This window comes from Saccharopolyspora sp. NPDC045941, from assembly GCF_056431445.1.
Genome location: NZ_JBWKKU010000013.1, coordinates 92,670 through 147,862, shown reverse-complemented (window position 1 = coordinate 147,862; position 55,193 = coordinate 92,670). Strand labels below are relative to the sequence as shown.

Annotated in this window: 55 protein-coding genes (1 of these 55 only partly in view); 24 read left to right on the top strand and 31 right to left on the bottom strand. The window is 72.3% G+C overall.

Annotated features, from left to right (window positions below):
- The 3 genes in view from AC07FN_RS13280 to AC07FN_RS13270 are tightly spaced (each overlapping or abutting the next) and all read right to left on the bottom strand, a layout consistent with a single transcriptional unit that may run on beyond the window.
- Positions 1-1,164, bottom strand: the 5' portion of a protein-coding gene (locus AC07FN_RS13280) for an NAD(P)/FAD-dependent oxidoreductase (protein WP_478395837.1). It extends 105 nt beyond the left edge of the window; only the first 1,164 of its 1,269 coding nucleotides appear in the window; its start codon is at positions 1,162-1,164; its stop codon lies off the left edge, out of view.
- Entirely contained in the window at positions 1,161-1,289 is a 129-nt protein-coding gene (locus AC07FN_RS13275; RefSeq protein ID WP_478395836.1) for a hypothetical protein, read from the bottom strand. Before AC07FN_RS13275 ends, AC07FN_RS13280 begins: the two co-directional genes overlap by 4 nt.
- Positions 1,279-1,491, bottom strand: a complete 213-nt coding sequence (locus AC07FN_RS13270; RefSeq protein WP_452618521.1) for a ferredoxin — start codon at positions 1,489-1,491, stop codon at positions 1,279-1,281. Before AC07FN_RS13270 ends, AC07FN_RS13275 begins: the two co-directional genes overlap by 11 nt.
- A gap of 174 nt (positions 1,492-1,665) precedes the next feature.
- Between AC07FN_RS13270 and AC07FN_RS13265 the strand changes: the two genes are divergently transcribed.
- Entirely contained in the window at positions 1,666-2,529 is an 864-nt protein-coding gene (locus AC07FN_RS13265) for a LysR family transcriptional regulator (RefSeq protein WP_478395835.1), read from the top strand.
- Here AC07FN_RS13265 and AC07FN_RS13260 read toward each other — a convergent pair.
- The 5 genes from AC07FN_RS13260 to AC07FN_RS13240 all read right to left on the bottom strand — a co-directional run bounded on the left by AC07FN_RS13260 (position 2,519) and on the right by AC07FN_RS13240 (position 6,222).
- The gene (locus tag AC07FN_RS13260; protein WP_478395834.1) at positions 2,519-2,701 is read right to left on the bottom strand and encodes a hypothetical protein; all 183 of its coding nucleotides are present in this window, start codon (positions 2,699-2,701) and stop codon (positions 2,519-2,521) included. The genes AC07FN_RS13265 and AC07FN_RS13260 overlap by 11 nt on opposite strands.
- A 208-nt stretch (positions 2,702-2,909) precedes the next feature.
- Positions 2,910-3,521, bottom strand: a complete 612-nt coding sequence (locus AC07FN_RS13255; RefSeq protein WP_478395833.1) for a response regulator — start codon at positions 3,519-3,521, stop codon at positions 2,910-2,912.
- Entirely contained in the window at positions 3,522-4,598 is a 1,077-nt protein-coding gene (locus AC07FN_RS13250; RefSeq protein WP_478395832.1) for a sensor histidine kinase, read from the bottom strand.
- Positions 4,595-5,332 carry an ABC transporter permease gene (locus AC07FN_RS13245; protein WP_478395831.1) on the bottom strand — a complete coding sequence of 246 codons (738 nt, stop codon included), beginning with the start codon at positions 5,330-5,332 and terminating at the stop codon, positions 4,595-4,597. Before AC07FN_RS13245 ends, AC07FN_RS13250 begins: the two co-directional genes overlap by 4 nt.
- A complete protein-coding gene (locus AC07FN_RS13240) occupies positions 5,329-6,222 on the bottom strand; it encodes an ABC transporter ATP-binding protein (protein ID WP_478395830.1) in 894 nt (297 codons plus the stop codon). The genes AC07FN_RS13245 and AC07FN_RS13240 overlap by 4 nt, the downstream gene beginning before the upstream one ends.
- Before the next feature lie 248 nt (positions 6,223-6,470).
- Between AC07FN_RS13240 and AC07FN_RS13235 the strand changes: the two genes are divergently transcribed.
- Positions 6,471-6,890, top strand: coding sequence for a CAP domain-containing protein (locus AC07FN_RS13235; protein WP_478395829.1), 420 nt, complete (start codon positions 6,471-6,473; stop codon positions 6,888-6,890).
- Positions 6,891-6,912: 22 nt separating this feature from the next.
- Positions 6,913-7,515 (top strand): SagB/ThcOx family dehydrogenase, encoded by a 603-nt coding sequence (locus AC07FN_RS13230; protein ID WP_478395866.1) that lies wholly within the window; start codon positions 6,913-6,915, stop codon positions 7,513-7,515.
- Between the two features lie 156 nt (positions 7,516-7,671).
- Here AC07FN_RS13230 and AC07FN_RS13225 read toward each other — a convergent pair whose 3' ends face one another.
- Positions 7,672-8,340, bottom strand: a complete 669-nt coding sequence (locus AC07FN_RS13225; protein ID WP_478395828.1) for a response regulator — start codon at positions 8,338-8,340, stop codon at positions 7,672-7,674.
- Positions 8,337-9,935: an ATP-binding protein gene (locus tag AC07FN_RS13220; protein WP_478395827.1), complete on the bottom strand. Its 1,599-nt coding sequence runs from the start codon at positions 9,933-9,935 to the stop codon at positions 8,337-8,339. The genes AC07FN_RS13225 and AC07FN_RS13220 overlap by 4 nt, the downstream gene beginning before the upstream one ends.
- Positions 9,936-10,098: 163 nt before the next feature.
- On the opposite strand from AC07FN_RS13220, the gene AC07FN_RS13215 reads away from it, so the two are divergent.
- Both AC07FN_RS13215 and AC07FN_RS13210 read left to right on the top strand, forming a co-directional pair.
- On the top strand, positions 10,099-11,424 hold the full coding sequence (locus tag AC07FN_RS13215) for a CitMHS family transporter (protein ID WP_478395826.1): 1,326 nt from the start codon (positions 10,099-10,101) through the stop codon (positions 11,422-11,424).
- Positions 11,425-11,535: 111 nt separating this feature from the next.
- A complete protein-coding gene (locus AC07FN_RS13210; RefSeq protein ID WP_478395825.1) occupies positions 11,536-12,348 on the top strand; it encodes a GNAT family N-acetyltransferase in 813 nt (270 codons plus the stop codon).
- On the opposite strand, the gene AC07FN_RS13205 is transcribed toward AC07FN_RS13210, so the two are convergent.
- The 4 genes from AC07FN_RS13205 to AC07FN_RS13190 form a co-directional block, all read right to left on the bottom strand.
- Positions 12,349-12,549, bottom strand: a complete 201-nt coding sequence (locus AC07FN_RS13205) for a hypothetical protein (RefSeq protein ID WP_478395824.1) — start codon at positions 12,547-12,549, stop codon at positions 12,349-12,351.
- A 230-nt stretch (positions 12,550-12,779) separates the two neighbouring features.
- Positions 12,780-15,098, bottom strand: a complete 2,319-nt coding sequence (locus tag AC07FN_RS13200; protein WP_478395823.1) for a heavy metal translocating P-type ATPase — start codon at positions 15,096-15,098, stop codon at positions 12,780-12,782.
- Positions 15,099-15,112: 14 nt separating this feature from the next.
- Positions 15,113-16,075, bottom strand: a complete 963-nt coding sequence (locus tag AC07FN_RS13195; RefSeq protein ID WP_478395822.1) for a hypothetical protein — start codon at positions 16,073-16,075, stop codon at positions 15,113-15,115.
- Between the two features lie 49 nt (positions 16,076-16,124).
- Positions 16,125-16,334 carry a heavy-metal-associated domain-containing protein gene (locus AC07FN_RS13190; RefSeq protein WP_452615207.1) on the bottom strand — a complete coding sequence of 70 codons (210 nt, stop codon included), beginning with the start codon at positions 16,332-16,334 and terminating at the stop codon, positions 16,125-16,127.
- Between the two features lie 211 nt (positions 16,335-16,545).
- On the opposite strand from AC07FN_RS13190, the gene AC07FN_RS13185 reads away from it, so the two are divergent.
- Both AC07FN_RS13185 and AC07FN_RS13180 read left to right on the top strand, forming a co-directional pair.
- A complete protein-coding gene (locus AC07FN_RS13185) occupies positions 16,546-18,036 on the top strand; it encodes a UDP-N-acetylmuramoyl-L-alanyl-D-glutamate--2,6-diaminopimelate ligase (protein WP_478395821.1) in 1,491 nt (496 codons plus the stop codon).
- Between the two features lie 177 nt (positions 18,037-18,213).
- Complete coding sequence (locus tag AC07FN_RS13180; RefSeq protein ID WP_478395820.1) at positions 18,214-18,714, top strand: DUF4396 domain-containing protein; 501 nt, start codon at positions 18,214-18,216, stop codon at positions 18,712-18,714.
- 16 nt (positions 18,715-18,730) lie between these two features.
- Here the strand turns inward: AC07FN_RS13180 and AC07FN_RS13175 are convergent, their stop codons facing one another.
- From AC07FN_RS13175 to AC07FN_RS13150, 6 genes are all read right to left on the bottom strand, one after another.
- Positions 18,731-19,480, bottom strand: coding sequence for a class I SAM-dependent methyltransferase (locus tag AC07FN_RS13175; RefSeq protein ID WP_478395819.1), 750 nt, complete (start codon positions 19,478-19,480; stop codon positions 18,731-18,733).
- A gap of 138 nt (positions 19,481-19,618) precedes the next feature.
- Positions 19,619-20,221, bottom strand: a complete 603-nt coding sequence (locus AC07FN_RS13170; RefSeq protein WP_478395818.1) for a TetR/AcrR family transcriptional regulator — start codon at positions 20,219-20,221, stop codon at positions 19,619-19,621.
- Between the two features lie 332 nt (positions 20,222-20,553).
- Positions 20,554-21,375, bottom strand: a complete 822-nt coding sequence (locus AC07FN_RS13165; RefSeq protein ID WP_478395817.1) for an ABC transporter permease — start codon at positions 21,373-21,375, stop codon at positions 20,554-20,556.
- Positions 21,335-22,138 carry an ABC transporter ATP-binding protein gene (locus tag AC07FN_RS13160; protein ID WP_478395816.1) on the bottom strand — a complete coding sequence of 268 codons (804 nt, stop codon included), beginning with the start codon at positions 22,136-22,138 and terminating at the stop codon, positions 21,335-21,337. The genes AC07FN_RS13165 and AC07FN_RS13160 overlap by 41 nt, the downstream gene beginning before the upstream one ends.
- Positions 22,065-22,595: a MarR family winged helix-turn-helix transcriptional regulator gene (locus AC07FN_RS13155; RefSeq protein WP_452615214.1), complete on the bottom strand. Its 531-nt coding sequence runs from the start codon at positions 22,593-22,595 to the stop codon at positions 22,065-22,067. Before AC07FN_RS13155 ends, AC07FN_RS13160 begins: the two co-directional genes overlap by 74 nt.
- Positions 22,596-22,694: 99 nt before the next feature.
- Positions 22,695-23,054: a DUF6223 family protein gene (locus tag AC07FN_RS13150; protein WP_478395815.1), complete on the bottom strand. Its 360-nt coding sequence runs from the start codon at positions 23,052-23,054 to the stop codon at positions 22,695-22,697.
- 248 nt (positions 23,055-23,302) lie between these two features.
- Between AC07FN_RS13150 and AC07FN_RS13145 the strand changes: the two genes are divergently transcribed.
- Together AC07FN_RS13145 and AC07FN_RS13140 are read left to right on the top strand one after the other, a co-directional pair.
- Positions 23,303-24,532 (top strand): sensor histidine kinase, encoded by a 1,230-nt coding sequence (locus AC07FN_RS13145; protein WP_478395814.1) that lies wholly within the window; start codon positions 23,303-23,305, stop codon positions 24,530-24,532.
- Positions 24,529-25,221 carry a response regulator transcription factor gene (locus AC07FN_RS13140; protein ID WP_478395813.1) on the top strand — a complete coding sequence of 231 codons (693 nt, stop codon included), beginning with the start codon at positions 24,529-24,531 and terminating at the stop codon, positions 25,219-25,221. Before AC07FN_RS13145 ends, AC07FN_RS13140 begins: the two co-directional genes overlap by 4 nt.
- A gap of 106 nt (positions 25,222-25,327) precedes the next feature.
- On the opposite strand, the gene AC07FN_RS13135 is transcribed toward AC07FN_RS13140, so the two are convergent.
- From AC07FN_RS13135 to AC07FN_RS13120, 4 genes are all read right to left on the bottom strand, one after another.
- Complete coding sequence (locus AC07FN_RS13135; protein WP_478395812.1) at positions 25,328-25,801, bottom strand: RICIN domain-containing protein; 474 nt, start codon at positions 25,799-25,801, stop codon at positions 25,328-25,330.
- Between the two features lie 169 nt (positions 25,802-25,970).
- Positions 25,971-26,963: a transketolase family protein gene (locus AC07FN_RS13130; protein WP_478395811.1), complete on the bottom strand. Its 993-nt coding sequence runs from the start codon at positions 26,961-26,963 to the stop codon at positions 25,971-25,973.
- Positions 26,960-27,835, bottom strand: a complete 876-nt coding sequence (locus AC07FN_RS13125; protein WP_478395810.1) for a transketolase — start codon at positions 27,833-27,835, stop codon at positions 26,960-26,962. The genes AC07FN_RS13130 and AC07FN_RS13125 overlap by 4 nt, the downstream gene beginning before the upstream one ends.
- A 34-nt stretch (positions 27,836-27,869) precedes the next feature.
- A complete protein-coding gene (locus AC07FN_RS13120; protein ID WP_478395809.1) occupies positions 27,870-29,216 on the bottom strand; it encodes an MFS transporter in 1,347 nt (448 codons plus the stop codon).
- A gap of 215 nt (positions 29,217-29,431) precedes the next feature.
- On the opposite strand from AC07FN_RS13120, the gene AC07FN_RS13115 reads away from it, so the two are divergent.
- The 8 genes from AC07FN_RS13115 (at position 29,432) to AC07FN_RS13080 (ending at position 37,954) form a co-directional block, all read left to right on the top strand.
- Positions 29,432-30,253 carry a sugar phosphate isomerase/epimerase family protein gene (locus AC07FN_RS13115; protein WP_478395808.1) on the top strand — a complete coding sequence of 274 codons (822 nt, stop codon included), beginning with the start codon at positions 29,432-29,434 and terminating at the stop codon, positions 30,251-30,253.
- A gap of 25 nt (positions 30,254-30,278) precedes the next feature.
- Positions 30,279-31,055 carry an SDR family NAD(P)-dependent oxidoreductase gene (locus AC07FN_RS13110; RefSeq protein ID WP_478395807.1) on the top strand — a complete coding sequence of 259 codons (777 nt, stop codon included), beginning with the start codon at positions 30,279-30,281 and terminating at the stop codon, positions 31,053-31,055.
- A gap of 15 nt (positions 31,056-31,070) precedes the next feature.
- The gene (locus tag AC07FN_RS13105; RefSeq protein ID WP_478395806.1) at positions 31,071-32,792 is read left to right on the top strand and encodes a dihydroxyacetone kinase family protein; all 1,722 of its coding nucleotides are present in this window, start codon (positions 31,071-31,073) and stop codon (positions 32,790-32,792) included.
- Positions 32,789-33,253 (top strand): ribose-5-phosphate isomerase, encoded by a 465-nt coding sequence (locus AC07FN_RS13100; protein WP_478395805.1) that lies wholly within the window; start codon positions 32,789-32,791, stop codon positions 33,251-33,253. Before AC07FN_RS13105 ends, AC07FN_RS13100 begins: the two co-directional genes overlap by 4 nt.
- A 35-nt stretch (positions 33,254-33,288) precedes the next feature.
- Entirely contained in the window at positions 33,289-34,020 is a 732-nt protein-coding gene (locus AC07FN_RS13095) for a GntR family transcriptional regulator (protein WP_478395804.1), read from the top strand.
- A 187-nt stretch (positions 34,021-34,207) separates the two neighbouring features.
- Positions 34,208-35,590, top strand: a complete 1,383-nt coding sequence (locus tag AC07FN_RS13090) for a sugar porter family MFS transporter (protein WP_478395803.1) — start codon at positions 34,208-34,210, stop codon at positions 35,588-35,590.
- A gap of 1 nt (position 35,591) precedes the next feature.
- Positions 35,592-37,379, top strand: coding sequence for a hypothetical protein (locus AC07FN_RS13085; protein WP_478395802.1), 1,788 nt, complete (start codon positions 35,592-35,594; stop codon positions 37,377-37,379).
- Positions 37,380-37,561: 182 nt separating this feature from the next.
- The gene (locus AC07FN_RS13080) at positions 37,562-37,954 is read left to right on the top strand and encodes a winged helix-turn-helix transcriptional regulator (RefSeq protein WP_478395865.1); all 393 of its coding nucleotides are present in this window, start codon (positions 37,562-37,564) and stop codon (positions 37,952-37,954) included.
- A gap of 18 nt (positions 37,955-37,972) precedes the next feature.
- Here the strand turns inward: AC07FN_RS13080 and AC07FN_RS13075 are convergent, their stop codons facing one another.
- Positions 37,973-38,851 carry an alpha/beta fold hydrolase gene (locus AC07FN_RS13075; RefSeq protein ID WP_478395801.1) on the bottom strand — a complete coding sequence of 293 codons (879 nt, stop codon included), beginning with the start codon at positions 38,849-38,851 and terminating at the stop codon, positions 37,973-37,975.
- Positions 38,852-39,108: 257 nt separating this feature from the next.
- Between AC07FN_RS13075 and AC07FN_RS13070 the strand changes: the two genes are divergently transcribed.
- On the top strand, positions 39,109-42,360 hold the full coding sequence (locus tag AC07FN_RS13070; protein WP_478395800.1) for a BTAD domain-containing putative transcriptional regulator: 3,252 nt from the start codon (positions 39,109-39,111) through the stop codon (positions 42,358-42,360).
- A 181-nt stretch (positions 42,361-42,541) separates the two neighbouring features.
- Here the strand turns inward: AC07FN_RS13070 and yczR are convergent, their stop codons facing one another.
- The gene (gene yczR / locus AC07FN_RS13065; protein WP_478395799.1) at positions 42,542-43,933 is read right to left on the bottom strand and encodes a MocR-like transcription factor YczR; all 1,392 of its coding nucleotides are present in this window, start codon (positions 43,931-43,933) and stop codon (positions 42,542-42,544) included.
- A 143-nt stretch (positions 43,934-44,076) separates the two neighbouring features.
- Here yczR and yczE point away from each other — a divergent pair, with 143 nt between their 5' ends.
- Positions 44,077-44,700 carry a membrane protein YczE gene (yczE, locus tag AC07FN_RS13060; protein WP_478395798.1) on the top strand — a complete coding sequence of 208 codons (624 nt, stop codon included), beginning with the start codon at positions 44,077-44,079 and terminating at the stop codon, positions 44,698-44,700.
- A gap of 47 nt (positions 44,701-44,747) precedes the next feature.
- On the opposite strand, the gene AC07FN_RS13055 is transcribed toward yczE, so the two are convergent.
- From AC07FN_RS13055 to AC07FN_RS13045, 3 genes are all read right to left on the bottom strand, one after another.
- Positions 44,748-46,079, bottom strand: a complete 1,332-nt coding sequence (locus AC07FN_RS13055) for an MFS transporter (protein WP_478395797.1) — start codon at positions 46,077-46,079, stop codon at positions 44,748-44,750.
- A gap of 284 nt (positions 46,080-46,363) precedes the next feature.
- Positions 46,364-46,852 carry a DoxX family protein gene (locus AC07FN_RS13050; protein WP_478395796.1) on the bottom strand — a complete coding sequence of 163 codons (489 nt, stop codon included), beginning with the start codon at positions 46,850-46,852 and terminating at the stop codon, positions 46,364-46,366.
- An 84-nt stretch (positions 46,853-46,936) separates the two neighbouring features.
- The gene (locus AC07FN_RS13045; protein ID WP_478395795.1) at positions 46,937-47,755 is read right to left on the bottom strand and encodes a universal stress protein; all 819 of its coding nucleotides are present in this window, start codon (positions 47,753-47,755) and stop codon (positions 46,937-46,939) included.
- Between the two features lie 170 nt (positions 47,756-47,925).
- On the opposite strand from AC07FN_RS13045, the gene AC07FN_RS13040 reads away from it, so the two are divergent.
- Positions 47,926-49,242 carry a nicotinate phosphoribosyltransferase gene (locus AC07FN_RS13040; protein ID WP_478395794.1) on the top strand — a complete coding sequence of 439 codons (1,317 nt, stop codon included), beginning with the start codon at positions 47,926-47,928 and terminating at the stop codon, positions 49,240-49,242.
- A 4-nt stretch (positions 49,243-49,246) separates the two neighbouring features.
- Here the strand turns inward: AC07FN_RS13040 and AC07FN_RS13035 are convergent, their stop codons facing one another.
- Both AC07FN_RS13035 and tatA read right to left on the bottom strand, forming a co-directional pair.
- Positions 49,247-50,437 (bottom strand): site-2 protease family protein, encoded by a 1,191-nt coding sequence (locus AC07FN_RS13035; RefSeq protein ID WP_478395793.1) that lies wholly within the window; start codon positions 50,435-50,437, stop codon positions 49,247-49,249.
- A 575-nt stretch (positions 50,438-51,012) separates the two neighbouring features.
- Positions 51,013-51,255, bottom strand: a complete 243-nt coding sequence (tatA, locus tag AC07FN_RS13030; RefSeq protein WP_452619442.1) for a Sec-independent protein translocase subunit TatA — start codon at positions 51,253-51,255, stop codon at positions 51,013-51,015.
- A 263-nt stretch (positions 51,256-51,518) separates the two neighbouring features.
- Between tatA and AC07FN_RS13025 the strand changes: the two genes are divergently transcribed.
- The 4 genes from AC07FN_RS13025 to AC07FN_RS13010 all read left to right on the top strand — a co-directional run bounded on the left by AC07FN_RS13025 (position 51,519) and on the right by AC07FN_RS13010 (position 54,998).
- Positions 51,519-51,821 carry a hypothetical protein gene (locus AC07FN_RS13025; protein ID WP_478395792.1) on the top strand — a complete coding sequence of 101 codons (303 nt, stop codon included), beginning with the start codon at positions 51,519-51,521 and terminating at the stop codon, positions 51,819-51,821.
- Positions 51,822-51,954: 133 nt separating this feature from the next.
- On the top strand, positions 51,955-52,941 hold the full coding sequence (locus AC07FN_RS13020) for a Bug family tripartite tricarboxylate transporter substrate binding protein (RefSeq protein WP_478395864.1): 987 nt from the start codon (positions 51,955-51,957) through the stop codon (positions 52,939-52,941).
- A complete protein-coding gene (locus tag AC07FN_RS13015) occupies positions 52,938-53,477 on the top strand; it encodes a tripartite tricarboxylate transporter TctB family protein (protein ID WP_478395791.1) in 540 nt (179 codons plus the stop codon). The genes AC07FN_RS13020 and AC07FN_RS13015 overlap by 4 nt, the downstream gene beginning before the upstream one ends.
- Before the next feature lie 3 nt (positions 53,478-53,480).
- Positions 53,481-54,998 carry a tripartite tricarboxylate transporter permease gene (locus tag AC07FN_RS13010; protein ID WP_478395790.1) on the top strand — a complete coding sequence of 506 codons (1,518 nt, stop codon included), beginning with the start codon at positions 53,481-53,483 and terminating at the stop codon, positions 54,996-54,998.
- Positions 54,999-55,193 lie beyond the last annotated feature (195 nt).

Genomic DNA, 55,193 nt, shown 5'->3' with positions numbered 1-55,193 from the left:
CGGCACCGGCCGCAGCGCGGCCGAGCGCTGGTCGACGCCGGGGAAGTCTGGCGGGAACGGCGCGGCCTGCTCGATCAGCCGCTTGTAGAAGCCCATCCACTTCCCGTGGTCGAAGCCGACGGCGGCGATGACGCGCCCCTGGTAGCCGTAGGCGGCGGCGAAGCAGTGCGCCTCCAGCGCGCCCTGCTGCACGATCAGCTCGTCCGCCATCGACGGCACCCCGACGGACTTGATGTTCACCCCGAACTGGGCCGACCAGAACGACGGCATCCAGAGGTGCGGGTGCCGCTGCGAACCGGCGCTGATCATGTTGTGCGCGGCGATCTCGGCCTGCGCCACGGCGTTGCCCCAGTGCTCCAGCGCGAGGAACTGGTACCCGAACAGCGGATGCGGGGTGCGCGCCACGTCGCCCGCGGCGAACACGTCGTCGGTGACGATGCCGTGGACGTCGAAGGCCCGGCAGCCGGCGTCGCAGGCGATGCCGCGGGGACCGGCGGCCAGGCCCGAACCCGCCAGCCAGTCGGTGTTGCGCACCGCGCCCAGCGCGACCACGGCCACTTCCGCATCCACCACGGTGCCGTCGGACAGGTGCGCGCGCTTGAGGCGGCCACCGGCATCGCCCTCCAGCGCGGTCACCATGACCCCGCAGCGGAGGTCGACACCGTGCTCGCGCTGCAACTGCGCGGCCACGTCGCCGACCACGCCGCCGAGCGCGCCCACCAGCGGAGCTTCGCCGCGCTCGGCGACGGTGACCTGCAGGCCCCGCTCCCGGCACGCCGAGGCGACCTCCGAGCCGGTGAAGCCGGCGCCGATGACCAGCACCCGGTTCGGCCGCCTGGCCAGCCGCCGCGCGAGCCCGGCGGTGTCCTCCCTGGTGCGCACCACGCACACGCCGTCGAGCGCGGCCTCGGTCTCGTGCGGCCACGGGCGGGAGCGCCCGCCGGTGGCGATCAGCAGGCGGTCGAACCCGACCTCGCCGCCGTCGGCCAGCAGGACCCGGCGGTCGTCCCGGTCGAGCCCGGTGGCGGCGACGCCGAGCCGCCACTGCGCGTCGATCGCGCGCCGGCGGGGGAGACCGGTGTCCTCCGGCAGCGACCGGCCGAGCAGCACCTGCTTGGAAAGCGGCGGCCGGTCGTAGGGCTCGTGGGGCTCGTCCCCGATCAAGGTGAGCGAGCCCGCGAAGCCTTCCTCGCGCAGCTGCTCCGCCGCCCGCAGACCGCGAGCGAAGCGCCGACGATCACGATGCGGCCGTCCTCGCGCAGCGCCGCCAGCTGGCTGTCAGCGGACATCGCCGCCAGCTCTCCGGCGGTCGACCAGGATCGCCTGGACCGGACAGGCCGCGGCGGCGCGCAACACGTCGTCGCGGTGCGCGTCGTCGGCGCGCGGCTGGTAGAGCAGGGCCTCTTCGCCGTGCAGCGAGAAAACTCCCGGCGCCAGGAACACGCATTGCGCGAATGCCTGGCAGCGGTTCAGGTCGACGACAATCCTCATCCCGACTCGCCCCCCTCGACGTCGCAAGGCGCGTCGGCCGCATCGAGACACCCGCGCCCCGCCTCATGCTGGCAGCGGGCCGACCACCCCGCATGACCACCTTCCCCGCGGGCCCGGGCGCGGTCGACCTGCTCCGGTGCTGGTTCGATGCGAATTCAGCGATATGGTCGATGGATGGAAATCCGGCAGGTCGAGCACTTCCTCGCGGTGGTGCGCAGCGGCAGTTTCACCGCCGCCGCGCGGGAGATCCACATCGTCCAGTCGGCGCTGAGCGCTTCGATCCGCAAGCTCGAAACCGAGCTGGGCGCACCGCTTTTCGAGCGGACCACCCGCCGCGTAGCGCTGACCGAGGCGGGCCGCGCCCTGCTGCCGGTCGCCCACCGGCTCGTCGCCGACGTGGACGCGGCGCGCGGTGAGGTGTCCGCGGTCGTCGGCCTGTCCCGGGGCCGGGTTTCCATCGGCATGATCCAGATGCTGACGGTCGTCGACCTGCCGCGCGAACTCGGCGTGTTCCAGTCCCGCTATCCCGGGATCCGGATCCACGTCCGCGACGGCGCCGTGCCCGAACTCTCGGCGGCCGTCGCCGACGGCGAGCTCGACCTGGCCTACTTGGCCGCCGATGGGCCGCTGCCGGGCGAGCTGATCAGCTTCGCGCAGTGGACGCAGCGCATCGTCCTGGTCACCTACCCGGGACATCGGCTCGCGCACCGGCGCCGGGTCCGGCTGGCGGAGATCGACGACGAGCCGTTCGTGGACTTCAGCGGGAGCGTGATGCAGGCGATGGTGCGCCGCCGGTTCGCCGACGCCGGGCTCCGGCACAACCCGGTGTGCGAGGCCACCAACGTTCCGCTGCTGATGGAGCTGGTGGCGACGGGACTGGGCGTCACGATCGTCCCGCAGTCCGTCGCCGAGCGGGCCGGGCTGCCCTTCGCCCGTATCGAAGGCACCGACTTCACCAGGACGATCTACCTGGCCGGGCGGCTGCCGGAACCGACGAACCCGGCGGCGCGGGCACTGCTGGACCACCTCACCGGCTGATGTCCCGCCGGTGCGCGGCTCCCACCGGGGCCAGGAGGAGACCCACTCCGGCGAGCCCGAGGACCATCGCCGGCGTCGTCGCGCCCGTGATGCCGGCGATGAACGCGAGAACCAGTGCGCGGGCGGCGAAGATCCGCAGCAGCCGGGCCACGTCGGAGGACGACGTGTCCATTTTCCCTCCCGGAAAGCGAGATCCACCGAATCCGCGTCCAGTGTTCCCGCCGGGAACCCATCGGGTCCAACACTTCTATTCGCTGCGATTCAGCTGTGAAATCGATCGATGACCGGGCCGTCGAGACGATCCGGGACGCCTGGTGGTCGCGCGGGGCGGGATGGCGGTTTCGCGCGAAACCGCCGCACTGCCGCCCGCAGGACGAGTTCTAGAGCCAGCCCCGTTCGCGGGCGGTGTTGGCCGCCTCGATGCGGTTGCGGGCGCCGAGCTTGGCCATCGCCGTCGACAGGTAGTTGCGGACCGTGCCCTCGGCGAGGCTCAGGCGGCGCGCCAGCTCGGCGTTGCTCGCGCCGGTGGTGGCCTCGCGCAGGAGTTCCCGTTCCCGGTCGGTGAGCGGATCCGCGTGATCCCACGCCGCGATCGCCAATTCCGGTGCCACGACGCGTTCTCCGGCGTGCACCCGGCGCAGCGCCGCCACCAGTTCCGCGATCGGCGCGTCCTTGAGCACGTATCCCGCGACGCCGCTGTCCATCGCGCGCCGCAGGTAGCCGCTGCGGGCGAAGGTCGTGACGATGAGGACCCGCACCGGATCGCCGGCCTGGTGGAGCTCCGCGGCCACTTCGAGCCCCGTTCGCCCCGGCATTTCGATGTCGGTGAGCAGGATGTCGGGCCGGTGCCGCTCGACGGCCGCCAGCGCTTCGTCGCCGTTGGCGGCCGTCGCCACCACGCTGACGTCCGGCTGCAGGTCCAGCAGTGCGGCGAACGCGTCGAGGACCATGCCCTGGTCTTCCGCGAGCACGACCCGGATCTCCGCGCCCATCTAGGTCGCCACCCGCAGCGGCACCGCGACGGTGAGCGTGGTCCCCGCCGAACCGGTGCGCCGCACCCGGCCGCCCAGCGCGGCGATCCGCTCGCGCATGCCGGACAGGCCGTTGCCCTCCGGCGCGTCGCCGCCGACGCCGTCGTCGGCGATCACCAGCTGGAGCTCGCCGTCCTGGGCCTTCAGCCCGATGTGGCAGGTCGTCGCGGCGGCGTGCCGGACGACGTTGGTCACCGCCTCGCGCAGTGCCAACGCCATTTCGTGCTCGGTGGAACCCACGATCGCCAGTTTCTCATCGCGCCGCACGACGACGTCGACGCCGAGGCTCGACAGCGCGTGGCGCGCCGCCTCCAGCTCGGAGTCGAGGCTGGCCTGCCGCCAGCCCGTGACGGCGTCGCGGATCTCGGTGAGCGCCGCCCGGGCGGTGCTTTCGATCTCGGCGGCTTCGCCTCGCGCCCGGTCGGGATCGCGGCCGATGAGCTCGTTGGTGAGCGCCGCCCGCACCACGATCGCCGTCAGCGAATGGCCGAGGAGGTCGTGCAGATCGCGCGCGATGCGCTCGCGCTCCGCCAGGGTGGCCAGGTGCTCGATGCGCGCGTTCTGGCTGCGCAGTTCCGCCGCGGCGCGGTCCCGCTCGACCCAGTTGATCTGCATCGTCCCGATGGCCCACAGGAGCACCAGCGACGGGATGAGGCCGTAGAGCCGCCAGGGCATCGGCACGGTGGAGACCACGGAGAACAGGCTGACCAGCACCGACAGGCCGACGAACCAGCGCAGCGCGGTCCGCCGCGATTCGGAGACGCCCGCGAACGCCGCGGCGTAGACGAACAGCACCGCGGCGCCGGAGTTGACTGGCGTCATGGCCGCGCCGAGCACAGCGGTCGGCACGGTGCACCACCAGCGTGCGCGAGCCGGGCGGTGCCACGCGAGCAGGTACATCGGCGCGACCGCGGCTATCACGGCGACCGCCAGCGCCCAGTCCACCCAGGTCGATCTCGGGTCGAGGGCCGGGCCCCAGAGCAGGTTCGCCAGGTAGACGAGGTGGATCCAGCGGCCGAGGCGTGCGCAGCTTCTCATGATCGGGCATGACGGTACGACATAGCGGCGAGCGCCGCGGTCACCGCGGTCGCGCCGAGCATCACGAGCACATGCGGCGCGGCGCCCTCGCCGGCCAGCTGGGCGAGCGCCAGCTGCGCCAGGTGGTAGGTCGGCAGGAATTGCGCGATATGACCGAAGAACGCGGGCAGGACCTCCAGCGGCATCCACAGGCCGGAGAGCACCGCCGACGGGAACAGGATCGCGTTGAGGATCGCGGCGGTGGCGTTCGGTCCGGCCTGGAAACCCACCGCGAGGCCCAGCAGCGCGAACGGCAGCGCGCCGAGGACCAGCACGGCGAAGACGCGCAGCAGCTCGACGACCGCGACGTTCAGCGAACCGGTGAGGGCGGCGGTGGCGGTCATGGCCAGCAGGACCCCGGCCGAGTAGGGCAGCACCGCGACCAGCTTCGCGGCCAGCGTCACGCCGATCGGCACGGCGGACACCCGCTTCGCCCGCAGCCAGCCGCGCTCGCGGTCTCCCGCGACGGTGATCCCGGGGTTGGTCAACGACACCGACAGCACGGCGAAGGTCCCGAAGGTCGCCAGCATGCCGGTCCCGACCGGGACCGGACCGGCCGGGATCCTCCCGTACAGCGAGACGAACAGGGTGAAGAACCCGACCGGCATCACGATGGAGAAGAACAGCGCGGTGGGCTCGCGGAAGATGGCCCGCAGCTCGTCCGCGACCTCGACGCCGAAGATCCTGGCGTTCATGCGGCGCTCCGTCCGGTCAGGCCGACCACGGCTTCCTCCAGACCCGCGCCCTCGACGCGGAGATCGGTCAGGTGCGGATCTTCGGCCAGGAGCACGCGCAGCAGCGCCTCCGGGCTGCGGGTGCCCAGGCGGACGTGGTCGCCGTCGCGACTGATCGACACGACCTCGGGCAATTCGCGCAGCCGGGCCTGGTCGAGCGCGGTCCTCGCGGTGACCGTGCGGTCGGGCAGCCGGGACATCAGCTCCTCGGGCCGCCCGGCGGCCACGATGCGGCCGCGGTCCAGCACCACCACGCGGTCGGCGACGGCGCCGGACTCCTCGATCAGGTGCGTGGTCACCAGCACGCCGGTGCCGCGCGCGCGGCGCTCGGCCAGCACCTGCCAGAACCGCCTCCGCGCCGGCACGTCGAGGCCGGTGGTCGGCTCGTCGAGCACGAGCAGCGCCGGTTCGGTCACCAGCGCCATGGCCAGCTGCAGCCGCTGCCGCTGGCCGCCGGAGAGCTTGGTCGCCCGGCGCCCGGCCAGCTCGGTCAGGTCCAGCTCGGCCATCACCGGGCCTGCCGCGGCGCGGGGGAAGCCTCCGCGCACGGCGGCGCCGGTGACCAGCTCGCCGACCTTCAGCGTGTTCGGGAATCCGGGCGACTGCTGCACGACGCCGAGGCGCCGCCGGGTCGCGGCGATCCGCGGATCGCCGCCGCCGACCCGGATCCGGCCGCCGTCCTGCGGGTGGAGCAGGCCGGTCACCAGGTTCACCAGCGTCGTCTTCCCGGCACCGTTCGGCCCGAGCAGCGCCACGCACTCCCCGGCACCGACGTCCAGGTCCACCCCGTCCAGGGCGCGGGTGCCGCCGTACCAGTGGCGCGCCGCGCGGACTTCCAACACGTTCTCCATGGCTGATCATGTTCGGCTCGCCGCGGTGTTCCGGGTAGTGAGCGGGCGTCACCGGCCAGGGATGACAAAAGTCAGTTGTGCCGGTTCCGGCCTGGGGCGAGTCGCTCGGTGCTCGGCCGATTACTCCATGCTGTCACGGAGGGTGAGCGTATCCACATATAACGGTTTGATCTCAGCCGAATGGGGTAGCTTGCGACGGCATGAAGCCCCCGAATGTGCGACGCTCCGTAATCACCCTGACTGCCCTGATGATCGGCACCGGTGCCGCCGCCGCCTTCGCCCCCATGGCGGGTGCGGCCACCTCGGTGGAGGACCAGGTCGTCGCCCTGGTCAACAAGGAACGGGCCGGTGCCGGCTGCGGCGCCGTCAAGGTGGACTCCCGGCTCACCAAGGCGGCCGAGGAGCACAGCACCGACATGGCCAAGCGCACCTACCTCGATCACACCACCCCCGACGGTGTGACCTTCACGCAGCGCATCTCGAAGGCCGGCCACCCGTCGCCAGGTGCGGAGAACATCGCCCAGGGCTACCAGGACGCCACCGAGGTCATGGCCGGCTGGATGAAGTCCGACGGGCACAAGGCGAACATCCTGAACTGCTCCAACAAGACCATCGGCGTCGGCTTCGACACCAACGGCGACTACTGGACCCAGGACTTCGGAAGCTGAGCACCGGTACGCTCGTCCGGTGATGTTGCCGCCACCGGACGGACCGGCCACGCCCTCGTTCGACGAAGTGCTCCGGCGGCGCCGGAGCACCCGGGAGTACTCCGGCGCACCCCTGTCCGCACTGGCGGTGAGCCGGTTGCTCTGGGCAGGGCAAGGCGCCAGCGGCCCGGGACTGCGGACGGCCCCGTCCGCGGGCGGATCGTTCTTCCTGGGATTGACGCTCGTGGCGGGCGACGTCGCGGAGGTGCCCGCCGGGAGCTACCGGTACGAACCGGGCGCGCACCGGCTGGTCCCGCTGGCGCGGGGCGATCTGCGCGCCCAGATCGGCGACGCGGGCATCGGCGACCAGCCTTGGCTGTCGTCCTGCGCCGCGCTCGTCCTGATCAGCGGTGACGCGGCGGCGGCCCGGGCCAGGTTCGCCGACCAGCCGCCGGGAACGCGCGGTGTCGGCTACGTGCACCTCGAAGCCGGTGCCGCGGCGCAGAACATGGCCCTGCAGGCCGCCGCGGACGGAATCGGCGCGGTGCTGGTGGCGGGCTTCGACGACGACGCCCTGCGACGACACTGCCCGGAAGGCCACGAACCGCTGGCCCTGCTGGCCACGGGGCACCCACGCAACCAGTAGTCCCACGCAGCCGCCTCGAAGCGTTCCGTGCGGAGAACCGCAATTTCAATGGAAATTGGACCTTCGATTTCAATGGAAATTGCAGCAGACCTAACCCGGAAGGGTCACGGCCTCGCCGGCCGCCGGCCGACAGATTGTCCACATAGGACGTGTGGGTTAGCGGGTCGCGGCGATCGGCTCGTACTGGTGCTCGGGCCGGCCGCTGGCGCCGTACCGCAACGTCATGACGGCCCTGCCGTCCTGGGCCAGCGCCGCCAGGTAGCGCTGCGCGGTGGCGCGGGCGATGCCCAGCTCTTCGGCGATCTCCGCCGCGGAGCGGGCGCCGCCGCCGTTGCGCAGCGCGTCGATCACGAGCTGCGACGTCAGGGTGGACTGGCCCTTCGGCGCCGCAGGCCGGTCTCCCTCGTGCAGCAGCCGCACCGCCCGGTCGATCTCCTCCTGGTCGACCGCGCCGCCGGTCACCGGCAGCCGCGAGTGGTAGCGGGCGTAGGCCGTGAGCCGGTCGGCGAGCTCTTCCGCGGTGAACGGCTTGATGAGGTAGTTCAGCGCGCCCGCCGCGAACGCGGCGCGGACGGTGGCGGGATCGGTCGCCGCGGTGAGCATGATCGTGTCGACGTCGAGCTCGGCGAGCAGCGAGACCCCGGCGCAGTCGGGCAGGTAGTTGTCCAGCAGCACGAGGTCCGGGCTGTGCGCGTCGATCAGCTCCCGCGCCTGAGCCGCGGTGTGCGCGGTGCCCAGGACGCGGAATCCGGCCACCCGCTCGGTGAATTCCGCGTGCACCTGCGCGACCCGGAAATCGTCCTCCACCACGACAACCCCGATCACACCGTCACCTCCTGAGTGGTTTCGAGAACCTTCGGCAGCACCGCGACGAACACCGTCCCATGCGCCTCGCCGGCATCGGCCAGCCGCACGTCGCCGCCGAGGCTGCGCGCCGCCTGCCGGCACAGCGCGAGCCCCAGCCCGTTGCCGTCGTCGCCCTTCGTCGACACGCCCTCGGTGAAGATCTTCTCCCGCAACGGTTCCGGCACGCCGTCGCCGGTGTCCACAACGGACAGGTGCAGCGTCGTGCCGTCGGCGAGCAGGTCCACCTCGACGCGGGCCGGGCGGGCCGATCCCAGCCGTGCCGCGTCGATCGCGTTGTCGACCAGGTTCCCGACGACGGTCATGACCTCGACCGGGGCGACCACCGCCGACGGTACCCAGCTCGTCTCGCCGAGCTCCAGCTCGACGCCGCGTTCCGCCGCGACCGCCTTCTTGGCGGACAGGAACGCCACCAGGTAGGGATCGCGCACCGCTTCGGTCGCCGGACCGAGCCGGGCCACCGACCCGGAGGAAAGCGCCTGCACGTATTCGACCGCTTCCTGGTGCCGCCCGGTCTGGAGCAGCCCGGAGAGGGTGTGCAGCCGGTTGGTGAACTCGTGCCGCTGGGCGCGCAGCGTGTCGGTCATGCTGCGCACCGACTCCAGTTCCCTGCTAAGCGCCGCGAGATCGGTCTGGTCGCGGAGGGTCAGCACGCTGCCGAGCTCGGTGCCGCCGCGGACCACGGGGCGGTGGTTGACCACCAGCATCCGGTCGCCGGTCACGGTGATCAGGTCGTCGGTGGGCCGGCGTTCGGCGAGCACGTCCCGGAGCCGCTGGGGGATGGCCAGTTCCGCGGCCGGAGTGCCGACCTCGATGGGCGTGTCCAGCAGCCGCTCGGCCTCGCGGTTGCGCACCGAGACGCGGCCGTCGGCGTCGACGGCGAGCACGCCCTCGCGGATGCCGAAGAGCACCGCTTCGCGCTGGCGCACCAACTCCGCCAGCTCCTGCGGCTCCAGCCCCAGGGTGCGCCGCTTGAGCATGCGGGTGAGCCACGCCGCCCCGGCGACGCCGACCAGCAGCGCCCCGCCGGTGAACGCCGCGGTGGTCCCGATCAGGTGCAGGAACGCGTCGCTGATGTCCTCGGCGTCGAAACCGACGCTCACCTGCCCGACGATCGCGCCGTCCGGGGTGCGCAGCGGGACCTTGCCCCGCGCGGAGAGGCCCAGCGTGCCCCGCTGCACGTCGACGACCTCGTGGCCGGTGAGCACCCAGCTCGGGTCGGTGCTGACCGGCTCGCCGATCTTGGCGGCGTCCGGGTGCGCCAGCCGGATGCCGTTGTGGTCGGTGACGACGACGAACAGCGCGCCGGTGGCGGCGCGGGCCCGCTCGGCCTGATCGCGCACCTGCGGCAGGTCGCGACGCGCGACCGCGCCGCCCAGGTCGCTGTCGGCGGCCACCGAGCGGGCGACGGCGAGGGCGCGCTGGCCGTACTGATCGACGAGGTTGCGGTCGAGCAGGGAGGCGACGAGGACGAAACCGATCGCGGTGACCAGGGCGATCAAGCAGATCTGGAGGGCCAGGGCCTGCCGCGCGAACCGCATCGGGCGGCGTGACATCCCTCGACTGTACCCGGCGAGCAAAACGCGCAAAAAGCGGCGAACGCGGGATAGGCGGACAACGTCGACAACCCTCCCCAAGGTGAACGGGGTCACCTACGGTTCCGCAGAACGAAACGCCGTTGTAACGAGGACCACCGTCGGTCCGCGGGGAGGAGGAGCGTTGATCGCGCTGCTCGGCTTGTGCATGGTTACCGTTTTCCTCTATCTGGTGATGAGCAAACGGCTCTCCCCGATGGTGTCGCTGATCGTGGTTCCGGCGGCGTTCGCGGTGCTCGGCGGCTTCGCGCCGGACCTCGGTGACATGATCACCGACGGCATCAAGTCGGTCGCCCCGACGGCCGCCATGCTGCTGTTCGCGATCCTCTACTTCGGCATCATGATCGACGCCGGGCTGTTCGACCCGATCGCCCGCGCGGTGGTCCGGCTGACCCGCAACGACCCGCTGCGGCTGATCATGGGCACGGTCGCCCTGGTGGCGGTGGTGTCGCTGGACGGCGACGGCACGACCACGTTCATGATCACGGTCTCGGCGCTGCTGCCGATCTACCGCAAGCTGGGCGTCAGCCCGGTGCTGATGACCGGCCTGGCCTGCATGACCAACGCGGTCCTCAACGTCGTGCCCTGGGGCGGCCCGGCGGCGCGGGCGGCCAGCGCGCTGAAGCTGGACCCGCAGGAGCTGTTCGTCCCGATGATCCCCGCGCTGGTCGCCGGGCTGGCCACCGTGTTCGTCATCGCCTACGCCATCGGCCTGCGCGAGCGCGCCCGGCTGCGCACCGCCGCGCCCGTGCTCGTCGGGGCGGGCGGGCCCGACACCTACCACGGGGGCTCTGCGGACTTCGACGTCCTCGCCCCCGACCGCGAGTCGCTGCGCCCGAAGCTGTTCTGGTTCAACGCCATTCTGACGATCGCGCTGCTCACCGCGCTCATCATCGGCCTCCTGCCGATCGCGGTGCTGTTCATGATCGGCTGCGGGCTCGCGCTGATCGTCAACTACCCGCGGCTGGAGCAGCAGCGCGACCGCATCGCCTCGCACGCGGACAGCGTGGTCGCGGTGGTCGCGATGGTGTTCGCGGCGGCGGTGTTCACCGGCGTGCTCTCGGGCACCGGGATGATCGAGCAGATGGCGCACTACCTGCTGACCGCGATGCCGGACGCACTGTTCCCGTTCTTCAGCATCATCGTCGCGGTGCTGAGCGTGCCGTTCACGTTCTTCATGAGCAACGACGCCTTCTACTTCGGCGTCATGCCGATCCTGGCGGAGGCGGGCGCCCAGCACAGCATCGGCGCGATGGAGATCGCCCGCGCCTCCCTGCTCGGCCAGCCGATCCACATGCTCAGCCCGCTGGTGCCCGCGATGTACGTCCTCATCGGACTGGCGAAGGTGGACCTGGGCGACCACCACCGCTTCGCGATCAAGTGGGCGCTCGTGGTCTGCGCCGTCGTCATCACCGCCGGCTTCGGCCTCGGGCTGATCGCGATCCACTGACCCCGCGTGGGAAGCCGACCGGCCGCTGGCCTCACCGGGGAGGCCCGCGGCCGGCGCCGCGCTCGAAATCGGCGTGCGTCGCGGGCCGTGCGCGTGGTGGGATCGAGCCTCGTGCGACCGACGACGAATCCGGTTCCCGAGGCCGACCTGCCGGCCCGGATGGACCAGAACCTGGCCGAGCACGCATGCCACCTGCACCGGCGCTTGAGCGGCGCGACCGTGGTGGACACCGGCGACCTCGTAGTCGCCGACAGCGGGCTCGACGACGACACCTTCAACATCGTCGCGGCGGCCCGCTTCGCCGCAGAAGCCGCGCCGGCCCGGATCGCCGAGACGATCCGGGCGCTGGCCGCCACCGGCCGTCCGTTCTCCTGGTGGGTGGGCCCGGCCTCCGAGCCCGCGGACCTGAGCTCCCTGTTGGCGGATGCAGGTCTGCCGGCCGCCGAGCGCGAGACGGCGATGTGGGCGGAACTGGACGATTCCCTGCCGCAGCCGCGTGCGGAGCGGCTGGAGATCCGCCTGGTGACCACGCCCGAGCAGCTCGCCGACTACGCGACGGTGCTCGCCGCGAACTGGGATCCGCCCGCCGACACGGTGCGCGGCTTCTTCGCCCTGGCCGCCCCGCAGGCGCTGGCCGCCGGCTGCCCGGCCCACTACCTGGTCGGCTACGCGGCGGGCCGGCCGGTCTGCTCGGCCGAGGTGTTCTGCCACGCGGGAGTCGCCGGGATCTACAACATCTGCACCCTCGCCGACCACCGCCGCCGCGGCTACGGCGGCGCCATGACGCTGGCGGCGCTCCACACAGCCCACGCCGCAGGCCACCGCATCGCGGTCCTGCAGGCGTCAGCGGACGGCGAGCCCGTCTACCGCCGCCTCGGATTCCGCTCCTGCGGGCAGTACACCGAGCACGCCATCACCGGCTGATCACTTCTGCGGCGTGCGCCGGCAGGCCGCCAGCGCGGTGGCGGTGACCTCGACGGCCACTTCGCCGAACGCTCCGCGCCGCCGGAGCCCGGCCCTGGCGGCGGGCACGAGCCGGTGGCAGCAGAGGTGCACGGCGGCGGCCAGGTTCCCGTGCAGCTGCCCGCGCTGGAAAGTCCTTTGTAGACGGATGAGGGGGCGCATCGATCGTCCTTCCTGGTGCGAGAACCGGAGCAGCGGATGCTTCCGCGGATCAGGATCCGCGACTGTCCACGTGCGGTAGGGGAGTTCCGTGCACGTGGGGTGAACAGACCGTTCGTCCCGGTAGGCGAGGTGAACAGGCCGTTCGCTTCATCTCCCAAGGCATTAAGGTCGGAAAGCGGATGAGCGGTTCCGGCCGGACCGGAACCGCTCATCGGTGTGCCCGCTCGCGGTCAGCCGCGGAGGGCGGCCGCCGGAACCGCTTCGCGCTCGGTCGCGCCGGGCAGCGGTTCCTCGGTGATGGTGCTGCGGAAGCGGCGCAGCCGCAGGCTGTTGCCGACCACGAAGACCGAGCTGAACGCCATCGCCGCCCCGGCGATCATCGGGTTGAGCAGCCCGGTCGCGGCCAGCGGCAGGGCCGCGACGTTGTAGGCGAAGGCCCAGAACAGGTTGCCCTTGATCGTGCCGAGCGTGCGGCGGGAGAGCCGGATGGCGTCCACCGCGGCGCGGAGGTCGCCGCGCACCAGGGTCAGGTCGCTGGCCTCGATGGCGACGTCCGTGCCGGTGCCCATGGCCAGGCCGAGGTCGGCCTGGGCGAGCGCGGCGGCGTCGTTGACGCCGTCACCGGCCATGGCCACCACGCGGCCCTCGGCCTGCAGCCGCTTGACCACGTCGACCTTGTCCTGCGGCAGGACCTCGGCGATCACCTCGTCGATGCCCACCTCGGCCGCGACGGTGCGCGCCACGGTCTCGTTGTCGCCGGTGAGCAGCACCGGCTTCAACCCGAGCTTGCGCAGCCCGGCGATGGCCTCGGCGGACGTCGGCTTGACGGTGTCGGCGACCTCCAGCACGGCCCGGGCGGCACCGTCCCACGCCACGGCGACGGCGGTGCGGCCCTGGCGTTCGGCGTCGGCCTGCGCCGCGGCCAGCTCCGCGGTCAGCTCCGCGGTCAGCGGCTGGCTCCACTGCTCCAGCAGCGCCGGCCGCCCGACGAGCACGGCGCGACCGCCGATGACCGCCTGCACGCCCAGACCCTCGACGTTGCTGAACTCCTCGACGGCGGGCAGCTCGCCCACGCGCTCGGTCGCGCCCCGGGCGATCGCCTTGGCGATCGGGTGCTCCGACGCGTTCTCCGCCGCACCGGCCAGCCGCAGCACCGCGTCCTCGTCGATCCCGTCGGCGGCGTGCACCGCGACGAGCGACATCTGCCCACTGGTGACGGTGCCGGTCTTGTCCAGCACGATGGTGTCGATGCGCCGGGTCGATTCCAGCACTTCCGGGCCCTTGATGAGGATGCCCATCTGCGCGCCGCGGCCGGTGCCGACCAGCAGCGCGGTCGGGGTGGCCAGACCCAGGGCGCACGGGCAAGCGATGATCAGCACCGCGACGGCGGCGGTGAAGGCCGCCGCGGCACCAGCACCGGTGCCGAGCCAGAACCCGAGGGTCCCGATCGCCAGCGCGATGACGATGGGGACGAACACCGCGGAGATCCGGTCCGCGAGCCGCTGCGCGGCGGCCTTGCCGTTCTGCGCGTCCTCGACGAGCTTGGCCATCTGGGCCAGCTGGGTGTCGGATCCGACGCGGGTGGCGCGGACGACCAGCCGGCCGCCGGCGTTGACGGTGGCGCCCACGACGGTGTCGCCGGCACCGACCTCCACGGGCACGGACTCGCCGGTGAGCATGCTCGCGTCGACCGCCGAGCTGCCCTCCTTGATGACGCCGTCCGTGGCGATCTTCTCGCCGGGCCGGACGACGAACCGGTCGCCGACGGCGAGCTGATCGGTCGGGATGCGGACCTCGCGGTCGCCGCGCAGCACCGCGACGTCCTTGGCGCCGAGTTCCAGCAGCGCCCGCAGCGCGGCACCGGCCCGGCGCTTGGAGCGGGCCTCGAAGTAGCGCCCGGCGAGGATGAACGTCGTGACCCCGGCGGCGACCTCCAGGTAGATGTTGCCGTCGCCGCTCATGCGCTGGATGGTCAGCTCGAACGGGTGGGTCATGCCGGGGACACCGGCCGTGCCGAACAGCAGGGCGTAGAGCGACCACAGGAACGCGGCCAGCGTCCCCATGGAGATCAGCGTGTCCATGGTGGCCGCGCCGTGGCGCAGGTTCGTCCACGCGGCCTTGTGGAACGGCCACGCGCCCCACACCACGACGGGCGCGGCGAGGGTGAGCGAGATCCACTGCCAGTAGGTGAACTGCAGGGCCGGCGCCATCGCCAGCGCGATCACCGGAACCGACAGCACGGCCGAGGTGATCAGCCGGTCCCGCAGGGACTTCGTCGGGTCCACGGGCTCGGCTTCGTCCACTTCGGACTGGTGGGGCGGCAGCGGCAGCTCGGCGGAGTAGCCGGCGGCCTCGACCTGCTCGACCAGCTGCTTCGGGTCGAGCCCCTCGGGGTAGCTGATCTTGGCCTTCTCGGTGGCGTAGTTGACCGTCGCGGTGACGCCCTCGAGCTTGCCGAGCCGTCGTTCGATCCGGGCGGCGCAGGAGGCGCACGTCATGCCGCCGATGGCCAGTTCGATCTCCGCGGTGGGACTTGGCTCAGTGCTCATCGGAGTTCTCCCGTTCACCCGTGACCGCCGTGGCCGTCCCCGGTGGGGGCGGGGCTGTGCTGCCCGTCCGCCGGTTCCTGCGCGTTGACTGTGAATTCCGCGGTGCGGACCGTACCGCCGTGCTGGAAGTCCAAGAACAGCCGGTAGGTGCCGCCGGAGGGCACCTCGGCCTGGAAGGCGATGCCCGGCCCGGCCGGGGTGCGTCCGTCGCCGGGCGAGCCGGTCGGATGCACGTGCGAGTAGGCGAGGTCGCCGGTGCGCAGCGCCACGAGGTGGCCGTAGGCGGCCAGGTAGGGCTGCAGGTCGGTGACCGGCATCCCGTCCTTGCGCACCGTCAGCGTGACCGGCGAGGACCGGCCGGCGACCAGCTCGCCGTCGAGGCGGACCTGGTAGCCGTCGATCTCGGCGAGCCGGGACGGGGCGGTGGTGATGGGGGAGAAGGCGCCCGGCGCGGACACGTCGACGCCGAGCGTCCGGCCCTCGCCGCCGGTCGGTGTGAAGTCGGCGAACACCCGGTAGGTCCCGGCGCCGGGCAGGCGCATCGGCACGTGCCAGGTCCCGTCCGGGGACATCTCGGGGTGGAGGTGCTGGTATCCGGCGGTGTCCCGGCGGACGACGATCAGGTGCATCCGCTTGTCGTGCTCGACGTCGAACCGGGTGACCGGTCGTCCGTCGGCGCCGGTGATGCGGAAGGAGAACTCGTCGGTGGTCTCCGGCGCGAGCAACGTCGTGGTGGGCGCGAGGGTGTAGCCGCCCCTGGTCGACGTCAGTCCGGCTGGGGCCTGGTCCTGCGCGGCTCCCGCGACGGTGCCGCTGTGGTTGCCCGCTTCCCCGGCGTTCCCGCCGCCGGGGTGTCCGGCGTGCGCTTGCGCGGTGCCGGGCGTGAGCGGGCCGACAGCGGTTCCGGCGATCCACGCCCCGCCGAAGCCGAGCGCGACCACCGCACCGTAGGCGGCGAGCTTCGCTGCTGTGTTCATCACGACCCTTTCGTGCTGGATCCGCGCGGCGGCGGATCCGTTGGGCGCCTCAGCCGGCGACCAGTTCGTATCCGGCTTCCTCGACCGCTTCGCGCACGTCCGCGTCGCTCACCGGTTCGCCGCTGCGCACGGTCACGGCGCCGGTCGGCAGGTCCACGCGGACGTCCGAGACCGAGCCGATCTTGGTGATCTCCTCGGTCACCGACCGCACGCAGTGGTCGCAGGTCATGCCGGTCACGGTGTAGTTGGTCTCGATCACGTCGCCGTCCTCTTCCGCTGGGTTTCCGCCGGCTCGTCGCCGATGCGTCATTTATACCCTAGGGGGGTACTGTAGTCAACGGCGGGGCACCACGCGCCACTTCCGTTTCCCCGTGGTCACAGCGATTCGCGGGCGGGCGGCGTCGGGTCGACACTGCAGACCGGATGCGCGGACGGCTTGCGTCGATTCGGGAAGTTCACGGTGACGCGGAATGGAATGCGGTTGTCGGCACGGGGGAATCAGCCTCGCGAAGGCCACTCAGGACCTTCCCGGGGCCGAGCTGCGCGGCGACGCCGACGTCCTGGACGTCACCGAGGACAGCAGGTGGGTGAGGCAGGGCGCGCTGTTCTGCGCGGTGCCCGGAGCGCACGTGGACGGGCACGACTTCGCGGACGAGGCGGTGGCGGCGGGAGCCGGCGCGCTGCTGGTGCGGCGGTTCGTCGATGCGCCGGTGCCGCAGGTGCGGGTCCCCGCCGTGCGGCCGGCGGTGGGGCCGGTGGCCGCTGCGGTGCACGGCCATCCGGCGGATGCGCTGGCGGTCGCCGCAGTGACCGGCACGAACGGCAAGACCACCACGGTGCACCTGATCGAGGCGGCGCTCGCCGCCGCCGGGTACCGCACGGGCCTGGTGTCCACGGTGGAGGCCCGGCTCCCCGGGGCGCGCAACCCGGCAGCCCTGACCACCCCGGGCGCCGCCGAGCTCCAGCGGACCCTGTGCCGGATGCGCGCGGCGGGCGTCCAGGCGGCGGCGATGGAGGTGTCCTCGCACGCCGTCGACCAGCACCGCATCGACCCGGTCACGGCCGAGGTCGCGGTGTTCACGAACCTCAGCCCGGAGCACCTCGACTACCACGGCACCACGGAGCAGTACTACGCGGCGAAGGCGGCGCTGTTCACCCCGGACGCCTGCCGCCGGGCGGTGATCAACATCGACGACGCGTGGGGGCGGCGGCTGGCGGCCCAGGCGCGGGTGCCGACGGTGACCGTGGGCCGCGCCCGCCTGGCGGACGTGCGGGTCGACGCGGCGACCTCGACGCCCGGCGGGATGCGGGTCCTCGTGCGGGACGGGCGCGACGAGGTCGAGCTGACCACTCCCGCCTGCGGGGGACAGGCCGCGAACCTGGCCGCCGCCTACGCGGCGGCCCGCCTGATGGGGGTGTCCCGGCGGGACGCGGCGGCCGGCCTGGGCGCGGCGCCGCCGCCCGGCCGGTACCAGCGGGTGGACGCCGGCCAGCCGTTCCAGGTGGTCGTCGACTTCGCCCACACGCCGTCCGCGCTGGCCCAGCTGATCGCCACCGCGCGCCGGGCGAACCCGGCCGGGCGCGTCCACCTGGTGGTGGGCAGCGCGGGCAACCGGGACCGGTTCAACCGCCCGGACATGGGGCGCATCGCGCTGGCCGCCGACACCGCGATCTTCACCGCCGACGACCCCTACGACGAGCGGCCGGGGGAGATCATCGCCCAGATGCTCACCGGCACGATCGGCTGCGGCGGCGCGGAGGTGCTGGTGCAGGAGGACCGCAGGCGGGCGATCACCGCGGCCGTCGAGCGGGCCGAGCCCGGTGATGTCGTGCTCATCGCCGGCCGGGGCCACGAGCGCTACCAGACGGTCGGCGGAATCCGCTTCCCCTTCAACGACGTCGCCGTCGCCGAAGCCGCGCTCGCCGCCCGGATCCCGCGCGTGAGCCGCCACGGCGCCTAGGCGCAGGAGGCCGCCCCCCTTTTTTCCGGCGGTCATGCGTACCCGCTTGGTGCATCGGGGACGGACGGGTCGCCTCGGCTGGATGTGAGCGTCGAATCGCCCGGGTTGCAAGCCATACCCCCGTTGGGTATACAGGGAACCGCTCGCCGAACGCCGTCGTCGAGGGGAATGCGAATCATGGCCGACCACCCGGAAACCCAAGGCCACCACGGGCACGCGGATCACCGGCGGCTGACCGGACGGGCGCTGACGCGGTCCGCGATCTCGGCCACCCTGCACTGCCTGACCGGCTGCGCGATCGGCGAGGTGCTCGGCATGGTCATCGGCACCGCGCTGGGCCTGTCGAACGTGGCGACGATCGTGCTGGCCGTGGCGCTGGCGTTCGTGTTCGGCTACGGCCTGACCATCATGCCGGTGCTCCGCTCGGGGCTGGCGTTCGGTGCCGCGCTCGGCGTCGCGCTGGCCGCCGACACGCTGTCGATCACCGTGATGGAGATCGTGGACAACCTGATCATGGTGGTCATCCCCGGCGCGATGGACGCCGGGCTCACCAGCCCGCTGTTCTGGGGCTCCCTGGTGGTCGCCCTGGCGATCGCCTTCGTGCTCACGGTGCCGGTCAACCGGGTGCTGATCGCCCGCGGCAAGGGGCACGCGGTCGCGCACGAGTACCACCACTGATCGCGAGCCCCCGGCGTCAGGGCAGCTGTGCCGGCCGGGTGCCGAGGAGGAAGAAGTCCGCGCTGACCGGTCGCGCATATCCGGGGAGGAGCCGGTCGTGGCGCGTGCCGCACTGGAATCCGCCCGCGGCGAGCAGGGCCCGCGCGCGGTCCGCCGTCAGGCCCGCCCAGTGCGGCGTCGCGTGGCCGATCTGCGCGTAGTCGCGCAGGAGCAGCCAGGGGAAGCGGTGGTCGCCGCCGGGCCGCAGCGATGCGACGAGCCGGCGGAGGTCGTGGCGCCAGGTGTGCCAGACCCCGTCGGCGAGCAGCAGGCCGCCGCCGGGTTTGACGACCCCGCGCCAGGCCCGCAGCGCGGCGACCGGATCGGGCAGCGTCCACAGGACGTAGCGCGAGGTCACGAGGTCGAACCCGGCGTCCAGTGCCGCGACGTCGTGGGCGCCGCAGGCGACGGTCCGCACCGCGACACCCCGGCGCCGCGCTTCGGCGCGGGCGAAGCCGAGCATCGTGCTGGAGGCGTCGATCGCGGTGACGTTGTGCCCGAGTTCGGCCAGCAGAGTGGAGAGGAACCCGGTGCCGGTGCCGACGTCGAGCACTTCGAGCGGCTCGTCGCGTCGGCCGAGCAGCTCGGCCAGGGCCTCCTCGCAGGTCGCGCGCCACGCATCGCGTTTGTCCTGCGCGTAGTCCTGGTAGAAGCGGTCGTACGCCGGGGCCCGGCGGTCCCAGTTGTCGCGGACCGCATCGATCGCCGCTCGCAGGTCGTCGCCCATCGGCACCGCCTTTCTGGTCAGCCGCGAGTGTAGTTGCGAATGGTTTGCAACAACGGCTCAGGCGGTCGCATCCAGGGTGGCGAAGTCGGTGGGGCCTGCTCGATCGCCGCTCGCTCGGCGTGCCGGTCTGGCGTGCGGTCAGGACTGGTCCAAGGCCCGTTCGATAGCGCGGCGGGCCCGGCCCGCGGCCGCCCGGTCGTGCTGGAGCTGCATGGCCGCGTTCAGTGCCAGCCCGGCGGCGACGATCTCGAACAGCGCCTGGTCGATGTCGAACCCGGCCGGTAGCTCGCCGTTCTCCACCGCCGCGGCCAGGTCCGCCCGCAGCTGTTCCCGCCAGCGCGACCACACCTCGGCCACCGCGTCGCGGACCCGGCCGGGGCGGCCGTCGTACTCGGTGAGCGCCGCGGTCATCAGGCAGCCGCCGGGCAGCAGTGGCGCTTCCAGGTAGCCCACGGAGTTGGCGCACACCGCGCGCAGCCGCCGCAGACCCGGTGGCTCGGCCAGTGCGGGCTCGACCACCCGGTGCCAGAAGTCCACGAACGCCTTGTCCAGCGTGGAGATCTGCAGCGCCTCCTTGGTGCCGAAGTGCTTGTGCACCCCGGACTTGCTCATCTCCAGCTCCTCGGCGAGCCGGCCGATGGTGATGCCGTCCAGCCCTTCCTCGGAGGCGATCTCGGCGGCACGGCCGAGGATCCGGCCCCTGGTGGCCTGCGCTTCGGCCGCTGAGCGTCGCGGTGACATGTGACGAGGATAGCGGACGTCCGTCCGCTATTGATTTGGTGAACGCTCGTACGCTAAATTCCGTTGCCGTCACCGAGACGAAGGAGTGCGAGATGCGGGTGCGCCGACTGGGCTGGGCCGGACTGGAGATCGACGCGCACGCCGGACGGCGCGCACACGTGCTGGCCGTCGGGGAATGGCTGGACCTGTCCGCATGACCGGAACCTCCGCCGTGCCAACGGGATCGGGTAGCAACAGGACATAGGTCCCGCACTACGTGCTCGACGAGATCCTGGGTAACGCCACCGGCATTCCCAGCCGGGCGCGCGGCGCGCTGGCCGAACACTGCCCGCTCAGCGCGCCAAGCGCCCGAGCAGGGCCGCCGCGATGCCGATCATGGCGCTGGCGGCGACGACCAGGACGCCGAAGTCCAGCGCCAGGTGCGCGGGCGTGCCGATCAGCAGTCCGCGCAGGGCGTCGACCTCGTAGCCGAGCGGGTTCGCGTAGTTGACCGCCTTCAGCCACCCGGGCATCAGGTCGACCGGGTACAGGGCGTTGGAGGCGAAGAACAGCGGCATGGTGATCGCCTGCCCGATGCCCATCAGCCGGTCCCGGGACAGCACCAGCCCGGCGATCGTGATGGACAGGCAGCAGAAGAAGGCCGAACCGAGGACCACCACGGCGCCCATCGCGAGCAGGTTCACCGGATTCGCGGTGAGGCCGACGCCGAGCAGCGCCGCCAGCACCAGCACCACGAGCGCCTGCACCAGCGCGCGCACCCCGGCGGCGAACGCCTTGCCGGTCACCAGGGCGATTCGCGGCGTGGGCGTGACCAGCAGCTTCGCCAGCACTCCCGCATCCCGCTCCCAGATGATCTGGATGCCGTAGAAGATCGCGATGAACAGCGCCGACTGCGCGAGGATGCCCGGCGCGAGGAAGTCGAGGTAGGGGACGTTCCCGGTGGGGATCGCGCGCAGCCCGGTGAACACCTGGCCGAAGATCAGCAGCCACAGCGCGGGCTGCACGGCCCTGGCGAGCAGCTCGGCCCGGTCGTGCCGCAGCTTCTGCAGCTCCACCAGGCACATCGCCGCCACCCGCGCCGCCACCAGGCCCGGCGGGCTGCGCCGCACCGGTTCAACCGAGGCGGCCGGAGGTGCGTCGAGTCGCGCGGACATCTCGCATCCCTTCTCCCGTTTCCTCGAAGGTGTCGTCGGTGATCGTCCGGAAGACGTCGTCCAGCGTGGCGTCCGGTCCCACGGCCGCCTTGAGCTCGGCGGGGGTTCCCCGGGCCCGGATCCGCCCGCGGTGCATCAGGGCGAGCCGCTCGCAGTGCTGGTCGGCCTCGTCCATGTAGTGCGTCGTGACCAGCACGGTCATCCCGGTCTCGGCGCGGATCCGGGCGATCCGGTCCCACACGCCCTCCCGGCCGATGGGGTCCAGACCGATCGTCGGCTCGTCCAGCACCAGCAGCCTCGGCCCGCTCACCAGAGCCTGCGCGAGTTCGAGGCGGCGCACCATGCCGCCGGAGTAGGTGCCGGCCAAGCGTTCGGCGACGGCGGTGAGCCCGACCGCGCCCAGCGCCGTGCGCACCGCGGAGCGCCGCTGCGCGCGCGGAACGTCGAAGAGGCGGGCGAACAGCGCGACGTTCTCCCACCCGGTCAGCGACCCGTCGGCCGAAAGCTGTTGCGGCACATAGCCGATCAGCCGACGCACCGCCAGTTTGCGGCGTGCCGCGTCGACCCCGAAGATCTCGACCGCCCCCGCCGCGGTGGGCAGCAGCGTGGTGATCGCCCGGATCGTGGTGGTCTTGCCCGCGCCGTTGGGGCCCAGCAGCCCGAACACCTCGCCGGCCCGGACGTCCAGGTCAATCCCGTCGACCGCGACCTGCTCGCCGAACGACTGCCGCAGGCCCCGGCACCGCACCGCCACCTCGGTCATCGGCGCCACCTCCTTCCAGCGCGAGGACCAATGCGCGCAACCCGCGCAGGGCATCGGCGACCGCCTTCTGATCAGCCGCGGACAGCTCGGCGAGGGCGTCGCCGACCAGGCGGGTCCGCGCCTGCCGCCAGGCGGCGACCCGGTGCGTGGCGGCATCGGTCAGGTGCAGCCGGACCGCGCGGCGATCGGCCGGATCGGTCTCGCGGCGAAGCAGGCCGACCCGGGTGAGCTGGTTGACCAGGGTGCTCGCGGAGTTCGCCGCCATGCGCAGCCGGAGCGCGGCACCCGCCACGCCGACGCCCGGCTGCTGCTCGACGACCTGCAGCAGTTCGACCTGCGCGCCCCGCAGGTCCGGCATCGGCAATTCGGCGCGAAGGCTGCGCCGCACGACCCGCCGCAGGGTCGAGATCACGGTCGTCAGCTCGTCGGCGACGGCCCACGAGTCCACATCGCCCACCCGACAAAGCTACCTCTCATTGCGAGGTATCGGCGGATCACGGCGAGACGCGAGGTGCGGGAGCGAATCCCCGTGCCGCAGGGGAATTCCCGGCGGTCGTCACGACGCGGCATCACGCCCAGGTCGGCGGGAGCGGGCCAAGGTCAGTCCACCTAGGACCGTGCCGAGCACACCGACCAGCACTGCCACGATCGCCCCGGCCAGCCCGTTGCCGGTGCCGAGACCACCAGCGGAGTTGGCCGCGTGCAGCCCGCCGACGATCGCGCTGATCGGGCCCAGCACCAGGGCTGCGACGGCCCAGGTTCGCCGGTTGCCTGCGCGCTTCAGGGCCAGCCCGCCGAGGACCGCGCTGACCAGGCCGATCACGGCGGCAGTGGTGGGCACGGCTCGCCCCGCGCCGAGGTCGTAACCGCCGATAGCGGCGGCGACCTGCGTGGCGGGCAGGAGGAGGACGGACATCGAGGATCCCTTCGGTCGGCCGCCGGCAGCACGTGCACCGGCCGCACTCGGTCGACGACACCGGTGGAGGCTTTCGTCGATTGGCTGCGAACGATCGTTGCGCCTCGCGGTCCGGATGTCCTCCGTTGGCAGGCGGCGACGGATACGGAGTTCGGCGTAGGTGGCCCGCTCGGGACCGCGCTCCTCGACGTAGTCGGCCGCGCAGCCGTGCGGAGTGGTTTCCCGGCCGGGAACCCTATGATCGCGACATGCCGGACCGCGTCGCGTTATTCCGCCTGCCCACCTGGGCGCAGGACTTGTTGCTGGCGCTGTTCATCACCGCGATGCAGGTCCAGGGCACCGCATCCCGCGCCGCCCGCGATCCCGAATCGGTGCTGCGCCCCCTCACCGACCTCGGGCACCTGGGATACGTCCTGCTGATCGCCGGTGGCGTGGTCGTGGCCGTGCGTCGCCGTTGGCCCGTCGCGGTGTTCGGCGCGACCGCACTCGCCAGCGCGGCCTACTACGCCCTCGATTTCCCGGACGGGCCCGGATGGCTCGGACTCTTCGTCGCCACCTACACGCTCGCCGCCCTCGGCGACGGACGCCGCTCGCTGGTGATTACCGGCGCCGGCATCGCGGTCCTGGCCGCGTGCTGGCTGATCGCTGCCGCCGACATCGAACCACCGGCGGCCATCGGCTGGGTGTTCTTCCGCATCGGTGCGTCGGTCATGAGTGCAGCGCTCGGCGAGAGCGTCCGCTCGCGGAGGTTCATCGCGGCCGAGGCGCTGGCGCGCGCCGAGCTGGCAGAGCGAACTCGCGAGGAGGAAGCGCGGGCCCGTGTCGACGAGGAACGGCTCAGGATCGCGCGGGAGGTCCACGACACGGTCGCGCACGCCATCGCCATCATCAACGTCCAGTCCGGAGTCACCGCGCACGTGCTCGACAAACGGCCGGAGCGAGCACGCGAGACCCTGGAGGCCATCGAGCGGACCAGCGCCCGGGCGCTGCAGGAGATGCGGACCATCCTCGGGGTCCTCCGCGACGACGGCGACGGCCGCGTCCCGCACGCCGGCCTCGGGCAGATCGATGAGCTCGCCGCCAAGGCGCGGGAAGCCGGGCTCGAAGTGGAACTCGCGGTGAGTTCGCCGCCGGAGGTCCCCAGCGCGGTGGGCAGCGCCGTGTACCGGATCGTGCAGGAATCGATCACCAACGTGATCCGCCACGTCGGCCCGACCCGGGTCGCGATCGCGCTGGACCACGACGCCGACACCTTGGAGGTCCGCGTGGCGGACGAGGGCGGACGAGAACGAGCAGGCATCGCCGCACCGCATCCGGGCGGGAACGACGGCCGGGACGAGCCCGGTCGCGGGATCGTCGGGATGCGCGAGCGCTGCCGGCTGCTGGGCGGCGAACTCGAAGCCGGCCCGCTCCCGGGCGGTGGCTTCGCGGTCACCGCGAGACTGCCGTTGGCCCCGACCGCGGTGGTGGGCGCATGAACACCGCGACAGCCGCGTCGAAACGCGATGCGCCCATCAAGGTGCTGCTCGCCGACGACGAGCAGCTGGTGCGCTCCGGTTTCAGGCTCTTGCTCGACCTAGAGGACGACATCACGGTGGTCGGGGAAGCCACCACCGGCGCCGAAGCCGTGGAGCTGGCCCGCACCGCGCGCCCGGACGTCGTGCTCATGGACATCCGCATGCCGGGGATGGACGGCATCCAGGCCACCAGGCACATCGCCACCGCGAACGGGCTGCAGCACGTCCGCGTCCTCATCCTGACCACCTACGACACCGATGACCACGTCTTCGAAGGCCTGCAGGCCGGCGCCAGCGGGTTCCTGCTCAAGGACGCCGGCCCGGCCGAGCTCCTGCACGGCGTCCGAGTGGTCGCCGCCGGCGAATCCCTGCTCGCGCCGCGCATCACGCGCCGCCTCATCGCCCACTTCACCGCGCGGCGGACCGCCGGCGCCGCCGCCGAACGCCGGCTTTCGGTCCTCACCGAACGGGAACGCGAGGTCCTGGCGCTCGTGGGCCGGGGCATGAGCAATGACGAGATCGGCGCGGAGCTCTTCGTCAGCCCGGCCACCGCCCGCACCCACGTCAGCCGCGCCATGGCGAAGCTCGGGGCCCGCGACCGCGCACAACTGGTCGTCGTCGCCTACCAGACCGGACTCGTCACCCCGTAGCGATCGCGACGCGGCGACTGCGGGCACCGCGCGAGGCACGGGCCGCTAATCCGGTCGTGGGTCTTCCGGGCGGCCGCAGCGGCCCGGAAGACCCACGGCACTCGGTTCAGCTCGCGGTCAGGCCCCACTGCTGCGCCGGGTTCTCCGGGTCGCAGGGGAACAGCCGCACGTCCGACCCGCTCAGGTGGCCCAGGCAGGTGTTGGTGTCCATGTGGTGCAGCAGGCTGCCTTCGTCGGCGGCCTCAGCCCGCCACTGCTGGGTCGGGTCGTAGGAGTCACACGGCATCAGGCGCACCTGCGGGCCGCCCGCGTGCCCCATACAGCTGTTCGTGCGGTTGATCCGGATCAGCTCCGAGTGGCCGAGGTACTCCCGCGACCAGTTCTGCTTGGGATCGCTCGGGTTGCAGTCGGTCAACGTGATCGCGTAGCCGTCCGGGCTCTGCAGGCACGTGCCCGCCGCCACGTTGCTGAACGACGCCTCCAGGGGAGCGGGCGCGGCTGCCGCGACCGGCAGTGCGGCCGATCCGCTCAGGCACAGTGCGCCCAAGGCCGCCAGGGTCCAGTGGCTCGCTTTCCGCAATGAACTCACCTCAATCGCGAAGTAGATTCACATCGCACGCGCTCTTCGGGCACGTGCGTCACCGAGTTCACTGCGATCTCGCCGAAAATCCCGCAATTCACCCCACTGTGGGCGAGCGGTGGCCCGCGGGCCGGGAACCGGGTACGACGCCGGGTCCCGGCCGTCGCGGTCAGCCGAGGGCGTCGAGGACCTTGCTGACGATGGCGCCGGTAGCGAGGCCGTAGCGCTCGTGCAGCGTCGGCAGGGCACCGGCGTCCAGGAAGGCGTCGGGCAGCGCGATCGGCACGATCCGCTTGCCGAGCCCGCGGCTGACCACGGCCGAGGCGACGGTCTCGAAAAGCCCGCCCACCACGGTGTGGTTCTCCAGCGTCACCACCAGCCGGTCGGAGTCCACTTCGGACAGAACGGTGTCGGCGTCGAACGGCTTGATGGTCGGCGCGTGCACCACGGCGACGTCGACCCGGTGCTTCGCGAGCTCCTCCGCGGCCTGCAGCGCCCGCATCGTTATCAGTCCACTTGAGACGAACACGACGTCCGAACCGCCGCGCAGCACCGCTGCCTCGCCGAGGCGGAACGAGTAGTCGTACTCGTCCAGCACGGTCGGCACCTTGCCGCGCAGCAGCCGCAGGTACGTCGGTCCTTCGGCGGCGGCCAGCTGCGGCACCGCCTGCTCGATGTCCACCGCGTCGCACGGGTCGACGATGGTGAGGTTCGGCATGCCGCGGAAGATCGCCACGTCCTCGGTCGCCTGGTGGCTGGGCCCGTAGCCGGTCGTCAGGCCCGGGAGCCCGCCGACGACGTTGACGTTGAGGTTCGGCTCGGCGATGTCCAGGCAGAGGAAGTCGTAGGCGCGCCGGGCGGCGAAGACGCTGTAGGTCGAAGCGAACGGCACGAGCCCCACCTCGGCCATCCCGGCGGCCGCGCCGAGGAGCAGCTGCTCGGCCATGCCCATCTGGAAGAACCGGTCGGGGTGGGCCGCGGCGAACACGTGCATGTCGGTGTACTTGCCGAGATCGGCGGTCAGCCCGACGATCCGGTCGTCCGCCTCGGCGAGCGCGGCCAGCGCGTGGCCGAACGGGGCGCTGGTGGTCCGCTGCCCGGGGTCGGCGAAGGAGGCGATCATCGCGGAGGTGGTCAGCCGCTTCGGGGTCGTGGCGGTCATCGTGTCTGCGCTCCCGGGTGGTTCTCGGTCAGCTGCTCGCGGCACAGCTGCCATTCGTGCTCCTCGATCCGCATGAAGTGCGCCTTCTCCCTGGACTCCAGCAGCGGGACGCCGCGCCCGATCCTGGTGTCGCAGAGGATCACCGCCGGCTCGCCGACGGGCGCCGATCGCTGCGCGGCGGTGTCGAGCGCGCGCAGCAGCGCCGGCACGTCGTTGCCGTCGACGCGCTGGGTGAACCAGCCCGCCGCGGCCCACTTCTCCTCGGCGGGCTCGATGCCCAGCACGCCCTTCGTGGGCCCGTCCGCCTGCAGCGCGTTCATGTCCACGACGGCCAGGATCCGGCCGAGCCGGTGGTGGGCCGCGCCCATCGCGGCCTCCCAGGTGGAGCCCTCGTCCAGCTCGCCGTCGGACAGGAAGTTGACGATGCGGGGCTGCTCGCCCCGCAGCCGGGTGCCGAGCGCCATGCCGACCGCGACGGGGAGGCCGTGCCCGAGCGAACCGCCGGAGATCTCCATGCCGGGCGTGTGGGAGGCCATGCCCGACATGGGCAGCCGGGAGCCGTCGGCGCCGTAGGTCTCCAGCTCGTCGACCGGGATGGTGCCGGCCTCCGCGAGCGCGGCGTACAGGGCGATGGCGTAGTGGCCGGTGGACAGCAGGAACCGGTCCCGCTCCGGCCAGTGCGGGTCGTCGGCGCGGAAGCGCAGCTGGTCGACGTAGAGCGCGGCGAGGACGTCGGCGACGCCCAGCGCCTGCCCGACGTACCCCTGGCCCTGCACCTCTCCCATGTCCAGCACGTGGTGCCGCATGCGGAAGGCCGCCGCACGCACCCGCTCGGCGCGCGCCGTCAGGTCGCTGCCGGTGGCGATCGTCATCGTGTTCCTCTCAAGCGGTGGGAAACAAGGCTTCTCAGTGCGCGGCGGCGGGCCGGGGGTCGTCGTTCTCCGCGCTGCGGCGGAGCGCTTCCTGCCGCAGCCGCTTGCCGAAGGTCTCCCGGGTCAGCAGGGCGGCGACCAGGCCGAGCACCGAGTAGGCCAGGAACAGCAGCGCGGGACCCATCCAGCCGAGCGCGAGGAACAGCAGGGTGGTGACGAACGGCGTGAAACCGGAGATCATCGCCGAGATCTGGTAGGCCAGCGAGGCGCCCGAGGAGCGGGTCTTCGCCTGGAACAGCTCCGGGAACCAGGCGCCCTGCGAGCCGGCCAGCGCGTTCTGGCAGACGCCGTAGGAGATGACCACGGTGGCGATGATCGCCAGCACCGAGCCCGTGTTGACCAGCAGGAACATCGGGATCGCCCAGGCCGCGCCGAAGAGGCAGACCCAGACGTACACCGGACGCCGCCCGATCAGGTCGGTCAGCCAGCCCCAGCCGATCGTGGCGAAGATGCCGATCGCCGAGGCGATGCACAGCGACAGGATCGTCTCGCCGCTGGTGGCCAGCTTCTCCGACTTCAGGTAGGAGATCATGTACGTGATGGCCACGGCGTAGCCCGCGGTCTCGGCGATGCGCAGGCCGATGCCGCGCAGCAGGTTCCGCCAGTCGTCCTTGATCACCTCGACGATCGGCGACTTGACGATCTCGCCGCTGTCCCGGACGTCCTCGAACACCGGCGATTCGGGCACCTTCGACCGCACGATCAGCCCGATGATCACCAGCAGCAGGCTGGCCAGGAACGGCACGCGCCAGGCCCAGTCGCCGGGCAGCGCGACCGAGCCGAGGAAGACGAGGTTGGCCAGCAGCAGCCCGATCGGGAAGCCGGCCTGCACGATGCCGGTGAACCTGCCCTTGCGCAGCCACGGGGCGTGCTCGTAGGTCATGAGGATCGCCCCGCCCCATTCGGCGCCGTAGGCGATGCCCTGGATGATCCGGACGGTGACCAGCAGCGCCGGGGCGAGCATGCCGGCCTGCGCGTAGGTGGGCAGCAGGCCGATGGCGAACGTGGCCAGGCCCATCACGATCAGCGAGGCGACCAGCACGGGCTTGCGGCCGATCCGGTCGCCGAGATGGCCGCCGATGACGCCGCCGAGCGGCCGGGCGATGAACCCGACGCCGAGCGTGGCGAAGGCCGACAGGGTCCCGACGATCGGTGAGGCGTTCGGGAAGAACGCGGTGCCGAAGTAGAGGGCCGCGGCGGTGCCGAAACCGATGAAGTCGTAGCTCTCGATCACGGCGCCCGCGGTCGATCCCCACGCCACCCGGCGCACGTCCGGTGTGCCGTGCACCGGCCCGCTAATTCGCAGCGGTTCCGCGCTCATCACTCACCTCTTCATTGGGGTAGTTCGACGTTGTCGACACCGGCTCAGCAGTGTCAACACTGCGGGAGATATTCAGCTCTGCTCGCTGGTTTGTCAACAGTGATCTGTCGAGTAAAACTGCTGTCACGAGCGGTGATGCCTGTACTTGGCAGGATGCTCTTGTGTGTTGACAGTGCGCTGTTAACATCTCCGCATTCGCTGCTTGAGGAGGAACCTTGTCGGACCGCTGGCCCGGGTGCTCGACCATCGGCTTCCGCCACCTCGGATTGTCCGAGGCGCTCGGCGTGATCGCGGGGTGCGGCTTCGCGGAGATCGATCTGGGCGCGCTGCCCGGCGTGTGCGACCACGTGCCCTACGAGCTGACCGAGGCCGCCGTGGCCGAGGTGGTGTCGACAGTGCGGGCCGGCGGCCTCGCCGTCCGGTCGGTCAACGGCGACATCGGTGACCTCAACCTCGTGCTCGACGCGAACGCCGCCCGGGAGCGGGAGACGCACCTGCGCCGCCTGCTCGATCTGACCGCGGGCTGCGGCGCGGATGCCCTGGTGCTGCCGTGCGGCGCCCAGTCGCACGAGCCGGTGACCGGCCTGGACGAAGATCTGGGTCGCGTCGCGGGCGGGCTCGCGCGGGCCGCCGGGCTCGCGAGCGCCCACGGCGTGGCGATCTGGGTCGAGGCGCCGCACTTCTTCCGCCTGTGCGCCGACGTCGACCTGGCCGCGAAGCTGATCGAGCGGCTGGATCCGGCGGTGGGCGTCGTGCTCGACACCAGCCACATCGTGGCCTCCGGCGGCGACCCGGCCGCCTTCGCGCTGCGGTTCGGGAAGCGGATCGCCCACGTGCACCTCAGGGACGCCGTCCCCGGCGGGATCAACCACAGCATCGGCAACGGCGTGGTCGATTTCCCCGCCGCGTTCGAGGCGCTGCGCTCGGCCGGCTACCGCGGATCGTTCGCGCTCGAACTCGAAACCCGCGATGTCACCGACGACGAACGGCCCGCCGCGGCGGTGCGCGCCGCCGAGTACATCGCGACCCTGCTCTGAATCGTCGACCGAAGGAGGACCAGCAGTGACCAGCATCCAGCGCACGGCGGTGGTGACGGGCGCGGCCGCGCCGCGAGGCATCGGGAAGGCCGCGGCACTGCGGTACGCCCGCGAGGGGTGGGCCGTCGTCGTGCTCGACCTCGACGAGCCGGCCGCGAAGGCCGCCGCCGAGGACATCGCCGCGCAGACCGGCGCGACGGTGTTCGCGCACGGCGTCGACGTCGCCGACGAGCCGTCGGTGCAGGCCGCCTACGACGCGGTGCGGGCCGAGGTGACCGCGGGCCGGCTGCCCGCTGTCGGCGCGCTGGCCAACATCGCGGGCATCACCTCGCCGGTGCCGTTCCTGGAGACCACGCTCGACCTGTGGAACAAGGTGCTGGCGGTCAACGCGACCGGCACCTACCTGGTCACCAAGGCGTTCCTGCCGGATCTGATCGAGGCGGGCTGGGGGCGCATCGTCACCATGTCGTCGGTGTCGGCCCAGCAGGGCGGGGGAGTGTTCGGCAAGACCCCGTACTGCGCCGCGAAGGCCGCCATCCTCGGGTTCACCAAGTCGCTGGCCAAGGAGCTCGGCGCGGCCGGGATCACCGTCAACGCCGTCGCGCCGGGCGCGGTGGACACCGACATCCGCGCGGGCGCGACCACCCCGGAGCTGGAGGACGCCATCACGGACGGCATCCCGATCGGCCGTCAGGCCACAGTGGACGACGTGGCCGCGGTGATCACCTGGCTGTCCACCGACGACGCCGGCTACCTGCAGGGCACCACGATCGACATCAACGGCGGGTCGTTCCTCCACTGAGGACGGATGGGTGACATGACGTATCTGTGGGACGATCCGGCCACGTTCGCCGACGACGCGCTGGCCGGGTTCTGCGATCTGCACGCCGACCTGGTGCGGCAGGTGCCGGGCGGCGCGGTGCGGCGGGCCCGCCCGCGGCGCCCGAAGGTCGCGGTGCTGCCCGGCGGCGGCTCCGGCTACCCGGCCTTCTACGGGATCATCGGCCCCGGCCTGGCGGACGGCGCGGTCAGCGGCAACCTGTTCACGTCGCCGTCCGCGCAGGACACCTACTCGGTGGCGATGGCCGCGCAGTCCGGTGCCGGGGTGGTGTTCAGCTACGGCAACTACGCCGGCGACGTGATGAACTTCGGCCTCGCCACCGACCGGCTGCGGGCCGAGGGGATCGCCGTCGACAACGTGGTGGTCACCGACGACATCGCCAGCGCCCCGGCGGCGGAGGCCCAGCGGCGACGCGGCATCGCGGGCGACTTCACGGTCTTCAAGATCATGGGCGCGGCCGCCGACGAGGGCATGGACCTCGCCGGGGTCGTGCGGGTGGGCCGGAAGGCCAACGAGCGCACGCGCACCATCGGCACCGCGTTCGCCGGGTGCACCTTCCCCGGTGCGCCCGAGCCGCTGTTCAGCGTGCCGGACGGGCAGATGGGCCTGGGGCTGGGCATCCACGGCGAGCCCGGCCTGCGGGACGTTGCCCTGCCCTCGGCCGGGGAACTCGCGGCCGACTTCGTCGGCAGGCTCCTGGCCGAGAAGCCCGCGGACGCGGGGGAGCGGGTGGCGGTGCTGCTCAACGGGCTCGGCGCGGTCAAGCAGGAGGAACTGCTCGTGCTGTGGCGGCCGGTGGCCGCGCTGCTGCGCGAGTCGGGGCACGTCCCGGTGCTGCCCGAGGTGGGCGAGCTCGTGACGAGCCTCGACATGGCGGGGGTGTCGCTCACCGTCACGTGGCTGGACGACGAACTCGAACGCCTGTGGGCGGCACCGGCGTGGACACCGGCGTTCCGGCGCGGCCGGACGGCCGACGAGCCGGAGGCGGCGGTCCAGCCCGAGGCGAGCGAGCCGGAAACGACTGCGCCGGTGTACTCGCCCGCCTCGGCCGAGTCCCGCGTGCTCGCGGGACACGTGCTCGCGGCGCTGCGCCAGGTGGCTTCGGCGCTGGGGGAAGCGGAAAACGAGTTGGGTGCCATCGACGCCGTGGCGGGCGATGGCGACCACGGTCGCGGCATGGTCCGCGGCATCGGCGCCGCCCTGGCAGCGGCCGAGGAAGCCCAGCGGGCCGGGGCGGGAGCGGGAGACTGCCTCGCCGCCGCCGGGGACGGCTGGGCGGCGCGCGCGGGCGGTACGTCCGGCGTCCTGTGGGGCGCCGGGCTGCGGGCCGCCGGCGAAGCCATCGGCGACCGCGGCGGCAGCGCGGAAGTCGCGGCCGAGGCGGTGGAAGCCCTGACCACCCGCATCACGACGCTCGGCGGCGCGGCGGTCGGGGACAAGACGCTGGTGGACGCACTGGAACCGTTCCGGGCCGAACTGCTGTCCGCCGTCGCTGCCGGTGCTCCGGCGGCCGCCGCGTGGTCGCGCGCAGCCGAGGCCGCCGACAAGGCGGCCCGGAACACCTCGGAACTGGTGCCGCGCAAGGGACGGGCCCGGCCGCTGGCCGAGCGCAGCATCGGCACGCCCGATCCCGGCGCGGTGTCCACTGCCCTGATCGCCCGGACGATCGCCGACCACCTGACGGGAGAACTCCGATGACCTACCGGATCGCGATCGGCTGCGACGACGCCGGACTGGACCACAAGGAACGCCTCGCCGCCGACCTGCGCGCCGATCCCCGGGTGAGCGAGGTGATCGACCTCGGCGTGCACCGCGACGCCGACGACGTGCACCGCCCGTACCCGGAGATCGGGCTGGCCGCGGGCGAGGCCGTGCGCGCGGGCACCGCCGACCGGGCCGTGCTCGTCTGCGGCACCGGCATCGGGATGGCGCTGTCGGCCAACAAGGTGCCCGGCGTGCGGGCCACCACCGCCCACGACTCGTACTCGGTGGAGCGGTCCGTGCTGTCCAACAACTGCCAGGTGCTGGCACTCGGGCAGCGGGTGGTGGGGCTCGAACTGGCCCGCAGGCTGGTGCGCGAATGGCTCGGTTACGAGTTCGACCACCGATCGCCCAGCGCGGCGAAGGTAGAGTTGATTGCCGAGTACGAACGGTGCTGAGCGCCGTCGGTGGCGCGGAACCGAGGAGGCTGCGAGTGGTGAGCCGTCAGGCGCAGGCAGGCCGGAACCTCCGGCAGATGGCCGTCGACGCCCTGCGGAAGGCGATCACCACCGGCACGTTCCCGCCGGGCACCCACCTCGGCGAGGTGCAGGTGTCCGACCAGCTCGGCATCAGCCGCGGCACGCTGCGCGAGGCGCTGCGCGAACTGCAGCAGGAGGGCCTGGTCTCCTACGGCGATCGCGGCCGGGTCGCGGTCCGGCAGATCGACGAGAAGGACATCATCAACACCTTCACCGTTCGGGCCGCGCTGGAAGCGGTGGCCGGTGAGACGCTGGCCTCCAGCTACTACCGGGAACAGCACTGCCAGAGCCTGCGCGCCGCCGTCGACGACATGGCGGCGGCCGCGCAGGTCTCGCTGGAGGCGCAGATCGAGGCGGACCTGGCCTTCCACGAGCTGCTGTGCGAGCTCACCGGGAACGACGCGCTGCTGCGGTCGTGGAAGCTGCTGGAAGGCTCGATCCGCATGTGCATCATGTACCGCGGCCTGGAGCGAGCGCTGAGCAACATGAGCGCCGACCGCCACCTGGAGATCGTCACGGCGATCGAATCGGGCGACCCGGTCAAGACGCAAACGGTGATCCAGGACCACATGGTGGCAACGGCGCAGGCACTGCTGTTCGGAACCGTCCGCAGCCGCCGGCCGATCAACATCCTGGGCGATGCCCCGCCCGCGGAGCAGGGAGAACGGCCCGAGAAGCCCGCCTGACGACCGGCCGGGCCGGTCCCTTGTGGACGAGCACCGCTCGGCGGGCTGCCGACGCGCACCACCAGCGCAGGTATTGCGGGCCGGTGTGCGGGGTACCAGGGGTGTGATGGGCGCGTCGAGGGGGCGGCGCGATCGGAGCTCACCTGTTCGTCCCTCCCCGGTGCCCGTTGCCGCGTGGAGGTGGTCGATGGCAGCGCCGTCCTCGAAGTCCCGGGTCACCCGGCGCGTTTACGCGCTGGGGTCGCTGGCGGCGATCCTCTTCGGCTACGACAACGGGATCATCTCGGCCGCCATCCTGTTCATCCCGCACGAACTGCCGCTCACCCCGCTGCTCAAGGGAGCCGTCGTCAGCTCGACCGTCGTCGGGGCGATGGTGGGGGCCTTGGGCAGCGGGCCGGCGGCCGACCGGCTCGGGCGGCAGCGCGTCCTGCTCGCCGCCGGGGTCGTGTTCGCCATCGGCGCGCTCGGCGCCGGGGTGGCGCCGACGGTCGCTGTGCTGGTGCTGTTCCGGTTCGTCATCGGGCTCGGCATCGGCATCGCCTCGGTGGTGGTCCCGCTCTACCTGGCGGAGATGGCGCCCGCCGGGGAGCGCGGCGTGGTGACTTCGCTGAACCAGTACATGATCATCGTGGGCACGGCGCTGGCCGCCGCCACCGGTTACGGGCTGGCGTTCGTCGCCTCGTGGCGGTGGATGATCCTCATCGGCGTGTTCCCCGCCGTGGTGCTGGTCCTGGGGTTGCTGGCCGCGCCGGACACGCCCCGGTCGCTGGTCCGGCGGGGACGCCCGGAGCAGGGACGCGCGCTGCTGGCCGGCTTGCGCGGCGACCCGGCCGCCGCCGACCGGGAGCTCGCCGAGATCACCGAGCTCGAACGCCAGCAGCGGGACGCCCGGCTCGGCGCCCGGATGTCCGCGCCCTGGGTGCGGCGGTTGCTGCTGCTGGGCGCGATGCTCGCCGTGTTCCAGCAGATCACCGGCATCAACACGATTGTCTACTACGCGCCCGGCGTGCTCACCACCTTCGGGGTCTCCGAGGTCACGGCGCTGCTGTTCACCTTCCTCAACGGGCTGCTGAACATCCTGACGATCGCGGTCGTCGTGCGGGCCGGGGTGGTGGACCGCTGGGGCCGCAAACCCGTCCTGCTCGCCGGGCTGGTGGGCATGTCGGCGAGCCTGTTCGCGGTCGGCGCGGCGGCGCTGGTGCTGCCCGCCGAATCCCCGGCGCTGTTCGGGATCGCCGTCGCCGCCTTCGTCGTGTTCACCAACACCTTCTCGGCCACCTGGGGGCCGGTGCTGTGGGTGGTGCTGGCGGAGATCTTCCCGCTGGCGATCCGCGGCGCGGCGATGGCCGTCGCCACGCTGTTCAACTGGCTCACCGACTTCTTCGTCTCGCTGACCTTCCCCACGTTCACCGCCCTGGTGGGCGCCGGGGTCGTGTTCATCGCCTACGCCGCCGCGGGCGTGATCGTCTTCCCGATCGTCTGGTGGTGCGTGCCGGAGACCAAGCAGCGGAGCCTGGAATCGCTGGAGCGGGATTTCCGGAAGGGCACCCGCTTCCGGCCGGAGGGATGACGTGGACCGGCGCGAGTTCGTCAAGCTCTCGCTCGCGGGCGCGGGCGCGGTGCTCTTCGGCGGCGTGCCGCGCGCGGGCGAGGCGCAAGGCCTGACCGTCGCCGATCCGGCCAGCACGTTCTTCGCAACCGCGTTCGCCGAGTACGCAGCCACCGCGCCCACCGCCAGCAACGGTGACCTGTGGCCGACCTGCTGGGCGGACGACGACTACGTCTACACGGCCAACGGCGACGGCAAGGGCTTCGGTGACGAGCCGATGGCGGCCATCGTGGTGAACCGGATCGCCGGTACGCCCGAGACCGGCCTGCACGGCGAACGGCTGGCCGCCGGCGACGCGGTCGCCAAAGCCCACGCCGATCCCAAGCTGTACAACGCGAAACCCACCGGCATGGTCGCCGTCGACGGCAACGGCGACGGCCGGGACGAGCTGTACCTGGCGGTGCAGGACCTGCGCTTCGCGCCCGCGGCCACGGCGTTCGACGACGCCGTGAACGCCACCGTCGTCAAGTCGGAGGACTACGGGCGCACCTGGCAGAAGCCCTCCGCGCCGATGTTCACCGACCACGTCTTCACCACCGTGATGTTCCTCGACTTCGGCCGCAGCCAGGAGCACGCCCGGTCGCTCGGCCCGGAGAACGCCGGGTACGTGTACGCCTACGGCCTGGACGGCAACTGGCGCGACTCCTACAGCAACGAGGTGACTTCGCCGACGAGCCTCTACCTGGCCCGGGTCCCCCGGAACTCGATCCAGCAGCGGGACACCTGGCGGTTCTACGCCGGGGCCGGGAGCGACGGCGGTCCACAGTGGAGCGCGGGCATCGGCGAGAAGGCGCCGGTGCTCACCGACGATCGGCGGCTCTACACCGGCCTGTACGGCGAAGGCCGTCGCGATCTGACCGTGATCTCGCAGGGCGGCGTCCTCTACAACGCCCCGCTGCGCCGGTTCATCTACACCTCGTGGACCGAGTACACCTTCGAGTTCTACGAGGCCCCGGCGCCGTGGGGGCCCTGGCAGCTGTTCATGTCGAAGGACTTCGGCGCCCAGCCCTGGTTCGGCCGCCCCGGCCGCGTCCGGCTGCTCCCCGTGCCGGGCGGCCACGACGTGCCGACACCGGAGACCGGCGAACCGAAGCCGCCCTGCGCCGGGCCGAAGAACGGCGGCTACGCGCCCACCATCCCGGCCAAGTTCGTCTCGGCCGACGGGACGTGGATGTGGTTGCAGTCCAACTGGTTCCTGAACGTGGCGTGCGGGCTGCCCAACTACGAGTTCTCGCTGCGCCGCTTCCACGTTTCCCCGCGCAGGCCCGGCGATCCGGGGCAGAACCCGCCCGACCCGGCGGACAACCTCGCCGCTCCTGGGAGAAGCCCGTTCCCCATCGAGAAGTCGGCCCACTACGGCCACGGCGACTACCTCAACAACGGCGTCCGGGAGGAGAGCGAGGACAGCTTCGACGGCGCCCGCAAGCAGGCCGATTTCTGGGGGTACGTCTGGCAGGACGAGTACTGGATCGACCGCGTCGTCTACACGACCGGCAGCATGTTCTCGGATGGCGGCTGGTTCGCCCGCGACCTGACCGTGCAGGTCCGCCAGGGCGCGAACTGGGTGGGCGTCAGGGGCCTGACGACCGCTCCCGCGTACCCGTACGACAGCACCGCGGGCCCGAACAAGACCTACGTGCTCGCGTTCGACCCGATCACCGGGGACGGCGTCCGGATCATCGGAGTCCCCGGCGGCACGGCGACGTTCACGTCGATCGCCGAGCTGGAGGTGTACTTCGACGGCCGGTGACCAGTGCTGCGGGGCGAACTGGGCGAGCGGGCCCCGACCAGCTGGACGGTGCCGTGCTCGTCGAGGACCCGCGTCGCTTCGCCGCCGGGGTGGACGAGCGCGCGGAACTGCTCGTGGAGACCAGGACACCGGATGTGAGTACGCTTCGTGAAGACGCACTTTTCGGGCGAAGGGGGAGCCTCGTGGGAACGGAGCAGGCCGGGCGGGCGCCCGCGGACGCCGATGCGGTGCGCGCCGACTCCCTCGCCCGCGAGATCTTCACGGGCGTGGCCAACAAGTGGTCGCTCCTGATCATCGAGGTCCTGCGGGACCGCACCCTCCGCTTCACCGAACTGCGGGCCGAAGTGGCGGGCATCAGCCACAAGATGCTCACCCAGACCCTGCGAAGGCTCGAACGCGACGGCGTGGTGCACCGCACGGTGCACCCCACCGTGCCGCCGCGCGTCGAGTACCGCCTCACCGATGCGGGCCGGTCGCTCCGCGACACGGTCAACGGCATGTGCGCGTGGAGCCGCGCGCGCCTCGACGAGATCGAGGCGTCCCGCCACCGCTTCGACGCGCAGCAGCACGCCTGATCCGCGCCCTGGGCGCCGTCACCTGATGAGGAGTTCGCGCAGGGCCTTGGTGACCTCCGCCGGGGCTTCTTCGGCCATGAAGTGGCCGCAGGAGACCGGGACGTGGCGGAGATCGGGCGCCCATTCGCGCCATAGGGCGGCGGCGTCGAAGCCGAGCACGGCGCCCCAGTCCTGCTGCAGGACGGTCACCGGCATCCGCAGCCGGTTCCCGGTCTTCCGGTCGGCCTCGTCGTGCTCGACGTCGACGTGGGCCGATGCGCGGTAGTCGGCGACGATCGAGGTGACCGCTTCGCGGGAGGCCGCCAGGTAGGCGGCGCGGATGTCGGCGGGGATGGCGCCGGGGTCCTGGGTCCAGATGTCGAGGAAGTGGCCGAAGAACGCGTCGGCGCTGGCGCCGATCATCTGTTCCGGCAGGCCGGGCGGCTGGGCCATCAGGTAGAGGTGGAAGCCCACCGCGGCCGAAGTGCCGTGCATGACGTCCCACATGTCCAGGGTCGGCAGCACGTCGAGCGAGGCGAGGTGGGTGATCGTCCCGGGGTGGTCGAGGCCGGCGCGGATGGCGACCAGGGCGCCGCGGTCGTGCCCGGCCAGGGCGAAGCGCTCGTGGCCGAAGGCGCGGGCGAGGGCGACGACGTCGGCGGCCATGGTGCGCTTGGAGTAGGCCTGGCCGTCGGTGTCGGCGGGCTTGTCGCTGTCGCCGTATCCGCGCAGGTCGGGGCAGATGACGGTGTGGTCGGCGGCGAGGTCGGCGGCGACGTGCCGCCACATCAGGTGGGTCTGCGGGAAGCCGTGCAGCAGCACGATCGGGCTGCCCGAGCCGCCCACGGCCGCGCTGAGCGTCACGCCGTCGGCGACGGTGACGCGCTGGTAGTCGAATCCGGTGATCGTCGGTGCCATGGTGGGCCTTCCTCGTTTCGCGTTGACCCGTCGAGCCTGCGCGCGGCCGATCAACAACCGGTCAACGGCGGCTCAGCGCCCGGGTTCGCGCGGCTCAGGGGCGTTTCGGAATGGCTTCGCCCGGCTCGTCCCAGAGGTGCCCGATGCCTGACAGGAGGTGTCGGTTTCGCGCGAAACCGCCGCCCTGCACTCCGGATGGCCACGCCCCACACCTGCCCGCGCACCGTGCTGGAACGCCCCCTTATACAGTGCGTGGCGTGTCTGTGCAGGTGAGCGCGTCGAGGGTGACCTTCGGTGTGCTCGGTCCGCTGGAAGCGGTCGGTGCGAGCGGCCCGGTCGACCTCAAGGGACCGCTGCACCGCGCCGTACTGGCCCGGCTGCTGATCGCCAGGGGCCGGGTCGTGCCCCTCGCCCGGCTCATCGACGACCTGTGGGACGACCCGCCGGAGAGCGCGGTCGGCACCATCCGGACCGTCGTGTCCAGCTTGCGCCGAGCCCTCGAACCGGACCGGCCGCCCCGGTCGCCCGCCCGGCTGCTGGTGACCGCGGCGCCGGGCTATGCGCTGCGCGCGGCATCCGGATCGGTGGACGCCCAGCGGTTCGAGGCGGCGGTGGGCGACTCCGCGTCCATGCTCTCCGCGGGGCGGGCCGATGCGGCGCGGTCCACTTTGGACGAGGCCTTGGCGCTGTGGCGGGGGCCCGCGTTCGCGGAATTCGACGACCGGGCCTGGGCGCGTCACGAGATCTCGCGGCTCGACGAGCTGCGGCTGCTGGCCGTGGAGCGGCGGGCGCAGGCGGCCTTGGCGCTGGGGCGGGCCGCCGAGGCGGTGCCCGATCTGGAAGGCCAGGTCGCCGAACACCCCTGGCGCGAGACGGCCTGGCAGCTGCTGGCGCTCGCGCTCTACCGCAGCGGGCGGCAAGGCGACGCCCTCGGCGTGCTCCGCGACGCGCGCAAGGTCCTGGCGACCGAGCTGGGCGTGGATCCCGGCCGGGACCTGCAACGGCTGGAGGCGGACATCCTCAGCCAGGCGCCGCACCTGTCCGCGGCGCCCGTCCCGGCCGAGGCGCCGGCCGGCGCCGACCAGCCGGTCGAGCCGCCGATCGTCGGCCGCAGGGCCGAGCTCGCGCAGCTCGCGGCCGCCGGCGCACGCGGCCGCCTGGGGCTGGCGCTGATCTCCGGTGAGGCCGGGGCGGGCAAGACCGCGCTCGCCGAAGCCCTGACCGACGAGCTGGCGGCCGCCGGCTGGATCACCGCCTGGGGGCGCAGCCCGGAGCAGGACGGCGCACCGGCCGGGTGGCCCTGGACGGAGATCACCACCGCCCTCGCGGCCGCGGGGCATCCGCCGCCCGTTCCGCCGGCAGCGGGCGAAGACCCCGCCGCGGCGCGGTTCCGGATGCACCAGGAGGCCGCCTCCTACCTGTCCGCCGTCGCCGAGCGCGCACCCGTGCTGCTGGTCTTCGACGACCTGCACCGGGCCGGTGAGGAAACCCTTTCCCTGCTGGCATTCCTGGCGGCGGCACCCGTCGACCGGCGGGTGCTGGTCGTGGGGACCTACCGCAGCACCGAGATCTCCGCAGCGCTCACCGACGCGCTCGGCCGCTTCGCCCCGGCCGAACCGACCCGGGTCTACCTGGGCGGTCTGCCGGAGTCCGAAGTGGACGAGCTCGCCCGCGCGGTCACCGGCCGGGAGCTGGATGCCGCGACCACCCGCGCGATCCACCGGCGCAGCGGCGGCAACCCGTTCTTCGTCCGGGAGCTCGCGCGGCTGTTCGAGGCGGAGGGGAGCAAGGCGCTCTCCGGGATTCCGGCGGGCGTGCGGGACGTCATCCGCCGTCGCCTGGCGGGGCTGCCGCAGCCGGCGCGCACGGTCCTGCGCCAGGCCGCGGTCGTCGGCCGCGACGTCGACCTCGATCTGCTCGTCCCGCTGGCCGGGGACGAGGACCTGGTGCTCGACGTGGTCGAATCGGCGCTGCTCATGGGATTCGTCGCCGAACCGGGCCCGAACCGGCTGCGGTTCACCCACGAGCTGATCCGCGACACGCTCTACGAGGAAGCCCCGCGCCTGCGCCGGGCCCGCTGGCACGCCGCCATCGCGGAGACGATCGAGCAGCTGCGGCCCGGCGAGGTGGAATCCCTGGCGCACCACTACTTCCACGCCGACGACCGCCGGACGGCGGGCCGGGCCGCCCGCTACGCCAAGGAGGCGGCCGAGGCGGCCGAGCGGCGGTTCGCCCCGCACGAGGCGGCGCGGCTGTGGCGGCAAGCGATCGCGGCCCACGACCGTTCCGGGAGCGGCGATGCGCGCGCCCGGCTCGAACTGATCACGGGCCTGGTGTGGGCCCTCGCCGTCGCGGGCGGGCTCGACGAGGCCCGGCGGCACCGCGCCGAAGCGATCGCCGCGGCCGACGAGCTCGGCGATCCCGAGCTGACGGCGCGGGTGATCGGCGCGTTCGACGTGCCAGCGATCTGGACCCGCAACGACGACGAAGACGTTGCGCGGCACGTCATCGAGGCCACCGAGCGCACCCTGGCGGCCCTGCCGGACGACCGGGCCGAAGCACGCAGCCGGCTGCTCAGCACGCTCGCGCTGGAACTGCGCGGCACGCGGGCGCGGCGCGGGCACGAGGCCGCCGTCGAGGCCGAGGCGATCGCCCGCGAGCTGGACGATCCGGCGCTGCTCGCGTTCGCCCTCAACGGCCGGTTCATGCAGTGCTTCCAGCGCACCGGGCTCGCCCCGCAGCGCGCCCGCATCGGCGCGGAGCTGGTCGAGCTGGCGGAACGCCACGGCCTGGTGACCTTCGAGGTGCTCGGCCGCCTGATCCTGATCCAGGCCCACTGCGCGCTGGCTGAGTTCGCCGCCGCCGACGCGCACGCGGCGGCCGCCGACCGGCTCGCCCAGCGCCACGAGATTCCCCTGGTGGGAGTGTTCACCGAGTGGTACGCCGCGCTGCGGCTGGCGGTTTCCGGCCAATCGGCGGCGGCGGAGGCCGCTTACCGCGCGGCCGCGATCCGGTTGCGGGGCACCGGGATGCGGGGCGTGGAGCAGGGAGCCCTCGCACTCGCCTTGCTGGGCCTGCGGCTGCCGGACATGTCCGAAGTGGACTGGAACGCGGACTGGGGTCCGTACGCGGATTGGGTTCGCCCGCTGGGCCTGCTCGCCGCCGGTCACCGCGAGCAGGCCCGGGAAGCGGGGCGGGCGCTGCCCGACTCGCCTCGCGATCTGCTCTGCGAGGCACGCCTGTGCCTGGAAGCCGTGCTGGCCATCGGCCTCGCGGACCGGCAGATGATGGCGCGGGTCTACGAGCTGCTCCAGCCCGCCGCGCGCGAGATCGCCGGTGCGGCCAGCGGTCTGCTCGTGCTCGGCCCCGTCGCGCAGTACCTGGGCGACCTGGCCGCCGCGATGGACCGGCGCGAAGCGGCCGGGAACCACTACCGGCAAGCGGCGGCCGTCGCGCGGCAAGCCGGGGCGCCGCGCTGGATCGCCGCCGCTCGCGCCCGCCTGACCTGAGCCGTCGTTTCCGCGTGGTGCGCGGGCACGTGTGGGACGTGGTCGCCTGGGGGCAGGGCGCCGGTTTCGCGCGAAATCGCCACCCTGCCCCACGTGGAATGGCGATTTCGCGCGCATCGCCGTCGGGCACCGGGTGCCTTCGGGATGAGCCGGGCGTGGCCACCCTGAAACGGCCGCTGAGTCAGGCCAGCGCGGCCGGTGGCGTGTCGGCGCGTCGCCCGGCCTGCACGGCCGCGCAAGCCTCGGCGATGCCGTCGATCCCCGCCGTCATCGCCGCAGCGTCCAGCGAGTAGGGCAGCCGCACGAAGCGCTCGAACGCGCCGCCGATCCCGAACCGCGGCCCGGCCGCCAGGCGCACGCCGAACTCCGGCGCCACGGCGGCCAGCGCCGAGCTCACCGGCTGGGGGAGCCGCGCCCACACCGACAAGCCGCCCGCGCACGGGCCGGTCGTCCAGTCGGGCAGGCGTGCGGCCAGCAGGTCCAGCAGCAGGCCGCGGCGCCGTCGGAGGTCGGCCAGCCGGTCCGGCAGGATCCGGTCGATCTCACCGAGCAGCTCGGCGCACGCGAGCTGTTCCACCACCGGCGTGCCGAGATCGATCCCGGACCGCGCCTGCCCGAGCCGCTGGACGAGGCCGGCATCGGCGCGGATCCACCCGACCCGCAGGCCGCCCCAGAACGTCTTGGCCGCCGAGCCGATCGAGATGACGCCGGTGTGGTGCGCGGCCAGCGGAACCGGCGGATCGACGTCGAGGGCGAGCTCCGCCATCGTCTCGTCCACCACCACCGGGCAGCCCGGCCGCAGCTCCGCCCGGTCCCGCTCGGGCAGGCAGAGGCCCGTCGGGTTGTGGAAGTCCGGCAGGAGGTAGGCCATCGCGGCGCCGCGGGTGGCCGCGGACAGGCTCTCGACGTCCCACCCGGTGTCGGTGACCGGGATCGGGACGACCCGGCAGCCGGTCGCGCGGAAGACCTGCAGCGCATGCGGATAGGTGGGGTGGTCGACGACGACCCGGTCGCGGGGCCGCAGCAGCGTGCGGGCGATCAGCCCGAGGGCGTGCTGGGCGCCGCTGGTGATCAGGACCTGCTCCGGGGTCGTCGCCAGCCCGCGGTCGGTGTACCGCCGGGCGATGGCGGTGCGCAGCTCGGGCAGCCCGAGTTGCGAATAGCCGTGGCGCGGCAGGTGGCGGGGGAGCTGGTCCAGCGCCCGGCGGTACGCCCGGTGCAGGGCCTCACCGGGAGCGGGCGGGGCCGCGTGGGAGAAGTCGATCAGGTCGCGGCCGGTGGTGTCCGGCTCCGGTCGGTCCCCGCCAGGCGGAACGCGGGTCCGGCTGCGCGAGCGGGCGCGAGCGCTGAGATATCCCTGGTCGCGCAGCGCGGCGTAGGCCGTGGACACCGTGGTGCGGCTGATCCCGAGCACCGCGGCCAGATCCCGCTCGCCCGGCATCGTGGTGGCCAGCGGCAGCCGGCCGTCGAGGATCAGCAGGCGGATCAGGTCGGAGAGCCGGCGATGCGCGGGCCCCGGGCCCGCGGACCAGTCGCCCAGCAGCCGGGCGAGCGCGTGGCTGCTCGTGTGCATGAGGCCAGAGTCTACGATCTGGCCCTTTCATCCGATGCCAGATGGCGAGCACGATCGTCGGAGTTGATCCCGAACCGACGTTGAGGACACCCGTGGCTTCGATCTCGCAACCGAAAAGCCGCCGCCATTCGGTGGCCCGGAGGATGACCGCCGCCGAGCAGCTCCGCGCCGAGAAGAAGGCGTGGCGGTTCCCGCAGCTGGTCGTGGGGCTGATCGGGTACGGCACGTCCCTCACGTTCCTGGTCCAGTCGTCGCTGGGGGCTTCGAGCTGGAGCGTTCTGGCGGAGGGCATCTCGCTGCGCTCGGGGATGACGTTCGGCTGGGCGACGAACCTGACGGCCGTCGCCGTGCTGCTCTGCTGGATCCCGCTCCGGGAACTGCCGGGGATCGGCACCTTCCTGAACGTCGTCCTGGTCGGAACGTCCGCGGACGTCGCGGCTTCCTTCGTGCCGATGCCCGCTTCGCTGCCGCAGCAGCTCGGCTACTTCGTCCTCGGGCTGCTGATGCTGACCTTCTTCGACGCCGTCTACCTGGGGGCCAGGTTCGGCTCGGGGCCGCGGGACGGGCTGATGACCGGCGCGGTGCGCATCACCGGCAGGCCGATCTGGATGGTCCGCACCGGGATCGAGGTGGTCGTCCTGGCCGCCGGCTGGATCCTGGGCGGCACGGTCGGCTTCGGCACGCTCCTGATCGCGTTCTGCATGGGCCCGATGGTGCAGAACTTCCTGCGCCTCACGACCGTTCGCCTCGCCGGCGACCGCGAGTGACCGCAGTGGGCGGACCCGAGGTCCGGGTCCGCCCACTGTGGACGTTCCTAATGCTGTGCGAGCGAGTCCGCCGGGGCGTCGATCCGGCGGAGCGAGCGCTCCTTCGTTTCCGGCAGCAGCAGGCCGCAGGCGATGCTCAGCGCGCCGTACACCCCGAGCATCACGCCGATGGCGCTGCTGCCGTACGCGGCGACCAGGCCCGCGGCGAGTACGGGCGGCACACCGCCGCCGATGATGGTCGCCACGTTGTAGCTCATGCCCGCCGCGGTGTAGCGGTGCCCGGTGGCGAACAGCTCCGCCAGGTAGGCGGCCGCCGGGCCGAGGACGATCCCGCCCCCGATCATCAGCAGGCACAGGCCGATCCCGACGAGCGCGGTGTTCGCGGTGTCGATGACCGGGAAGGCGATCAGCCCGCAGACGAAGGTGACCACGTTCCCGACGAGGACCACCCGGCGCCTGCCGAACCGGTCCGATACGGCCGCACCGGCCGCCGTGGCCGCGACGAGCACGATCCCGCCGACCACGCCGAGCGCGAGCATGGTCGGGCGCGGGATCGCCAGCACCGTGCTGCCGTAGGTGGTGAGGTAGACGGTGCCCATGTAGTTCAGCGCGAACGCCGCGGCCACGGTGCCCCCGGCGAGCAGGATCAGCCGGGTGTCGCGGCCGAACGCGGCGCGCAGCGGCGCGGCGTCCCGGATCCGGCGTTCCCGCTCGGCGTGCAGCTCGCGGAAGACCGGGGTCTCCTCGATCCGCAGCCGCACGTAGAGGCCGATGCCGACCAGCAGGGCGCTGAGCAGGAACGGGATCCGCCAGCCCCAGGCGAGGAACGCGTCCGGGCTCAGCACCAGCTCGACCGCCAGGAAGGTCGCGCTGCTCAGGCCGAAGGCCGTGCCGGGGCCGAGCTGCGGGAACATCCCGAAGCGGCCGTGCTTGCCGGGCGGGGCATACTCCACCGCCAGCAGGGCCGCACCGCCCCATTCGCCGCCCACCGCGACGCCCTGCAGGAACCGCAGGACCATGAGGATGACCGGCGCGGCGATCCCGAGCGTCGCCGAGCCCGGCAGCACGCCGATGGCCACGGTCGAAAGCCCCATCAGCAGCAGCGTGTAGACCAGGGTCCGCTTGCGCCCCAACCGGTCTCCGAGGTGGCCGAACAGCGCGGAGCCGAGCGGGCGGGCGACGAACGCCACCGCGACCGAGGCGAGCGAGGCGATCGTGCCCGCCGCGGTGCCGAGCGCGGGGAAGAAGACCTTGGGGAACACCAGCGCGGCCGCGGTGCCGTAGATGAAGAAGTCGTAGAACTCGATCGTCGTGCCGGCGAAGGAAGCGAGCGCGATCCGGCGCGTCGGTAACGCGGCTTCGCCGTCGTGGGTGGTCATCGGCAGTCCTCACGTGTCGGGATGGCAACGGGGCCGGAGCAAGATCATCGCCGGTCGCCCCGGAGGACCTCAAGCCGGACTGCGTCGGCGCACCCGCTCGAGACCCTGCCGGGCCATCCTGCACCAGAGGTGCGACAGGCGGCGCCGCGGCCGCCCGGGTGCAGGTCGCCGATTTCGCGCGAAATCAGCCACCGGTGCCTTCACCGGGCGAATCCGGTTCTGCCTGAAATCGGGGGTTTCCGGCCGGTGGAAGTCACGGGTCGATCACGGGAACTCCGGACGGGCTAGGGAGTTCCGGTGTCGCTGGGTCTTGTTCGGCGTGGTGCCGTCAGGACGGCGTCCAAGGAGAACGCTCCCGCGCCGACGATCAGCAGGAACACCGAGCCGAACAGCTGGGACCACTCCACCCGCGACTCGTGCATGTAGCTCCAGAATCCCTGGTGGGTGAGGATGGTGGCCTTCGTCAGGATCTGCGCGCCCAGCATGTCGACGATCATCGGGATGGCCGCCAGGCGGGTCAGCAGGCCGACGATGAGCAGCGCGCCGCACACGATCTCGAACACGCCGTCGAGGTAGGCGAAGAACTCCGGCGCGGGTAGCGGGGTCTTGGCGAAACGACCGGGCCCCAGCTCGCCGGGGAACAGGAACTTCTGCACCCCTTCGGTCAGGAAGATCCAGCCCACCACGAACCGGATCAGCACGACAGCCTTCGGTGCGGTGGTGCCCAGCAATCGCATCCGCAACGTCGCGGTGGCCGGTGGCGTCGACGTCATGCGGACAGTGTCGCGCGGTCGGACTTCGCCTGCGAGATCGACCTTTCCGGCCAGGGCGGGTTCGCGCGCGGCCATCCACTGTGGTCAGCGGGGGACGACCGCGACCGGGCACGGCGCGTGGTGCAGGACGCCCCGCGCCACCGAACCCAGCCGCAGCGCCGTGAAACCTCCGCGCCCGCGCTGGCCGACCACCAGCAGCTGCGCGTGCTGGGCGGCGTCGCACAGGGCCGTCACCGGCGGGACGTTCGACACGATCCGGCGCACGGCGACCTCCGGGTAGGCGTCGCTCCAGGCCGACACCTGCTCGGCGAGGCGCAGTTCGGCCTGGGTGAACAGCTTGTCGCGGTCCGGGCCGTCGTGGGGGCCGGGGGTGAAGTAGCTGTTCGGCAGCGCCTGCACGGCGACCAGTTCGCTGCTCCGCCGGTTGGCGGCGTCGAAGGCGTAGTGCAGGGCGGTCCGGCTGCCCGGCGAGTCGTCGACCCCGACGACGACCGGGCCGGACTTCGCCGGGCCCACACCGCGCACCACGACGACCGGCGACGTGGCGTGCGCGGCCACGGCAGCGCTGATCGAACCGAGCAGCGCGCCCCGGAGGGCGCCGTGCCCGTGGGAACCGACCACCAGCAGGCGGGCGGATTCCGACCGGTGCACCAGCTCCGCGGCGGGATGGCCGTAGGCGACCTCGTCGACGATGTCCAGCTCGCCGGCGGCGTGCCGGCAGCGGGCGTCGATGTCGTGGACCAGCTCCTTGGCGTAGGGCTCCCGCGCCGGATCGTCGCTGACCAGCACGAGCCGCAGCGGAACCGACAGCCGGACGGCTTCCGCGGCCGCCCAGAGCGCCGCCCGCGCCGATGCGCCGGAGCCGTCCACTCCGACCACGACGGACTGTTCTTCTCGCGCCATGTTCCGCGCCCCCACGAGGTTCCTGCGCGACCGTGCCAAGCGGGACGGGTGTGCCGCTAGGGCCGATCGGCCTTACCGGCGCGTACGGGAGCGCGCGCCCCTGGTGACCATCTCCTCTGGCCGGGGTGGCGCGGCGCGCGCAACCGTCGATCCGGGAGGCGACCGCGGCGATGACGGGTCTGAGCACCGATCTCTACGAGATCAGGATGGCGGCCGGCTACCTGCGCCGGGACATGACGTTGCCCGCGACGTTCAGCCTGTTCGTGCGGGAACTGCCGCGCGAGCGCGGATTCCTGGTCGCCGCGGGGCTCGCCGATTGCCTGGACTTCCTGGAACGGCTGCACTTCGCCGCCGAAGACCTGGCCTACCTCGGCGACGTCGTGCACCTGCCGGAAGGCGATCTGGCCGCGCTGGCGGAACTGCGCTTCACCGGCGACGTGCTGGCCGTTCCCGAGGGCCGGGTGGTCTTCGCCGGTGAACCCCTCCTGGAGGTCACGGCGCCGCTGCCGCAGGCGCAGCTGGTGGAGACGGCGCTGCTGAACTTCGCGACGTTCCAGACCGCGGTCGCGGCCAAGGCGGCCCGCTGCCGGATCGCCGCGCCGCACGCGGACCTGGTCGACTTCGCCGCCCGCCGCACCCACGGGCTGGAGGCGGCCCGGGCGGTCGCTCGTGCCTCGGCCATCGCCGGGTTCGCGGGCACCAGCTACGTCGCCGCCGCACGCGAGTTCGGGCTGTGGGCCGCCGGGACGATGGCGCACTCCTACGTCGAGGCGTTCCCCGACGAGCGCACCGCATTCCGCTCGTTCGCCGCCGATTTCCCCGATGCCGTGGTGTTCCTGGTCGACACCTACGACACCCTGCGCGGCGTGCGCGCGGCGATCGACGTCGCCCGGGAGCTGCCCGCCGGCAGCCGCATCGGGATCCGCCTGGATTCCGGCGACCTCGGCGAGCTGGCGGTGCAGGCGCGACGGCTGCTGGACGACGCGGGCTTCCCGGATGCCCGGATCATGGCCAGCGGCGGGCTCGACGAACACGCGCTCGCCGAACTCGCCGACGCGCCGATCGACATGTTCGGCGTGGGCACCAAGATGGGCGTTTCCGCCGACGCGCCGTCCCTGGACAGCGCGTACAAGCTGGTCGAATACGGCGGGACGCCGGTGATGAAGCTGTCCGTGGGCAAGCTGACCGCGCCCGGCGCGAAACAGGTCTACCGCGGCGAGCCCGGACGGCCCGACCTGCTCGCACTGCGCACCGAGGATCCGCCGCCTGGCCGTGAACCGCTCCTGGAGCCCGCCATGCGCGGCGGCGCGCGGGTGAATCAGCCGGAGCCGGTCCAGGCGGCGCGGCGCCGGTTCGAGCACGACCTGCGGTGGCTGCCCGAACCGGCCCGGCGGCTCATCGGTCCGGAGCCGGTCGAGGTGCGCGCGACGCCGATGCTGCTGCGGTCCGCCGATTCCGTCCGGCACCGCCTGGAACAGGCGTTGTGAGAGCTCAGCTCGGCCGGCCGGGGTACCACCAGTTCGGCGGCGGGGCCTGCCGGTTCGCTTCGCGTTCCACCAGCGCGGGCAGGATGACGTGGACGCCGCGCGCCGCGACGGCGCGGTCGATGTCCGAGGGCGCGACGATGCCCACCAGCCGGCCGTCGTCCAAGACGAGGAGGTGCCCGTCGGTGGACTCCGAGAGCCGGGGCAGGACCGCTGCCAGCGGCTCGTCCGGTGCCGCGGTGGGCACGCGGGTCATCGGGCAGGCGGCGTCGCGCAGCGTGGCAGGTGGCTGGCCGCAGGCGGTCAGCGAGCGGATCCGGCGGAGGGACACCAGTCCGTCGACCCCGCCGTCCTCACGCACCACCGGGAAACTGGCGTGCGCGGGGCGGCGGTCCAGGAACTCGCCGGTCGTCGAACGGCCGTCGACGGTCTCGACCGGATGCGACATCACGTCCCGCATCAGCACCCCGGACAGCGCCATCCCCGCGCGGGCCTGGCGCTCCTCGGCGAAGGCGATGCTCGCGATGAAGAGCCCCAGCAGGATCCACCACATCCCCTCGGGGCCCTGGAGGATCGACTGCGCGAATCCGGCGGCGACCAGCAGGCCGCCGAGCCCGAGCCCGGCGCGGGCCGACCACGCCGCCGCCTCGAACCGGTCGCCGCGCCACCGCCACAGCGCGGCGCGCAGCACGCGGCCGCCGTCCAGCGGAGCGGCCGGAACGAGGTTGAACACCGCCAGCACTAGGTTCAGCACCGCCAGGTAGGTCAGCACGCCCACGACGAGGCCGCTCGCCCCCACCCTGTCCGCGCCCCAGGCCAGCACCCCGAAGGCCACGCCGGCCACGGCGCTGGTGACGGGCCCGACGATCGATATGCGCAGGTCGGCGCCGGGGCTGCGCGCCTCGTCCCGCAACTGGGCGATCCCGCCCAGCAGCCACAGCGTGATGCCCTCGACCGAGACACCGTTGCGGCGGGCCACGATCGCGTGCGCGAGTTCGTGCGCCAGCAGCGAACCGACCAGGAGGACCGCGGCGGCCAGCCCGGCCAGCGCGTAGCCGACGGTGGAGTGCCCGGGGAAGGCCAGCGGCAGTTGGTAGCCCGCCAGCCCGATGGCGACCAGCACGACGATGCCGAGCACGCTCCAGTGGAGTCCGATCCGCACCCCAGCCACTCGTCCCACCGGGACCGTTCCGCGCATGACCGCACCTCTGCCGGATTGAGCCTCACCTCCAGTGTGCCTCCCCGTCCCCAGGATCACGCCGGGTCGCGAACAGCAGGACGCCGGCGGCGGCCATCGCGGGAACAACGATCCGGGTGGGGAGGTTGCCTCCGGATCACGTGTTCGACGGCAAGCCCACCCCGCAACGGCGCTTGCTGCACCTGCGCAAGAGCCTGGTGTGGATGCGGCGCGTGGTCGTGCGATGCGGGAGGTGCTGAACACGGTCGCGCGACCGGACATGCGATCCACACCCTGTTAGAGAAGTGGGACTGGCTGTAGCGCAAGGTGAACCGACGCGGTCCGCCGTCGCTCGCCTGGAGCCACTGTCCCTTGTGGAGGGTACTGGTGATTCCGGTGTCGTGATCGCGGTGCTGGCCTGCCCTGGATCGGTGAAGCGGAGCTCTGCTGAGGGATCGATGTAGTCGATATCTTCAGTATTGAATGAAATCCATCCTTGGGGCACGACCGGCCCTCCGCGGATGCGACCGAGCCTCGACGCAGCGAGGCCCCGGTCGCCGTGGGCGGCCGGGGCCTGCGGCTCCTGCGCGGGGCCGTCAGTTCTTCGGGTCGTCGCGCTGCTTGTCGTCGACCTGCTGCGGGCTGGGCTTGCCGGAGTCCAGCTCGTCCTGGTCGCGCTCGGCGGCCTTCTCGTCGTCCTTCAGGCCGCGCGCCTCGGCTTTGAGCACGCGGGCGGACTGGCCGAGCGAGCGGGCCATCTGCGGCAGCTTCGCCGATCCGAACAGCAGCAGGACCGCGGCGAGCACGATCAGCCAGTGCCAGGCACTGAGCGAACCCATGGGCGTACTTCCATTCGCTGTCGTGGACACCTGGGCCCCGCGACGCCGCCGTCGTCCGGTGCGGGAGCCCGTGGCGTGCCGGCTCCCGTGGGACCAGGTGACCCGTCGTTTCCCAACGGGTCGGAGTATACGCCGCCCTAGCGCCTCTCCGGCTGAGCGCCCGATTCCTGACCAGGGCGAATCCGCTTCGGTGCGACCGGGGAGAACACGTGGCGGCGGCCTGGAATCCAGGTGGGCACCCGGCATCGTCGTGGCTACTGTGGATGATCATTCTGCGGGTTCGCCCGGGTGCCGGTGAACGTCGGCTTCGGCCTGGACACCTCGCCGTCCTGCTCGTCGCAGGCCTGTTCGTCCTGAGTCCGGAGCGGCTTCCCCAGGCCGTCGAGTGGTGGGCGCGACCCCTGCGGCAGCTGAGCGACCTGCGCAACCTCGACCCGTGGCGCGCGGTCGCGAACTACCTGCTCGACGGCGCCGGTCCGAAGACCACTCCTGCCGCGATTTCCGCGCCGCAGCAACCCGTTCCATGCCCCGGCGAGACGCCGCCCTTCGGCGTCGAGGCCACCTGAGAACCGGCACCTCCGGGTCGGTGACAGAACTTCCACAACTTCCGATAGGTGCTAAAGCGAGACGCCGCGTGGTGCCGTGCGGCACCATCACCCACCACCCGGTCCGGGAGACCGGTGTCACAGTGAGGTGATGATGCGGAAGTTGAAAGTGGTCCTGGCGGTGCTGGGCGCGGCGCTGCTGGTGTTGCTGGTGCCGCCCCTGATCAGTTCGGGGGGCGATGCCCCGGGCTCGCAGATCCGCGGCCTGCGGGTCATGGTGCCCAACACGCCGGGCGGCGGCTACGACATCACGGCGCGCACCGCGGTCAAGGCGATCGAGGACACCGGGCTGAACGGGCCGACCGAGGTGTTCAACCTGCCCGGCGCGGGCGGCACGGTCGGGCTGGGCAGGCTGGTCAACGAGTCGGGCAACGGCGCGATGGTGATGTCGATGGGCCTGGGCGTGGTGGGCTCGGTCTACACCAACCACTCGCCGGTGTCGCTGCAGAACACCACGCCGATCGCGAAGCTCACCGAGGAATCCGACGTCATCGTGGTGGCCAAGGACTCCCCGTACCAGAACATCGCCCAGCTGATCGCGGCGTGGAAGGCCGACCCCGGCGCGGTTCCGGTCGGCGGCGGCTCGTCGCCCGGCGGCCCGGACCACCTGGCGCCGATGCTGACCGCGAAGGCCATCGGCCTGTCCGCGAAGCAGGTCAACTACGTGCCGTTCGACGGTGGCGGCGAGCTGATGGCCTCCGTGCTCGGCAGCAAGGTCGCCTTCGGCGTCTCCGGGATCGGCGAGACCCGCGACCAGATCGCGGCGGGCGAGCTGCGGGCGCTGGCGGTGACCAGCCCGGAGCGGGTGCCCGGCATCGACGCGCCGACCCTGCGGGAGTCCGGTGTGGACGTCAGCTTCACCAACTGGCGGGGCATCGTCGCGCCCCCGGGCATCACCGACCAGGAGCGGGAGAAGCTGATCTCGCTGTTCACCAAGCTGCACGCCAGCGAGCAGTGGCAGCAGGCCATGAAGCTCAACGGGTGGTCCGACGCCTTCCAGACAGGCGATGACTTCGGCGCGTTCCTGGCGTCCGAGAACGACCGCGTCGCGTCGGTGCTGAAGGAGTTGGGGGCGGCATGAGTTCCACTGCGGACAAGACGGAGTCGCCGGCGGAGCCGGTGCGCGAGAGCTGGTGGCGCGCGCGCTCCGAGCTCGGCATCTGCGTGCTGCTGCTCGCGGTCGGCGCGCTCGTGCTCGTCGACGCCGCCCTGATGCCGACCGATTTCGCGCAGCGCGGCCCGGTCGGGCCGAAGGCGGTGCCGGTCGTGGTCGGTTCGCTGCTGGTCCTGGTGTCGTTGCTGCTGGCGCGGGACGTGCTGCGCGGCGGCCGCGGCGAAGCCGAGGCCGGCGAGGACGTCGACCTCGACGCGCCGACCGACTGGCGCACGCTGCTGTTGTTGTCCGGGTTCTTCCTGCTCAACGCGGCGCTGATCAACATCATCGGGTTCCCGGCCTCGGCCGCGATCATGTTCTGGGGTGCGGCCTACGCGCTGGGCAGCCGCAACCTGGTGCGGGACCCGCTCATCGCGGCCGCCATCTCGGTGCTGACGTGGCTGGCGTTCAACGAACTGCTCGGCGTTCCGCTGCCCGGTGGCCCGCTGATGGGGGTGCTGTAACCGATGGACCTGACGAACCTCCTGGGCGGTTTCGCCACCGCCCTGACCCCGCAGCACCTGCTGTTCGCCGCGATCGGCGTGGTGCTGGGCACCGCCGTCGGCGTGCTGCCGGGCATCGGCCCGGCGATGGCGGTGGCCCTGCTGCTGCCGGTGACCTACGCGTTGGATCCCACCGGCGCGTTCATCATGTTCGCCGGCATCTACTTCGGCGGCATGTTCGGCGGATCGACCACGTCGATCCTGCTCAACACCCCCGGCGAGAGCGCCGCGGTGGTGGTGGCCATCGAAGGCAACAAGATGGCCAAGAACGGCCGGGGCGCGCAAGCGCTGGCCGCGGCGGCCGTCGGGCACTTCGTCGGCGGCCTGGTCGGCCTCATCCTGCTGGTGCTGCTGGCACCGGTCATCGCGGGCTACGCGGTCGACATCGGTGCGCCGGACTACTTCGCGTTCATGGTGCTGGCGTTCGTGGCGACCTCGACGGTGCTGGGCAGCTCGCGGGTCCGCGGCTTCGCCTCGCTGCTGATCGGGTTGACCATCGGGCTGGTCGGGCTCGACCAGATGAGCGGGCAGGCCCGGCTGACGTTCGGTTCGCTGCAGCTGGTCGACGGCATCGACGTGGTGCTCGTCGCGGTCGGCCTCTTCGCGGTCGGCGAGTCGCTGTGGGTCGCCGCGCACCTGCGCCACACCCAGGAGAAGCCGATCCCGGTCGGCCGGCCGTGGATGTCCCGGCAGGACCTCGGGCGGGCGTGGAAGCCCTGGCTGCGCGGCCCGCTGATCGGTTTCCCGTTCGGCGCGATCCCGGTCGGGGGCGCCGAGGTGCCGACCTTCCTGTCCTACACCGTCGAGCGGCAGCTGGGTCGCCGCAGGGGCACGTGGGGCAGCAAGGGCGCGATCGAGGGCGTCGCCGGCCCGGAGGCCACCTCGACGTCCAGCGCGGCGGGCACCATGGTCACGATGCTCACCCTCGGTCTGCCGACCACCTCGGTGGCCGCGGTGATGCTGGCGGCGTTCCAGCAGTACGGCATCCAGCCCGGTCCGCTGCTGTTCCAGCGCGAAGCGGACCTGGTGTGGGCGCTGATCGCGAGCATGTTCGTCGGCCTGGCGCTGCTGCTGGTGATCAACCTGCCGCTGGCGCCGGTGTGGGCGAAGCTGCTGCAGATCCCGCGGCCGTACCTGTACGCGGGCATCCTGTTCTTCGCCAGCGTCGGTGCGTACGCGATCGGCGGCGAGGCGATGGATCTGGTGCTGCTGTTCATCATCGGGGCGATCGGCTTCGCGATGCGCCGCTTCGGCCTGCCGGTGCTGCCGGCGATCATCGGCGTCATCCTGGGCCCGACCGCGGAGCTGCAGATGCGCCGAGCGCTGCAGATCAGCGACGGTGACTTGACGGGCCTGGTGAACTCGCCGCTGGCGATCGTGGTCTACGTGATCATCGCGATCCTGCTCACGTACCCGCTGTGGAGCCGCCTCGTCCGCCGCACGCCGAAACCGGCGGAACCGGCGGACCGGGTCGACGCCTGATCCACCCGGACGAAGGGCGTCTTCGGGCACATCCGCCCGAAGGCGCCCTTCGCGCATGTTCAGGAGCTTCAGGCCGGGACTGATTCCGCCCGGTGCGAGCGCGCAGTCGTGGGGGGGGGGGGGGGGGGGGGGGGGGGGGAAAAAAACACCACCACCAAACAAGACACCAAACAACCAAAAACACACAACCCCCCC

Bases quoted from the DNA above. Each gene is read 5' to 3' on its own strand.
- AC07FN_RS13275 (WP_478395836.1), bottom strand. From the start codon at position 1,289: ATGTCCGCTGACAGCCAGCTGGCGGCGCTGCGCGAGGACGGCCGCATC.
- AC07FN_RS13270 (WP_452618521.1), bottom strand. From the start codon at position 1,491: ATGAGGATTGTCGTCGACCTGAACCGCTGCCAGGCATTCGCGCAATGC.
- AC07FN_RS13265 (WP_478395835.1), top strand. From the start codon at position 1,666: ATGGAAATCCGGCAGGTCGAGCACTTCCTCGCGGTGGTGCGCAGCGGC.
- AC07FN_RS13260 (WP_478395834.1), bottom strand. From the start codon at position 2,701: ATGGACACGTCGTCCTCCGACGTGGCCCGGCTGCTGCGGATCTTCGCC.
- AC07FN_RS13255 (WP_478395833.1), bottom strand. From the start codon at position 3,521: ATGGGCGCGGAGATCCGGGTCGTGCTCGCGGAAGACCAGGGCATGGTC.
- AC07FN_RS13250 (WP_478395832.1), bottom strand. From the start codon at position 4,598: ATGAGAAGCTGCGCACGCCTCGGCCGCTGGATCCACCTCGTCTACCTG.
- AC07FN_RS13245 (WP_478395831.1), bottom strand. From the start codon at position 5,332: ATGAACGCCAGGATCTTCGGCGTCGAGGTCGCGGACGAGCTGCGGGCC.
- AC07FN_RS13240 (WP_478395830.1), bottom strand. From the start codon at position 6,222: ATGGAGAACGTGTTGGAAGTCCGCGCGGCGCGCCACTGGTACGGCGGC.
- AC07FN_RS13235 (WP_478395829.1), top strand. From the start codon at position 6,471: ATGATCGGCACCGGTGCCGCCGCCGCCTTCGCCCCCATGGCGGGTGCG.
- AC07FN_RS13230 (WP_478395866.1), top strand. From the start codon at position 6,913: ATGTTGCCGCCACCGGACGGACCGGCCACGCCCTCGTTCGACGAAGTG.
- AC07FN_RS13220 (WP_478395827.1), bottom strand. From the start codon at position 9,935: ATGTCACGCCGCCCGATGCGGTTCGCGCGGCAGGCCCTGGCCCTCCAG.
- AC07FN_RS13205 (WP_478395824.1), bottom strand. From the start codon at position 12,549: ATGCGCCCCCTCATCCGTCTACAAAGGACTTTCCAGCGCGGGCAGCTG.
- AC07FN_RS13200 (WP_478395823.1), bottom strand. From the start codon at position 15,098: ATGAGCACTGAGCCAAGTCCCACCGCGGAGATCGAACTGGCCATCGGC.
- AC07FN_RS13195 (WP_478395822.1), bottom strand. From the start codon at position 16,075: ATGAACACAGCAGCGAAGCTCGCCGCCTACGGTGCGGTGGTCGCGCTC.
- AC07FN_RS13185 (WP_478395821.1), top strand. From the start codon at position 16,546: ATGGAATGCGGTTGTCGGCACGGGGGAATCAGCCTCGCGAAGGCCACT.
- AC07FN_RS13180 (WP_478395820.1), top strand. From the start codon at position 18,214: ATGGCCGACCACCCGGAAACCCAAGGCCACCACGGGCACGCGGATCAC.
- AC07FN_RS13175 (WP_478395819.1), bottom strand. From the start codon at position 19,480: ATGGGCGACGACCTGCGAGCGGCGATCGATGCGGTCCGCGACAACTGG.
- AC07FN_RS13170 (WP_478395818.1), bottom strand. From the start codon at position 20,221: ATGTCACCGCGACGCTCAGCGGCCGAAGCGCAGGCCACCAGGGGCCGG.
- AC07FN_RS13165 (WP_478395817.1), bottom strand. From the start codon at position 21,375: ATGTCCGCGCGACTCGACGCACCTCCGGCCGCCTCGGTTGAACCGGTG.
- AC07FN_RS13160 (WP_478395816.1), bottom strand. From the start codon at position 22,138: ATGACCGAGGTGGCGGTGCGGTGCCGGGGCCTGCGGCAGTCGTTCGGC.
- AC07FN_RS13150 (WP_478395815.1), bottom strand. From the start codon at position 23,054: ATGTCCGTCCTCCTCCTGCCCGCCACGCAGGTCGCCGCCGCTATCGGC.
- AC07FN_RS13145 (WP_478395814.1), top strand. From the start codon at position 23,303: ATGCCGGACCGCGTCGCGTTATTCCGCCTGCCCACCTGGGCGCAGGAC.
- AC07FN_RS13140 (WP_478395813.1), top strand. From the start codon at position 24,529: ATGAACACCGCGACAGCCGCGTCGAAACGCGATGCGCCCATCAAGGTG.
- AC07FN_RS13130 (WP_478395811.1), bottom strand. From the start codon at position 26,963: ATGACCGCCACGACCCCGAAGCGGCTGACCACCTCCGCGATGATCGCC.
- AC07FN_RS13125 (WP_478395810.1), bottom strand. From the start codon at position 27,835: ATGACGATCGCCACCGGCAGCGACCTGACGGCGCGCGCCGAGCGGGTG.
- AC07FN_RS13120 (WP_478395809.1), bottom strand. From the start codon at position 29,216: ATGAGCGCGGAACCGCTGCGAATTAGCGGGCCGGTGCACGGCACACCG.
- AC07FN_RS13105 (WP_478395806.1), top strand. From the start codon at position 31,071: ATGACGTATCTGTGGGACGATCCGGCCACGTTCGCCGACGACGCGCTG.
- AC07FN_RS13100 (WP_478395805.1), top strand. From the start codon at position 32,789: ATGACCTACCGGATCGCGATCGGCTGCGACGACGCCGGACTGGACCAC.
- AC07FN_RS13090 (WP_478395803.1), top strand. From the start codon at position 34,208: ATGGCAGCGCCGTCCTCGAAGTCCCGGGTCACCCGGCGCGTTTACGCG.
- AC07FN_RS13075 (WP_478395801.1), bottom strand. From the start codon at position 38,851: ATGGCACCGACGATCACCGGATTCGACTACCAGCGCGTCACCGTCGCC.
- yczR (WP_478395799.1), bottom strand. From the start codon at position 43,933: ATGCACACGAGCAGCCACGCGCTCGCCCGGCTGCTGGGCGACTGGTCC.
- yczE (WP_478395798.1), top strand. From the start codon at position 44,077: ATGACCGCCGCCGAGCAGCTCCGCGCCGAGAAGAAGGCGTGGCGGTTC.
- AC07FN_RS13055 (WP_478395797.1), bottom strand. From the start codon at position 46,079: ATGACCACCCACGACGGCGAAGCCGCGTTACCGACGCGCCGGATCGCG.
- AC07FN_RS13050 (WP_478395796.1), bottom strand. From the start codon at position 46,852: ATGACGTCGACGCCACCGGCCACCGCGACGTTGCGGATGCGATTGCTG.
- AC07FN_RS13045 (WP_478395795.1), bottom strand. From the start codon at position 47,755: ATGGCGCGAGAAGAACAGTCCGTCGTGGTCGGAGTGGACGGCTCCGGC.
- AC07FN_RS13040 (WP_478395794.1), top strand. From the start codon at position 47,926: ATGACGGGTCTGAGCACCGATCTCTACGAGATCAGGATGGCGGCCGGC.
- AC07FN_RS13035 (WP_478395793.1), bottom strand. From the start codon at position 50,437: ATGCGCGGAACGGTCCCGGTGGGACGAGTGGCTGGGGTGCGGATCGGA.
- tatA (WP_452619442.1), bottom strand. From the start codon at position 51,255: ATGGGTTCGCTCAGTGCCTGGCACTGGCTGATCGTGCTCGCCGCGGTC.
- AC07FN_RS13025 (WP_478395792.1), top strand. From the start codon at position 51,519: ATGATCATTCTGCGGGTTCGCCCGGGTGCCGGTGAACGTCGGCTTCGG.
- AC07FN_RS13020 (WP_478395864.1), top strand. From the start codon at position 51,955: ATGCGGAAGTTGAAAGTGGTCCTGGCGGTGCTGGGCGCGGCGCTGCTG.
- AC07FN_RS13015 (WP_478395791.1), top strand. From the start codon at position 52,938: ATGAGTTCCACTGCGGACAAGACGGAGTCGCCGGCGGAGCCGGTGCGC.
- AC07FN_RS13010 (WP_478395790.1), top strand. From the start codon at position 53,481: ATGGACCTGACGAACCTCCTGGGCGGTTTCGCCACCGCCCTGACCCCG.